This window comes from Rothia nasimurium (genome assembly GCF_928391935.1).
GTDB lineage: Bacteria > Actinomycetota > Actinomycetes > Actinomycetales > Micrococcaceae > Rothia > Rothia nasimurium_D.
Genome location: NZ_CAKMTD010000007.1, coordinates 1 through 56,145, shown reverse-complemented (window position 1 = coordinate 56,145; position 56,145 = coordinate 1). Strand labels below are relative to the sequence as shown.

At 61.0% G+C, this 56,145-nt stretch carries 57 protein-coding genes (1 of these 57 only partly in view); 38 read left to right on the top strand and 19 right to left on the bottom strand.

Features of this window, described 5'->3' with window-relative positions; translation table 11 throughout:
* Window positions 1-1,975, bottom strand: partial view of a transglycosylase domain-containing protein gene (locus L7A15_RS08195; protein ID WP_237208728.1) — the 5' portion only. 167 nt of this gene lie to the left of the window's left edge; 1,975 of the gene's 2,142 nt are visible here — the first part of the coding sequence; it begins with the start codon at window positions 1,973-1,975; the stop codon falls past the left edge of the window.
* 224 nt (window positions 1,976-2,199) lie between these two features.
* Between L7A15_RS08195 and L7A15_RS08190 the strand changes: the two genes are divergently transcribed.
* From L7A15_RS08190 to L7A15_RS08175, 4 genes are all read left to right on the top strand, one after another.
* Window positions 2,200-2,403: a DUF4177 domain-containing protein gene (locus L7A15_RS08190; protein ID WP_237188327.1), complete on the top strand. Its 204-nt coding sequence runs from the start codon at window positions 2,200-2,202 to the stop codon at window positions 2,401-2,403.
* Window positions 2,404-2,530: 127 nt separating this feature from the next.
* A complete protein-coding gene (locus L7A15_RS08185) occupies window positions 2,531-3,007 on the top strand; it encodes a RidA family protein (protein WP_237188329.1) in 477 nt (158 codons plus the stop codon).
* Entirely contained in the window at window positions 3,000-3,965 is a 966-nt protein-coding gene (locus L7A15_RS08180) for an NUDIX hydrolase (protein ID WP_237188330.1), read from the top strand. Before L7A15_RS08185 ends, L7A15_RS08180 begins: the two co-directional genes overlap by 8 nt.
* Before the next feature lie 68 nt (window positions 3,966-4,033).
* Window positions 4,034-5,032 (top strand): hypothetical protein, encoded by a 999-nt coding sequence (locus L7A15_RS08175; protein WP_237208729.1) that lies wholly within the window; start codon window positions 4,034-4,036, stop codon window positions 5,030-5,032.
* Window positions 5,033-5,145: 113 nt separating this feature from the next.
* Here L7A15_RS08175 and L7A15_RS08170 read toward each other — a convergent pair whose 3' ends face one another.
* Complete coding sequence (locus tag L7A15_RS08170; RefSeq protein ID WP_083091991.1) at window positions 5,146-5,823, bottom strand: Crp/Fnr family transcriptional regulator; 678 nt, start codon at window positions 5,821-5,823, stop codon at window positions 5,146-5,148.
* Between the two features lie 331 nt (window positions 5,824-6,154).
* Here L7A15_RS08170 and L7A15_RS08165 point away from each other — a divergent pair, with 331 nt between their 5' ends.
* The gene (locus tag L7A15_RS08165) at window positions 6,155-7,324 is read left to right on the top strand and encodes a MarP family serine protease (protein ID WP_237208730.1); all 1,170 of its coding nucleotides are present in this window, start codon (window positions 6,155-6,157) and stop codon (window positions 7,322-7,324) included.
* A gap of 152 nt (window positions 7,325-7,476) precedes the next feature.
* On the opposite strand, the gene aroQ is transcribed toward L7A15_RS08165, so the two are convergent.
* The 6 genes from aroQ to L7A15_RS08135 form a co-directional block, all read right to left on the bottom strand.
* Window positions 7,477-7,932: a type II 3-dehydroquinate dehydratase gene (gene aroQ / locus L7A15_RS08160; protein WP_237208731.1), complete on the bottom strand. Its 456-nt coding sequence runs from the start codon at window positions 7,930-7,932 to the stop codon at window positions 7,477-7,479.
* 160 nt (window positions 7,933-8,092) lie between these two features.
* Window positions 8,093-10,030: an acetate--CoA ligase gene (acs, locus tag L7A15_RS08155; RefSeq protein ID WP_237208732.1), complete on the bottom strand. Its 1,938-nt coding sequence runs from the start codon at window positions 10,028-10,030 to the stop codon at window positions 8,093-8,095.
* A gap of 136 nt (window positions 10,031-10,166) precedes the next feature.
* On the bottom strand, window positions 10,167-12,158 hold the full coding sequence (locus tag L7A15_RS08150) for an ATP-binding cassette domain-containing protein (protein WP_237208733.1): 1,992 nt from the start codon (window positions 12,156-12,158) through the stop codon (window positions 10,167-10,169).
* Window positions 12,155-13,228, bottom strand: coding sequence for a hypothetical protein (locus tag L7A15_RS08145; protein ID WP_237208734.1), 1,074 nt, complete (start codon window positions 13,226-13,228; stop codon window positions 12,155-12,157). The genes L7A15_RS08150 and L7A15_RS08145 overlap by 4 nt, the downstream gene beginning before the upstream one ends.
* Before the next feature lie 39 nt (window positions 13,229-13,267).
* Window positions 13,268-14,086: a hypothetical protein gene (locus L7A15_RS08140; protein ID WP_237189894.1), complete on the bottom strand. Its 819-nt coding sequence runs from the start codon at window positions 14,084-14,086 to the stop codon at window positions 13,268-13,270.
* 66 nt (window positions 14,087-14,152) lie between these two features.
* Window positions 14,153-14,491, bottom strand: coding sequence for a peptidase inhibitor family I36 protein (locus L7A15_RS08135; RefSeq protein ID WP_237189893.1), 339 nt, complete (start codon window positions 14,489-14,491; stop codon window positions 14,153-14,155).
* A gap of 203 nt (window positions 14,492-14,694) precedes the next feature.
* Here L7A15_RS08135 and nth point away from each other — a divergent pair, with 203 nt between their 5' ends.
* A complete protein-coding gene (nth, locus tag L7A15_RS08130; RefSeq protein ID WP_237208735.1) occupies window positions 14,695-15,609 on the top strand; it encodes an endonuclease III in 915 nt (304 codons plus the stop codon).
* On the top strand, window positions 15,602-16,360 hold the full coding sequence (locus tag L7A15_RS08125) for an NUDIX hydrolase (RefSeq protein ID WP_237208736.1): 759 nt from the start codon (window positions 15,602-15,604) through the stop codon (window positions 16,358-16,360). Before nth ends, L7A15_RS08125 begins: the two co-directional genes overlap by 8 nt.
* Before the next feature lie 170 nt (window positions 16,361-16,530).
* Here the strand turns inward: L7A15_RS08125 and L7A15_RS08120 are convergent, their stop codons facing one another.
* On the bottom strand, window positions 16,531-18,297 hold the full coding sequence (locus L7A15_RS08120; protein ID WP_237208737.1) for a bifunctional 3'-5' exonuclease/DNA polymerase: 1,767 nt from the start codon (window positions 18,295-18,297) through the stop codon (window positions 16,531-16,533).
* A 107-nt stretch (window positions 18,298-18,404) separates the two neighbouring features.
* Here L7A15_RS08120 and L7A15_RS08115 point away from each other — a divergent pair, with 107 nt between their 5' ends.
* The 6 genes from L7A15_RS08115 to L7A15_RS08090 all read left to right on the top strand — a co-directional run bounded on the left by L7A15_RS08115 (window position 18,405) and on the right by L7A15_RS08090 (window position 22,462).
* Window positions 18,405-19,814 (top strand): TadA family conjugal transfer-associated ATPase, encoded by a 1,410-nt coding sequence (locus L7A15_RS08115; protein ID WP_237208738.1) that lies wholly within the window; start codon window positions 18,405-18,407, stop codon window positions 19,812-19,814.
* On the top strand, window positions 19,807-20,511 hold the full coding sequence (locus L7A15_RS08110; protein WP_237208739.1) for a type II secretion system F family protein: 705 nt from the start codon (window positions 19,807-19,809) through the stop codon (window positions 20,509-20,511). Before L7A15_RS08115 ends, L7A15_RS08110 begins: the two co-directional genes overlap by 8 nt.
* Window positions 20,508-21,077 (top strand): type II secretion system F family protein, encoded by a 570-nt coding sequence (locus L7A15_RS08105; protein ID WP_237208740.1) that lies wholly within the window; start codon window positions 20,508-20,510, stop codon window positions 21,075-21,077. The genes L7A15_RS08110 and L7A15_RS08105 overlap by 4 nt, the downstream gene beginning before the upstream one ends.
* Window positions 21,078-21,375: 298 nt before the next feature.
* On the top strand, window positions 21,376-21,639 hold the full coding sequence (locus L7A15_RS08100; protein ID WP_237189456.1) for a DUF4244 domain-containing protein: 264 nt from the start codon (window positions 21,376-21,378) through the stop codon (window positions 21,637-21,639).
* A gap of 95 nt (window positions 21,640-21,734) precedes the next feature.
* Window positions 21,735-22,046: a TadE family type IV pilus minor pilin gene (locus tag L7A15_RS08095; protein WP_237212397.1), complete on the top strand. Its 312-nt coding sequence runs from the start codon at window positions 21,735-21,737 to the stop codon at window positions 22,044-22,046.
* Window positions 22,043-22,462: an Rv3654c family TadE-like protein gene (locus L7A15_RS08090; protein WP_237189458.1), complete on the top strand. Its 420-nt coding sequence runs from the start codon at window positions 22,043-22,045 to the stop codon at window positions 22,460-22,462. The genes L7A15_RS08095 and L7A15_RS08090 overlap by 4 nt, the downstream gene beginning before the upstream one ends.
* A 22-nt stretch (window positions 22,463-22,484) precedes the next feature.
* Here L7A15_RS08090 and L7A15_RS08085 read toward each other — a convergent pair whose 3' ends face one another.
* Entirely contained in the window at window positions 22,485-25,079 is a 2,595-nt protein-coding gene (locus L7A15_RS08085) for a DEAD/DEAH box helicase (RefSeq protein ID WP_423816861.1), read from the bottom strand.
* Between the two features lie 72 nt (window positions 25,080-25,151).
* Between L7A15_RS08085 and L7A15_RS08080 the strand changes: the two genes are divergently transcribed.
* Genes L7A15_RS08080 through L7A15_RS08070 form a run of 3 tightly spaced genes read left to right on the top strand, consistent with a single transcriptional unit; the run spans window position 25,152 to window position 27,039 of the window.
* Window positions 25,152-25,592: a pyridoxamine 5'-phosphate oxidase family protein gene (locus L7A15_RS08080; RefSeq protein ID WP_237200148.1), complete on the top strand. Its 441-nt coding sequence runs from the start codon at window positions 25,152-25,154 to the stop codon at window positions 25,590-25,592.
* A 51-nt stretch (window positions 25,593-25,643) separates the two neighbouring features.
* Complete coding sequence (locus tag L7A15_RS08075) at window positions 25,644-26,522, top strand: rhodanese-related sulfurtransferase (protein WP_237200149.1); 879 nt, start codon at window positions 25,644-25,646, stop codon at window positions 26,520-26,522.
* Window position 26,523: 1 nt separating this feature from the next.
* Entirely contained in the window at window positions 26,524-27,039 is a 516-nt protein-coding gene (locus L7A15_RS08070; RefSeq protein WP_237208742.1) for a GyrI-like domain-containing protein, read from the top strand.
* Between the two features lie 124 nt (window positions 27,040-27,163).
* Here the strand turns inward: L7A15_RS08070 and L7A15_RS08065 are convergent, their stop codons facing one another.
* Genes L7A15_RS08065 through L7A15_RS08055 form a run of 3 tightly spaced genes read right to left on the bottom strand, consistent with a single transcriptional unit; the run spans window position 27,164 to window position 28,109 of the window.
* Window positions 27,164-27,304, bottom strand: coding sequence for a hypothetical protein (locus tag L7A15_RS08065; protein ID WP_237189460.1), 141 nt, complete (start codon window positions 27,302-27,304; stop codon window positions 27,164-27,166).
* Window positions 27,305-27,345: 41 nt separating this feature from the next.
* Window positions 27,346-27,789: a pyrimidine dimer DNA glycosylase/endonuclease V gene (locus L7A15_RS08060; protein WP_237200151.1), complete on the bottom strand. Its 444-nt coding sequence runs from the start codon at window positions 27,787-27,789 to the stop codon at window positions 27,346-27,348.
* Window positions 27,790-27,791: 2 nt separating this feature from the next.
* Window positions 27,792-28,109 (bottom strand): thiamine-binding protein, encoded by a 318-nt coding sequence (locus L7A15_RS08055; RefSeq protein ID WP_237189462.1) that lies wholly within the window; start codon window positions 28,107-28,109, stop codon window positions 27,792-27,794.
* A gap of 48 nt (window positions 28,110-28,157) precedes the next feature.
* Between L7A15_RS08055 and L7A15_RS08050 the strand changes: the two genes are divergently transcribed.
* The 6 genes from L7A15_RS08050 (at window position 28,158) to proC (ending at window position 35,961) form a co-directional block, all read left to right on the top strand.
* Window positions 28,158-29,795 carry a DUF7059 domain-containing protein gene (locus tag L7A15_RS08050; RefSeq protein ID WP_237208743.1) on the top strand — a complete coding sequence of 546 codons (1,638 nt, stop codon included), beginning with the start codon at window positions 28,158-28,160 and terminating at the stop codon, window positions 29,793-29,795.
* 15 nt (window positions 29,796-29,810) lie between these two features.
* Window positions 29,811-30,230, top strand: a complete 420-nt coding sequence (locus L7A15_RS08045) for a pyridoxamine 5'-phosphate oxidase family protein (RefSeq protein WP_237208744.1) — start codon at window positions 29,811-29,813, stop codon at window positions 30,228-30,230.
* Window positions 30,231-30,344: 114 nt separating this feature from the next.
* Window positions 30,345-33,143: a type I DNA topoisomerase gene (gene topA / locus L7A15_RS08040; RefSeq protein ID WP_237208745.1), complete on the top strand. Its 2,799-nt coding sequence runs from the start codon at window positions 30,345-30,347 to the stop codon at window positions 33,141-33,143.
* Between the two features lie 108 nt (window positions 33,144-33,251).
* Entirely contained in the window at window positions 33,252-34,229 is a 978-nt protein-coding gene (locus L7A15_RS08035; RefSeq protein WP_237208746.1) for a Ppx/GppA phosphatase family protein, read from the top strand.
* A 22-nt stretch (window positions 34,230-34,251) separates the two neighbouring features.
* Window positions 34,252-35,079 (top strand): sugar phosphate isomerase/epimerase family protein, encoded by an 828-nt coding sequence (locus L7A15_RS08030; RefSeq protein WP_237200155.1) that lies wholly within the window; start codon window positions 34,252-34,254, stop codon window positions 35,077-35,079.
* 30 nt (window positions 35,080-35,109) lie between these two features.
* On the top strand, window positions 35,110-35,961 hold the full coding sequence (gene proC, locus L7A15_RS08025) for a pyrroline-5-carboxylate reductase (protein WP_237189468.1): 852 nt from the start codon (window positions 35,110-35,112) through the stop codon (window positions 35,959-35,961).
* 429 nt (window positions 35,962-36,390) lie between these two features.
* Here the strand turns inward: proC and L7A15_RS08020 are convergent, their stop codons facing one another.
* Both L7A15_RS08020 and L7A15_RS08015 read right to left on the bottom strand, forming a co-directional pair.
* The gene (locus L7A15_RS08020) at window positions 36,391-37,059 is read right to left on the bottom strand and encodes a potassium channel family protein (RefSeq protein WP_237189469.1); all 669 of its coding nucleotides are present in this window, start codon (window positions 37,057-37,059) and stop codon (window positions 36,391-36,393) included.
* Entirely contained in the window at window positions 37,052-38,503 is a 1,452-nt protein-coding gene (locus L7A15_RS08015; RefSeq protein ID WP_237204390.1) for a TrkH family potassium uptake protein, read from the bottom strand. The genes L7A15_RS08020 and L7A15_RS08015 overlap by 8 nt, the downstream gene beginning before the upstream one ends.
* 125 nt (window positions 38,504-38,628) lie before the next feature.
* Between L7A15_RS08015 and L7A15_RS08010 the strand changes: the two genes are divergently transcribed.
* From L7A15_RS08010 to L7A15_RS07955, 12 genes are all read left to right on the top strand, one after another.
* Window positions 38,629-39,843, top strand: coding sequence for an acetoin utilization protein AcuC (locus L7A15_RS08010; RefSeq protein ID WP_423816862.1), 1,215 nt, complete (start codon window positions 38,629-38,631; stop codon window positions 39,841-39,843).
* An 84-nt stretch (window positions 39,844-39,927) separates the two neighbouring features.
* A complete protein-coding gene (locus L7A15_RS08005; RefSeq protein ID WP_237208747.1) occupies window positions 39,928-40,689 on the top strand; it encodes an ArsR/SmtB family transcription factor in 762 nt (253 codons plus the stop codon).
* Window positions 40,690-40,740: 51 nt separating this feature from the next.
* A complete protein-coding gene (locus tag L7A15_RS08000) occupies window positions 40,741-42,645 on the top strand; it encodes an FCD domain-containing protein (protein ID WP_237208748.1) in 1,905 nt (634 codons plus the stop codon).
* A gap of 270 nt (window positions 42,646-42,915) precedes the next feature.
* The gene (locus tag L7A15_RS07995; protein WP_005504750.1) at window positions 42,916-43,014 is read left to right on the top strand and encodes a 30S ribosomal protein bS22; all 99 of its coding nucleotides are present in this window, start codon (window positions 42,916-42,918) and stop codon (window positions 43,012-43,014) included.
* Window positions 43,015-43,180: 166 nt separating this feature from the next.
* Window positions 43,181-43,438, top strand: coding sequence for a glutaredoxin family protein (locus tag L7A15_RS07990; RefSeq protein ID WP_237189766.1), 258 nt, complete (start codon window positions 43,181-43,183; stop codon window positions 43,436-43,438).
* 45 nt (window positions 43,439-43,483) lie between these two features.
* Window positions 43,484-44,173: a histidine phosphatase family protein gene (locus L7A15_RS07985; RefSeq protein WP_237208749.1), complete on the top strand. Its 690-nt coding sequence runs from the start codon at window positions 43,484-43,486 to the stop codon at window positions 44,171-44,173.
* A 49-nt stretch (window positions 44,174-44,222) separates the two neighbouring features.
* Window positions 44,223-44,831, top strand: coding sequence for a TlpA family protein disulfide reductase (locus L7A15_RS07980; RefSeq protein WP_237200163.1), 609 nt, complete (start codon window positions 44,223-44,225; stop codon window positions 44,829-44,831).
* Window positions 44,824-45,576 (top strand): cytochrome c biogenesis CcdA family protein, encoded by a 753-nt coding sequence (locus tag L7A15_RS07975; RefSeq protein WP_237189763.1) that lies wholly within the window; start codon window positions 44,824-44,826, stop codon window positions 45,574-45,576. The genes L7A15_RS07980 and L7A15_RS07975 overlap by 8 nt, the downstream gene beginning before the upstream one ends.
* 54 nt (window positions 45,577-45,630) lie before the next feature.
* Complete coding sequence (resB, locus tag L7A15_RS07970) at window positions 45,631-47,235, top strand: cytochrome c biogenesis protein ResB (protein ID WP_237189762.1); 1,605 nt, start codon at window positions 45,631-45,633, stop codon at window positions 47,233-47,235.
* A 62-nt stretch (window positions 47,236-47,297) separates the two neighbouring features.
* Window positions 47,298-48,389, top strand: coding sequence for a c-type cytochrome biogenesis protein CcsB (ccsB, locus tag L7A15_RS07965; protein WP_237189761.1), 1,092 nt, complete (start codon window positions 47,298-47,300; stop codon window positions 48,387-48,389).
* 309 nt (window positions 48,390-48,698) lie between these two features.
* On the top strand, window positions 48,699-49,016 hold the full coding sequence (locus L7A15_RS07960; RefSeq protein WP_237189760.1) for a PadR family transcriptional regulator: 318 nt from the start codon (window positions 48,699-48,701) through the stop codon (window positions 49,014-49,016).
* A gap of 39 nt (window positions 49,017-49,055) precedes the next feature.
* Window positions 49,056-50,114, top strand: a complete 1,059-nt coding sequence (locus tag L7A15_RS07955) for a hypothetical protein (protein ID WP_237189759.1) — start codon at window positions 49,056-49,058, stop codon at window positions 50,112-50,114.
* A gap of 78 nt (window positions 50,115-50,192) precedes the next feature.
* Here the strand turns inward: L7A15_RS07955 and L7A15_RS07950 are convergent, their stop codons facing one another.
* Window positions 50,193-50,603, bottom strand: a complete 411-nt coding sequence (locus L7A15_RS07950; RefSeq protein WP_237189758.1) for a PLD nuclease N-terminal domain-containing protein — start codon at window positions 50,601-50,603, stop codon at window positions 50,193-50,195.
* Between the two features lie 121 nt (window positions 50,604-50,724).
* Between L7A15_RS07950 and L7A15_RS07945 the strand changes: the two genes are divergently transcribed.
* Complete coding sequence (locus L7A15_RS07945) at window positions 50,725-50,994, top strand: DUF4229 domain-containing protein (RefSeq protein ID WP_237189757.1); 270 nt, start codon at window positions 50,725-50,727, stop codon at window positions 50,992-50,994.
* 79 nt (window positions 50,995-51,073) lie between these two features.
* Here L7A15_RS07945 and L7A15_RS07940 read toward each other — a convergent pair whose 3' ends face one another.
* Both L7A15_RS07940 and L7A15_RS07935 read right to left on the bottom strand, forming a co-directional pair.
* Window positions 51,074-51,991 (bottom strand): 1,4-dihydroxy-2-naphthoate polyprenyltransferase, encoded by a 918-nt coding sequence (locus tag L7A15_RS07940; RefSeq protein WP_237189756.1) that lies wholly within the window; start codon window positions 51,989-51,991, stop codon window positions 51,074-51,076.
* A gap of 92 nt (window positions 51,992-52,083) precedes the next feature.
* The gene (locus L7A15_RS07935) at window positions 52,084-53,370 is read right to left on the bottom strand and encodes an AMP-binding protein (protein ID WP_237208750.1); all 1,287 of its coding nucleotides are present in this window, start codon (window positions 53,368-53,370) and stop codon (window positions 52,084-52,086) included.
* Between the two features lie 106 nt (window positions 53,371-53,476).
* Between L7A15_RS07935 and L7A15_RS07930 the strand changes: the two genes are divergently transcribed.
* Together L7A15_RS07930 and L7A15_RS07925 are read left to right on the top strand one after the other, a co-directional pair.
* Complete coding sequence (locus tag L7A15_RS07930; RefSeq protein ID WP_237208751.1) at window positions 53,477-53,653, top strand: hypothetical protein; 177 nt, start codon at window positions 53,477-53,479, stop codon at window positions 53,651-53,653.
* A 3-nt stretch (window positions 53,654-53,656) separates the two neighbouring features.
* On the top strand, window positions 53,657-53,887 hold the full coding sequence (locus L7A15_RS07925; protein WP_237208752.1) for a hypothetical protein: 231 nt from the start codon (window positions 53,657-53,659) through the stop codon (window positions 53,885-53,887).
* A 105-nt stretch (window positions 53,888-53,992) separates the two neighbouring features.
* On the opposite strand, the gene L7A15_RS07920 is transcribed toward L7A15_RS07925, so the two are convergent.
* The gene (locus L7A15_RS07920) at window positions 53,993-55,630 is read right to left on the bottom strand and encodes an acyltransferase family protein (protein ID WP_237212395.1); all 1,638 of its coding nucleotides are present in this window, start codon (window positions 55,628-55,630) and stop codon (window positions 53,993-53,995) included.
* Window positions 55,631-55,793: 163 nt separating this feature from the next.
* On the opposite strand from L7A15_RS07920, the gene L7A15_RS10795 reads away from it, so the two are divergent.
* Window positions 55,794-56,042, top strand: a complete 249-nt coding sequence (locus L7A15_RS10795) for a helix-turn-helix domain-containing protein (RefSeq protein WP_423817388.1) — start codon at window positions 55,794-55,796, stop codon at window positions 56,040-56,042.
* Window positions 56,043-56,145 lie beyond the last annotated feature (103 nt).

Sequence of the window (56,145 nt, the reverse complement as noted above, 5' to 3'; positions counted from 1 at the left end):
AACCGTTGTTCAAGGAACCAACCCAGGAAGCAACCGAGAGGCCCCGGGTGTATCCGATAGTCCAGGTCTGGGTCGAGTAGTCGGTAGTACCGGTCTTAGCCGCAGTAGCTTCTGGCATACCAATTCCTATGTTATGACCGGAGCCATCCACCAGAACCTGCTTAAGGACGAAGCTCACACCGTTGGCAACATCTTCTTCCAGGACCCGCTCACACTGGGACTCGTAGGCCTTAACCTCGGTCTCATCATCGCCCGTAGTCTTCAAGACCTTATCGATAGACAGCGGCTCGCAGTACATACCGCCGCTGGCAAACGTAGCGTAGGCATTTGCCAGAATCAGGGGGGTAGTGCCGATCTCCCAACCACCAATGTAGGCGGACGGACGGTTGAGTTTGTAGGGGACCTTGCCAGCGCCGTCAGTAATGCGGAGCTTGTCGCGCAAATCAGCAATGTCACAGCCGTCGGTTACCGAGGCCATTTTCATGGCGTAGGAGTTATAGGAGTTCTTGATACCGTAGGCCACGGTGCCCCAGGTCTGGCCACCGCCGTCAGTGTTACTAAACTCGTAGCCCTTGCCAGAATCGCTGAGGACGTAGCCGTCCTTCTCACACTTAGCAGGCCACTTGAATTCCTGCGGATAGTAGAGGGAGGTGCCGTCAATGGTGGCATTGACGCCCTTGCCGTCCTTAATCCACTGGGCCAGCACAATCGGCTTGAAGGTTGAACCGGGCTGGAAGCCACCGGTACCACCGTGGGCAACATCGGCGTTGTAGTTGAAGAAGTTATCGCGGAAGTTGGTTTCCTTAGGATTGCCGTAGCCGGAGTTCTGGGCCATGGCAATAATCTTGCCGGTGCCGGGGGCAACAGCGACCATAGCGGCGTTTACGTCGTCAGGGTTATTGGTGGAGGGCTGGGTGGCCTCTACCTGCTTCTTGGCCTCGCGCTGGGCGCTGGCATCAATGGTGGTGATGATCTTGTAGCCACCACGGTAGAGGTTGTTAGCGCGGTCTTCTTCAGTAGCGCCGTAGGTCTCATCACCCAGGAAATCTGAAATCACGTAGTAGCAGAAGTGGGCGAAGTCGCCAGCTACAGAACAGCCCATGGGGGTGGTGTGAATGTCGAGCTCAATGTCTTCATTCAGGGCGTCGGAGTACTCATCCTCGGTGATCTTGCCGTCACGGTACATGGTGCCCAGCACAACGTCACGACGGGCCTTAGACAGTTCCGGGTTAACATCGGGGCGGTAGACGTTAGGGGAAACCACCATGCCAGCCAAAATAGCTGACTGGGAGATACTCAACTCAGAAGCCTTAATACCCCAGTAGTAGTAGGCGGCAGCCTCAACACCGAAGGTTGAACCACCCAGGTTGATGATATTGAGGTAGCCCTCAAGCACCTCGTCCTTGGTGAGGTTCTGCTCCATTGAGATAGCCAGCTTAATTTCCTTGATCTTGTCAAGGTAGTCCTTTTTAGCACCCAGGGTCTCAGCTTCAATGCCTTCCTGCTCAGCAGCATCAACCAAAAGGTTGTTGACGTACTGCTGGGTCAGGGTGGAGGCACCCTGACGGTTTTCGGGGTTAAGGAGGTTGTTGACAAGAGCGCGGGCAATACCCATGGGGGAGACCGCACCATGTTCATAGAAATTACGGTCTTCAGACGAGAGAATCGCATCAATCATGTGGGGCGATATCTCAGACAGAGGAACCTCAGTGCTGTTACGGGCGTAGTAGGACGCAATTTCGGTCTTCCCATCGCTCGCATAAATAACCGACCCCTGGGAGAGCGGGCCGTCGCTCAAGGTAGCGGGCAAGCTCTTAAACCAGTTCATGGACGCGGTCGCGGTTGCGCTGAGCGCCGTGGTCGGCGGTACGAGAATGAGGGCAGCCACGAAACCAGCGATAATGCTCAGCGCTAAAAACTGCAGCACATCACCCGGGTTGCGACGCCTTGTACGAACGTTCTTTGAAGAAGCCATTCCCCTAGTTTATCCGCAACCCGGCAAAAGCGCACCGGAAAGCAGGTGAAGCCAGCCTGTGAATAATCACCATAAATTTCATGCTCCTGCTCCACCCTGAAACTGTCGGGAGGTCTCTACTGCACCCCTGCCGTCCGCCACCTGCCGACGGACCCTGTTCATGCTTCTTATCAAGACTGCCAGCCTCTTCGTATTTTGTCGCAGGGTGGACTAGGCTTGGTGCTATGGAAAAATGGGAATACGCAACCGTGCCTCTGATGATTCACGCGACCAAGCAAATCCTCGACAACTGGGGTGAAGACGGCTGGGAGCTCGTAGCCGTCCTCCCCGGCGCCCCGGCTCCGACCGGCGCCACCCCCGCCGGGAACATGGTCGCCCCCACTCAGGGCAACCCTATTGCTTACTTCAAGCGTAAGAAAGCTCAATAACAGTTCGTGACGAAACCGGGTTCCAGACTCAGCAGTCAGGGCCCGGTTTTGCACACCCCGGGCCTGGGCCCAGGGCCAGAAACAAGGACGCCCCTGCCATAGGAAGGGGCGCCAGGAAAGGTGAACCGTGTCAAAGATTGAAGAACGCATCAAGGAACTCGGCCTAGAACTTCCGGAACTTGCTGCCCCCGTCGCCGCCTACGTTCCGGCTGTGACCAGTGGAAACTACGTTTACACCTCGGGCCAGCTGCCCTTCGTTCAGGGGGAACTACCAGCTACCGGTAAAGTCTCAGACTCCGGCGCTGAAGGCTTCGTTGACCCCGAAACCGCCCAGAAACTTGCCGGCCTGTCAGTGATGAATGCCCTGGCCGCCGTCAAATCCGTTATTGGGAATCTTGACCGGGTGACCCGCGTCGTCAAGGTTGTTGGCTTCGTCGCCTCTGACCCTGCTTTTACCGGCCAGCCCGGCGTCATTAACGGGGCCTCCCTGCTTTTGGGCGATATCTTCGGCGACGCTGGCGTTCACGCCCGCTCTGCCGTTGGTGTGCCCGTCCTTCCCCTCGACTCCCCGGTCGAGGTTGAGATTATCGTGGAATATGTCTAACCAACCCCTTTATACCGGTGCGCTCAAGCGCATTCCTCTGCCGGGGGCACCGGATCCTGCCCGCCCGGCAACAGCCCGCCTGCCGGTGGTCAGAACCCACCCTATTCCCTCCCGCCAGCAGGACTCAGCCCGGACCTGGCTTGAGGAAGGTGGAAGCCTCGAACGCCGCCCCAGCCCCGCCGCCGCCGTCGTCTTCGTGCGGGACGGGGCCAGGGGCGTAGAAACCTTTATGACCTACCGGGTTAAATCCCCCATGGGGAAGGTTGCCTTCCCCGGGGGGCTGGGGGTAGCTGAGGACGCGGCCCCCATCGGCTGGGTGGGCCCCGGCGGCGACCACTGGGCCCGGGTATTCGACGAGGACGACCTCGGGGCGGCTGCTGCTGTTGTGGTGACAGCCGTGCGTGAGGTTTTTGAGGAAACTGGGGTGCTCCTGGCAGGTGAGAATGAGGGGGCAACCATTGAGCTCACCAGTGGCCACGAGTGCATGGTGACCCGCCAGAAGATATCCCAGCAGGAGAAGACCCTGGCCGACTATCTGAGCCGTCGGGGCCTTAAGGTGAGGGCTGACCTGCTTAAACCTTTGGCCCGCTGGCAGTCGCCCGGCTTCTACCACAAGCGGTATGACGTGCACTTCTTCACCTGCGCGGTGCCGGTGGGGCAGACCCCCTCCCTGTTGGAGGGTAAGGGGGTGTGGGGGCGCTGGGTGAGTGCCCGTGACCTGCTGAGCGACCCGACCAGTACCGCCCTGGGCGATGAAATCGGGTGTGAGGATACGGTTGGTGTTCCGTTTGAGCAGCTGGTGACCCCCGGGGTCATGTATGTTCTCCAGCAGGTTGCAGCCGCCTCGGGGGCAGTGGCTTTCTTGGCCAAGCGCCGCCAGGTTTCCCTCTACCGGGCCGAGGTTAAGCAGAAGGAATGCGGAACCTGCTACCTGGCGGTGCAAGAGGAAAGAATCTAGCCGTGCCGCTTCAAAGCCAGAGCTCCAGGGTCAAGCCCTCCTCGTTCTCGCAGAGACTTTTGGGGCGGGTGACTCTGGGCTCTTGCTTTCTCCTGGCAGTGATTGCCGGTGGCCGGTATGGGCTGGACGCCTTGGGTTTCTTGCTTATCCCCGAGGCTGGGGTTTTCTGTCTGGGGCTTTTTTCCCTGGCGGCCCTTACCCTGCTGGTTTGTTGTACTGTTTATGTTCTCAAGGGTCTAGAAAAAATCGCCCAACCCTACCTCAATGGAGGGGGTGCCCTGGCCGAGGCGGCGCACTGGTTGGTCCAGACTATTCTGGTCTTGCTGGCAAGCGCTCTTGCCCTGGTAATGACTTTTAGCTTCTTCATCGTTCTGGTCTTCAGTACCGGCTGGATCCGCTATGAAGATGAGGGGAAAACCTACTACCAGTTCCCCGTAGGGCTATTCCACGACTATTGCAGGGAAGCGCAACAGGTCAACCTCATATTTGCCCGGGATCTTGGGGAAACCTATGACTGTTGGCCCCAAAGCCACGACCCCGGGGGTACCTCAACCCCACCTGGCAACCTGGGCGACGTCCAGGTGCCCGGGGAGGCCCCCACGTCCGCCCCCGAGTCCCCCGGCCAACCCTATACTCCTGCTCCGCTTACCCCGGTTGAGGCTGAGAACGTCACCGATATCGACGAGAGTGGAACCTTTGGCCTGGTTCTGGCTAACAGCAACGACATCTACGCCGCAACCTACAGCCCAGACCAGGGCCACTGGCTCATAGGCGGAAAAATCTCTACGGTTGGAGCCAAACCCCTAGAGCTCTGCGGCCACCAGCGTCTTAGTGAGACAGTTCTGGTTTACTGCCAAGCCCGTGCCGAAGGGGCAACTCTGCTGACCAGCGCCGATAATGGGTTCACCTGGACTACCCATGAGCTAGACCCAGCCGCCTCCTACCTGTTAGAGGCCGACTACGCCAACGGCACCTACACCCTCGAAGTTGGCTACCCTGCCTGGGTGCCCTCAAACAGCACCACCCTCATCACCTCATCCGACGGCCTCACCTGGCAGACCCGCTAACCACCGGCGTCCGCCCGCTGCCCCCGCGTAGGTACAAAAAACCGGGTGGTCAGCTCAAGCTGACCACCCGGTTTTTGATCTTGTGAAAGCAGGTACGGACGTCCGCGCCCGGCTTAGCGGGAGCGCTGACGCAGACGCTGCAGGTCAAGAATGACCACAGCGCGAGCCTCCAGACGGATCCAGCCACGGGAAACGAACTCGGCCAGAGCCTTGTTCACAGTCTCACGGGAAGCACCAACCAGCTGAGCCAGTTCTTCCTGGGTCAGTTCGTGGGCAACCAGCACACCGTCGGTTGCGGGGCGGCCGAAACGGTCAGCCAGGTCAAGCAGGGCCTTAGCAACACGACCGGGAACATCAGAGAAGACCAGGTCAGCCAGGTTCTCGTTGGTGCGACGCAGGCGGCGGGCCAGGGCCTGCAGAACCTGAGCGGAGATGTTGGGGGACTTCTCCATAGCCTTACGCAGGGACTCGTGCTTCACACCAGCCAGACGGGTCTCAGACACAGCGGTTGCGCTGGTGGAGCGGGGTGAGGGGTCGAACAGGGCCATCTCACCGAAGATTTCACCGGGGCCCATGATGGCAACCAGGTTCTCACGGCCGTCAGAGGCGGTGCGGCCCAGCTTCATCTTGCCTGAAATGACGAAGTAGAGCTGGTCACCCTGGTCGCCCTCATAGAAGAGGGTAGCGCCGCGGGACAGGTCTACTTCGGTGATGTCTTCGGTCAATGCTGCAAATGCTTCATCGTCGAGTGAAGCAAACAGCGGGGCGCGACGTAGTACTTCAATATCCATGGTTCTCTATGCTCCTACTTAGGGGTTTAGAAAAAATTAGCCCGTATGAAACCCTGTATAAGCGGGCTAGGCAGACTATTAAGCATAGCCCTTGCCTAGTTCATCACACGACACTATTTTCTGTGACTTATTCAACTAGTATGAGCCTACATGAAAAACACGTTCAGGAACACCTAAACTAGCCACTTACTCTCCGTTTCTCCCTTATTTTTCGTGGTTTTCCGCCGGTTTTTTCAGGTTCACCCTGTAATCTTTGATAATTCTGTGGGTGTTGTCTAGACCTCTTAGTGCGGTCAGACCATACACGTTCTTATAACCGTAAGGGAGACGCATGACCCCTCTTGATTGGCTGATTATTGTTGTTATCGGTCTATATTTTTTGGCTGGGTTAAGGCAGGGGCTCTTTATCACCCTGGGAACGATCACCGGATTTATTCTGGGTGCAGTCGTAGCCCTCTATGCCACCCCCTGGGTGATTAGCCAGGTGGGGGCTCATTGGCACCTTCTGGCCGGTCTGGGAACAGTCCTGGCCTGCCTGGTCATCGGGCAGTCCCTCGGCATGACCCTGGGCGGTATCCTACGTCGGGCCAGCGACCGCACCCCCCTGCGCGGCATGGAGCGCCTCCTTGGGGGCGTCCTCAACCTGGCCCTCAGCGCCCTGGTGATTATTACCGTGGTGTTGCTTGTCCGCCCCCTCGGTATTCCAACGGTCACGGCGCTCACCGCTGAATCGAAGGTTATTACCTGGATGCTCAAGGTCACCCCGCCCGGGGCTCAGGAGCTCGTCACCCAGGTCCGTAGCGATATTGTTCAGGCTACCGGCCTCCCTGAGATTTCCCAGCTGCTCTACCCCGAGCAGGAGGCCCCCACCGAGCCCCTGAGCACCCCGGAACTTGAGGCCGCCAGCCAGTCGGTTGTGCAGATCATTGGCTCAGCTCCCGCCTGTAACTTCGTGTCTGAAGGCTCCGGTTTCGTGGTGGGCGGGGGCCTGGTGGTCACCAACGCCCATGTCGTCTCTGGGGTGAGCACCCCCTCCGTCCTAGGACGCGGCGGCGAGGCAGCCACCGCCCAGGTCGTCTACTACGACCAGGAACAAGACATCGCCATTCTGAGTGCCCCCACCCTGGGCCTTGACGGCCTCGTGGTGGATTCAGCCCCTGTGCCTGCCGGAAGCGAGGTGGCCTTTATGGGCTACCCGGGCGGTGGCCCCTTCGATAACCGGGCCGCCATTGTGCAGGGCCTGGGTTACACCCAGACCATAAATGCTGAAACCGGGCAGCCTAACCCCTCCCGCGAGGTCTACCAGCTAGCGGCCCTCGTGGAACAGGGGAACTCGGGCGGGCCCGTCCTCACCACTGACGGTCAGGTGATGGCCATGATTTTTGCTAAGTCCACTGAAACCCAGACTGGCTATGCGATTCCGGCCTCAGCCATTATTGAGGCTCTCAATACGGTGAATGCGGCCTCCCCGGCTGTTGCAACCGGCCAGTGTTCCTCCTAGGCAGACCCTGCCCGGGTGAGAACCCCCTGTATACAGCAGGCCCAGCTTTCCGAAGCTGGGCCTGCTTTTTCTTACCCTATGAACCGGGTGCCGATATAGACGGCGTCGGTGAGGGTGAGTTGTGCCCGAGGCTGGGTGCTCATTGTTCTGGGCTAGTCCAGGTGGCGGGCGAGGAAGGCGAGGGCTAGCTCGTAGCCCTGGGCACCCGCACCGGCAATGACGGCGGTTGCCTGGGGGGAGACGTAGGAGTGGTGGCGGAAGGGCTCCCGCTTGTGCACGTTGGAGAGGTGTACTTCGACGACCGGCAGTTCGGCTGCTTCCAGGGCGTCGTGCAGGGCGACGGAGGTGTGGGTGTAGGCGGCCGGGTTGATGATGATACCGGCGGACGCGGTGCGGGCGGCCTGGATGGCGTCGATGAGGTCGCCCTCGTGGTTGGACTGCATGAAGCTGATCTCGTAGCCCAGTTCGGCGGCTTGGGCCCGCAGGGTGGCTTCGATGTCGGCGAGGGTAGTGTGCCCGTAGATTTCGGGTTTGCGGACGCCGAGCAGGTTGAGGTTGGGGCCGTTAATCACGGAGATGTGCCGGGGTGCAGTCTGTGGTGTTGCCATAGCTTCTAGTTTTTCATACCCGCACGCCAGCTCCCGGCTTTTGCTGGGGGCGGGTAGGCAGTCTTTACCCAAAGTTAAAGAAAGGACGCCCCGCCCCCCTCTTTCCTGCCAGACGGCAGGGGAGGGGGCCGGGGGCGTCCTGAGAGGGGGCTAGAGGGGCCTAGCCCTTCTTGAAGTTGGCCTCGATGGCCTGCATGACGGTGGGGTCTGCCAGGGTGGTGGTGTCGCCGACCGGGCGGTCTTCGGCGACGTCCTTGAGCAGGCGGCGCATGATCTTGCCGGAGCGGGTCTTGGGCAGGTCATCAACAATGAGCACACGCTTGGGCTTGGCAATCGGGGAGATTTCGACGCCCACATGGGCGCGGATCTGCTCGGCCAGCTCGGCCTCATCGTGCCCTGCTGCCTTGGCTTCGTCATTGAGGATGACGAAGGCCATGACGGCCTGGCCGGTGGTTTCGTCTGCTGCACCGACCACCGCTGCTTCGGCGACGGCGGGGTGGGAGACGAGGGCGGATTCAATTTCGGGGGTGGAGAGGCGGTGGCCGGAGACGTTCATGACGTCGTCCACGCGGCCCAGGACCCAGAGGTCACCGTCGGCGTCGCGCTTGGCCCCGTCACCGGCGAAGTACATCTTGTCGAAGCGGGACCAATAGGTTTCGACGAAGCGGTCGTCGTCGCCCCAGATGGTGCGGAGCATGGAGGGCCAGGGCTCGCGGATGGTCAGGAAGCCGGACTGCTCGTTGGGTAGGGACTCGCCGAGGTCGTCCACCACATCGATGGTGATGCCGGGGATGGGCTGCTGGGCGGAACCGGGCTTAGCTGCGGTGATGCCGGGCAGCTGGGAGACCATAATGGCGCCGGTTTCGGTCTGCCACCAGGTATCGACGATGGGGCACTTGCCGCCGCCGATGACGCGGTGGAACCAGCGCCAGGCTTCGGGGTTGATGGCCTCACCCACGGTGCCGAGCACGCGCAGGGTGGAGAGGTCGTACTGGGCGGGGATGTCTTCGCCCCACTTCATCATGGTGCGAATAGCGGTGGGGGAGGTGTACATGATGGTCACCCCGTACTTCTGGACGATTTCCCAGAAGCGGCCACGGTGCGGGGCGTCGGGGGTGCCTTCGTAGATGACCTGGGTGGAGCCGTTAACCAGGGGGCCGTAGGCGACGTAGGAGTGGCCGGTGACCCAGCCGACGTCGGCGGTGCACCAGTAGATGTCGGTTTCGGGCTTGAGGTCGAAGATGTTCTTATGGGTGAAAGCGCCCTGGGTGAGGTAGCCGCCGGTGGTATGCAGAATACCCTTGGGCTTGCCGGTGGTGCCGGAGGTGTAGAGGATGAAGAGGGGGTCTTCGGCGTTCTGGCGGGAGGGCTCGTGCTCGGTGGACTGCTCGGCAACCAGCTCGTGCCACCAGACGTCGCGGCCCTCAACCCAGTTGATGTCTTCGCCGTTGCGCTTGACGACTAGCACCTTTTCAACAGTGGATCCACCCTTGCCCAGGGCGGTGTCAACGGCAGGCTTGAGCATGGAGGGCTTGCCTCGGCGGAAGGAGCCGTCGGCGGTGATGACCAGCTTGGCTTCGCCGTCCTCGATGCGGGAGAGTAGGGCGTCGGCGGAGAAGCCGCCGAAGACAACCGAGTGGACAGCGCCGATGCGGGCGCAGGCCAGCATAGCGATGACGGCTTCGGCGATCATGGGCAGGTAGATGGCGACGCGGTCGCCCTTGGTGACGCCGAGGGATTCGAGGCCGTTGGCGACGCGGGAGACTTCGTCCTTGAGTTCTGCGTAGGTGTAGGACTTGGTGTCGCCGGGCTCGCCCTCAAAGAGGATCGCGGTGCGGTCGCCATTGCCAGCTTCGACGTGGCGGTCTACAGCGTTGTAGCAGGCGTTGAGCTCGCCGTCGGCAAACCACTTGGCGAAGGGCGGGTTGGACCAGTCGAGGGTTTCGGTGAAGGGCTTGTACCAGGTAAGGAGGGTGCGGGCCTGTTCTGCCCAAAATTCGGTGCCTTTTTCTTTAGCTTCTTCATAGATGCCGGGCTGGGCATTGGCCTGGGCTGAGAACTCGGCGCTGGGTGCGTAGGTGGCCGGGGTGTCGGTCATGGTGTGCCTTCCTGTGGGAGGGAGAAGCGGGGCCTGTAGAGACGCAGGCCACACTGCCTTGTCATTCCCTAGACTAGCTCAAATTCGTAGTACAAGTCACTGTGTGACGGTGAGTGTTACGAGGGCGCTAGGTTGTTTAACTGCGCATTGCCTCTGCTGGGTCCTTGCGGCTCGCGACGAGAGCTGGGTAGAGGGAGCTGACCAGGCCAGTGATACCGCCGAGGACCACCCCAATAGGGGCGTAGGTCGGGGACAAAATGGCCTGCCACCCCTGGACCTGGGCGAGGGTCAGGGTGGTGAGTACACCCGCTGCTGCTCCCAGGGACCCACCGATGACTCCTAGCACCAGGCCCTCAAAGATGAAGAGTCTGGCGATCAGGCTTTTACCAGCTCCAATTGCCCTGCGGAGGGCAATTTCGGTGGTACGGGCCTGCACTGAGAGGTACATGGCCGTGCCCGCAGACAGACTAGCGAGAGCCAGCAAAATACCCGAGAGGATACCGACGAAGAGCCCCAGATCTGAGGACACCTCGGCGCGGAGATCTGCCAGGTTCGAGGGCGTTTCTGTACTGACATCTGCCGGTGACGTGGGCGCTAGAACGAATGGAACTGCTTGATTGACGGCCCTGGTGTAGCCGGGTTCTGTATTGATGGTGTAGAGCATGGTGTACCGCCCGTTTGCGGCCAGGAAGGCCGGGGGAACGAGAACGGCGTTAGAGAGCTCTGGTGCTTGGTCGCCAAAGTCTACGATTCCAGCAATAGGGAGGTAGACCCCGTCCACCCATATACCGCTCCCCTCTGTGACGGTTCCTGTGCTTTCCTGGTAGAAGCCTAGGGCCCTGGCTGCCCCGGGGGTGGCAATGCCCGCCCCAAGAGAGGTGGCGAGTTCACGTTCTTCGGGGCTGGCTACTTCAAGCGACCTGTTCATGCTGGTGAGAACGTGCTGGGCTGGGCGTGGCCGAATGGAGGCATTGAGCTGTTCGAGCCTGGTGGTGCTGGCCGATACGAGGGAGATGGCGGTAGAGGGTTCGGCGTCGAGGGGGCTGAGGCGGGTGATCCGGACGTCTGCCGGTGCGATCATAGCTTGGAAACCTACGCTGGTGACGTAGTCGAGTTGGGAGAGGGCTTGGGCGTAGTCCTGGGCTGATTCGCCGACCCGATAGTTGGAGAGGACGTTGGCGTCATTGTGGACGGTGGCGTGGACGCTCTGCTGCTCAGACCCCAGGATTCTTTGGTTGACCTGGTAGGCGGCTGAGGCGCTGAGCCCTAGGGCGGCTATGAGGCCCCCGACGCCCAGGGCGAAGGAGAGCGCCAGTAGGGCGGAGCGGATGGGGCGGGCGAGGATGGCGGAGATAGATTCTATGAGGTCGTCGCTTAGGAGGGGTCTGGACGGGGTGGCGGTAGGAGGGGAGCTGACCCCTGGGGTGGCGGCGACCGGCTGGGACGGTGGGGCCTCTTCGGTGAGGTAGCCGTCGATGATGTGGGCCCGCCGGGGTGCGGCTGCTGCGATAGCTGGGTCGTGGGTGATGATGATAATGGTGTGCCCGGCCTGGTGGAGCTCTGCGAGGGTGCGGAGGACTTTGGCTGTGTTGTCGGAGTCAAGGTTGCCGGTGGGTTCGTCGGCGAGGATGAGGGTGGGGGACCCTGCGACGGCGCGGGCAATGGCGCAGCGTTGTTTTTCACCGCCGGAGAGGTACTTTGTGGGGGTGTTGGCGCGGTGGGCCAGGCCGACTGTGGCTAGGGTGGCTTGGGCTGTTGAGTGGCGCTCGCCTCGGGGGCTGCCTTGGACCCGTAAACCCATGGAGGCGTTGGTGAGGGCGGTTTCGTCCAAGAGCATATTGGAGGATTGAAAGATGAAACCGATGGTTTCTCTGCGGAGGGCGTCTCGCTCTTTTTCACTGGCCTGGGTGGTGGATGTGCCGTTGAGGAGGTAAGTGCCGCTGGTGGGCTTGCTCAGGAGTCCTAGGATGTTGAGCAGGGTTGATTTACCTGATCCGGAGGGGCCGATGATGGCTAGGTAGTCTCCGGGGTAGACCGTGAGGTTGACTGCGTTGAGGACGGGTCGGTCTGCTGTGGGAAAGGTTTGGGTGATGTCTTTGAGCTCGATGAGTGGGGTAGGTGTTCTCATGAGAGGAGCACTTTCTGACCTTCTGTGATGTCTCCTTGGATTGCGGCGTAGCCTTCTCCGGTGCGGAGCACCTCAATCGGTACCCGTTCTTGGGTTCCGTCTGTTGTGGCTGTGAGGAGGTAGGTGGTGGTGCCGTCCTGGCGTACTGCGCTGATGGGGACGGCTAGTACCGGTGTGGTGTCTCCTGCTGTTGCGATGGCCAGGGTTTGGTCTGGCACGATGATTTCGGTGTTCTCTGGTGTGAGGCGGATGGTTTGGTAGGCTCCGTCGTGGCCTGTGGTGAGTTGGCCTATGTGGTCTATGTGGGCTGGGGTGCTTCCTAGGGAGCTGGTGACGGTGAGGTGGTCGAGGGCGGTGAGGGTTTCGAGGTCCCTGAGTGGGGCGTTGAATTCTGCGTAGGGGGCGCTGGTGTGCAGGGTGATGATGGGGGTTTCTTCGCTGATGATGGTGCCTGTGGTGGCTGCTTGTGCGACGGTGCGGGGGCCTGGGGGCAGGATGGCGAAGTGAGCTGGGTTGATGGTGTCTATTCCCTCTGGTGGGATTCCGGTGAGTTCGCTCCGGAGGAGGTTGCTGACGGCTGTGAGGGTTGTGTTTGTTACGGTGCCGTCGGTGTTGGTGGGGTAGCCGATGTCGGTGAGGGCGCGTTGGAGTTCGAGGACGTCGTGGCCGGTGTCTCCGAGGGTGAGGGGCCGGTAGAGGGGGAGGGGGCCGTTGAGGGCGTAGATTCCTTCTCCGCCGACGATTCCGATGAGGTCGCCGGGGGCTACGGTGTCGCCGGGGTGTTTTACTTGGTGGACGAGGACGGGGTCTGTGGGGGCGGTGATTCTGATGGGGGTGGTTGCCCCGGCGTGGGCTGTTCCGGAGTAGGTGAGGGCGCTGTTGACGGGGCGGATTTCTACGGTGCCCCAGACGTCGACGTGCGCTTGGGCTTGTTCTTGGGGTGTGGGCCCGGTGGGGGCGTAGCGGGTTCCTGCTATAAAAGCGAAGGCGAGGGCGAGGAGGACCAGGGCCCCAAGGACGGCGAATGCCAGGGGTCGTCTGGTGGTGCCTGTGTCTTTGGGGCTGGTCATGGTAGCCTCTCTCATTAAATTATTGGGGTAGGGGTGGTTTTACTGGGTGGCCTGGTATCGCTGTTCGATGTCTTGGGTGAATTGTTGAATGGCGATTTTGGCTTCGTTGAGGGCTGCCTGGTTCTCTTTGATGAGGGGTGCCTGGTAGGAGGCTTCGAGGTCAGCGAGGGTCTGGGCGAGGCCAGTTTCTTGGGAGCAGTTAGCCTCTGTGAGGGCGATACGGACAGCTTCTTGCTTGCCAGCGTCTGATGAGGTGTCTACTTCCATCTCCTGTTTAGTGCCCCATTCTTCGTCACCGGTGCGTGGGGTCAATCCGTTGTTTTCTAGGCATTGCCACCACTGCTCTCGGGCCTTTTGCCAGGCGGGGTTTCGAATGGCATGACTTCGCGCTTCTGTGCGTAGTTTCTCTGGTAAGGAAGTGTTTGCGGAAACCGTTTGGAGATATTGGTGAAGTTCCTTTATTTCAGTTTTTTCTTCGTAGCAGGCTTCTAATTCTTTGTGCTCTTGATCGGTAAGAGTTGTTTCTCCTGAATAGGGTTCAAAAATGGAATATCCGTATTGTTTGATATAGGTTGTGTTCCAGAACCCATATTCTCTTGAGCCGATGGGGGTGGTAAGTTCTCCGGGGTTATATGTTATTCCCTTTTGAGCCAAGCATTGGGTGTACATTGTGTCGATTAAGCGGTTGTAGATTCGGCCCGAGTAGCTTGTTTCACTGTATTCATCAAGGGGTTTGATAATTACATTATTTTCGTAGTCCAGGGTCGCTGTAGCACTGGTATCTTGTTGAGCTGTTGAACCGCAGGAGGTGAGAAGAGCTATGGGGGCAATCAGAAAAATGCTGAATATCTGCTTCATTGTCTATCTCCTGAGTAGGGGGGGATCTGCCCCTGTGGCTAGGGGCAGATCGTTGGTATTATTTTCTTATTCTTTACTAAATGAAGAAATTCTGTCGCTCCAGTTTTGCCACCAAGCTAGACCTTCAGCTAATGAGGTCAAGTCATTGTGATCTGCCTGTAGAAGATAGCTAGGACCCTTATGATTGAGGTCTGCGTAAATCCTGGTTTTTCGACCATTCACCGTAATTGAGGAAGCCCGGTCATTGGCGTTATCCCCAACATAGGTGGTTCCGCCATTCCAAGTTCCTAGATTTTGATTAAAATTGATATGGTCATAGAGGGTAGCAGCATGTGTGGGGGAAGTTGCCCCTAAAATGAGTGCTCCGGTTGCCAGAGCGGTGGACAAAAGCTTCGTTACTTTCATGGCTTTGCTCCTTGTTAGAGTCTTAAGTTATGTCCCTTGGAGTCAAGGGTGGGTTCAACCTTGCGGCTGATGTGTCTATTGTCACCCACAATCCCAAAGTGTGTCAAGTCACTTTTTGCAGATTTTTTACTAAATCTTCCAGGCGAGGCAGAAGGCTCAACACCAGCAGAAACTCAAGCAAGGTAACCCGATAACATTGATGTATGCCCACCCACACCACGTCCTATCAGCATGAGCCCCTCACCCCCGGCGAGCTAGCCCAGCTCGAAACCCGCTCTGTACCCGAACCCAAGGCACGAGCGTCCGCCCGAAAACACGCTCGCGCGGCAGCACGCGGCGAGACAGAAAGCCCCCTAGCCCTCACCCGTCGCGCCCGCAAAATCAACCGGATCCTCGCCGACACCTACCCCTACGCGGTTGCCGAACTCGACTTCGACAACCCCTTTGAGCTCCTGGTAGCCACCGTCCTCTCAGCCCAAACCACCGACGTCCGCGTCAACGCCACCACCCCCGAACTCTTCACCCGCTACCCCGACGCAGCGGCACTGGCGTCCGCCCGGATCGAAGACGTAGAAGACATCGTGCGGCCCCTGGGCTTCTACCGCTCCAAGGCCAAAGCGATCGTGAATCTGGCAGCCCAGCTGGTAGCAGACCACCGCGGGCAGGTGCCCGGCACCCTAGAGGACCTCGTCAAACTCCCCGGCGTGGGGCGAAAAACCGCCTTCGTAGTGCTCGGTAACGCCTTCGGCCAGCCGGGCCTTACCGTCGACACCCACTTCGGCCGCCTAGCCCGCCGCTTTGGCTTCACCACCGAAGAAGACCCCGTTAAGGTAGAGCGCGACGTCGCCGAACTCTTTGAACCCAAGGACTGGACCCAGCTTTCCCACCGCCTGGTCTACCACGGTCGCCGAATCTGTCACGCCCAAAAACCGGCCTGCGGGGCCTGCCCCGTCGCCGACCTCTGCCCGGCCTACGGCAGCGGGGAAACCGACCCGGTAGCGGCAGAGAAACTACTCAAATACGAGATGGCCCCGGGGCGCGAGCGCCTGCACCTGCGCTTTGTGCAGGGGGCAAGTCGTCGCCAGCTGCGGGCAGAGGGGTGGACGCTCAGTGCCTAGGAAAGAGATAGTAGGGGAAGAAACAGCCGGGCAACACCCTGCCCTGGCGGCCCTGCAGGAGTTGGCGGAGCGGGCCCCGAGCATCGTGCGCCCGGAGGACTCGTGGCCGATAGGGCAGATGGACCCGGACACCGTTAAAGAGGCTGCTGTGCTGGTGCTGATGGGGGTGCTTGATGATGCTCCGGCGCAGAATACCGGGTGCGGCCCGGTAGCTTCAGATATTGATCTACTGGTTCTGGTACGGTCGGATGCCCTGCGCCACCACGCCGGCCAGCCTGCCCTGCCCGGTGGGCGGATTGACCCCGAGGACTACGACGAGGCGGCCCGCACCGGCCGAACCGCCCAGCAGGTAGCTGCTCTGCGGGAGGCTGTGGAAGAAACCGGCCTGCAGGCAGACGGCGTGCGCCTGCTGGGCCAGCTCCCGGCGATTGACTTACCGGTCAGTAACTACCGGGTGACTCCCGTGCTGGGCTGGTGGGATCTGCCGACCCCTGTGGAGGCGGTAGACCGGAACGAATCAACCCTGGTGGTGCGCGTGCCGGTGGCAGACCTGCTCAACCCGGATCATCGGCTGACCATGACGGTAACCCGGGGAAGAACCAAGCACAAGTCCCCGGCTTTTGACGTGACCGGCGACTTTGCCCCCTTTACCATCTGGGGTTTTACCGGCAACCTGCTCTCCCGCGTCTTTGAAGAGCTGGGCTGGGAAGAGCCCTGGGATAAGAAGCGCACCCGGGAAGCTGGCCGCTAACACCTGCCAGCTAGCTGGGGCTTAGTTAGCTGGGCGGGAAGGTCGGAGCGGTTGCTGTGCCTAGAAGCCCGCGTGGATCGGGGCTGGCGGTGAATTGCGACGAGCCCCTAGGCGAGGAGCAAGAGCGGTTGCGGGCGTAGGCATACCATCCTGCCCATATCCGCGTCGTCCTATTTAGCTTGCGAGTAGTCGTCGGTGGTGACCACGGTGACGGGGAATTCGACGTCGGTGGGGCCGAAGATGAGTTCGGCGGCAGCTTGCGCTGACTCGCGCACAATTTCGGCGGCGCGGGCTGATTCGCCAACGGGCCCGTAGAGCATGATTTCATCGTGGAGGAAGTAGACCAGGCGGGTTTGCATACGCTTGCCGAAACGACGTTCGGTGCGCAGGCGCTTGCGAATCTGGGCCATCCAGATGACAGCCCATTCGGCGGCGGTTCCCTGGATGACGAAGTTACGGGTGAAGCGGCTGTGAGCGCGGGCTGCTGAGCGGGCGGCGCGTTCGTCGGCTGCGGTGAGTTGGTTGCGTTGGGCTTGGAACCAGGCGTGGGAGGGGGCTGGGGAGGTGCGCCCCAGGTAGGTGGTGACCTGCCCGCCGCGGAGGCCTACGTCAGCGGCGCGTTCGGTGAGGCCGATGGCGGCGGGGAAGAGTTTTTTGAGGTGGGGCATGAGTTGCCCGCCTTCGCCGGTGGTGGCTCCGTACATGGCGGCGAGTAGGGCGATTTTGGCGTGGGAGCGGTCCTTGAGGACGCTGCCGGTGCGTTCGCCGAGTTCGGCTATACCGAGGTAGAGGTCGGTGCCGCGTCCGGCGACGGCGAGGGCGCGGTCGCCGCTCATGACGGCGAGGATGCGGGGTTCGATTTGGGCGGCGTCGGCGACGGTGAGCATCATGCCGTCTTCGGCGCGGACGGCGGGGCGGACGTCCTTAGGGATTTGCATGGCACCACCGCCGTGCCCGCCCCAGCGGCCGGTGGCGGCAGAACCCACCTCGTAGGTGGGGTGGAAGCGGTTGTTGTGTACCCATGCGTCGAGCCAGTTCCAGCCGTTGGCGGTGTAGAGGCGGGCGAGGCGTTTGTAGTCGAGCAGGGGGCGGACGATCTGCCAGCGTTCTTCGCGCAGGTGGGGGACGGCGTTGGCCCATTCGGTGAGTTCCCATTTGCGGGTGGAGGTGACGGACATGCCGGCTGCTTGCATGGCTTTGAGAACTTCTTGGGGGGAGTCGGGGTTGAGGTTGGGTGCGCCGAGTTCTTCTCTGATTCGGGCGGCGAGGCGCTCCATCTTGTAGGGGCGGTTGTAGCCTGTGGGGCGGGGGCCGAGGGCGTGTTCGAGGATTTTTTCGTGGATGGTGCGGTTCCAGGGCATGCCGGTGTGTTTGATTTCGGCGGCGATGAGGGCGCCTTGGGATTCTGCGGCAAGCAGGAGGGAGAGCCTGGCAGGGGCGGGGGAGACGGCGACGGCCTCTAGCTGGGCGCGGAGTTCGGTGAGCAGGACGGACGCGGTGGGTTCGGCCTGGGTGCGTGAGGGGGTGGGGTCTGTGAGTTCGTCGAAGAGGGAGGTTTGCCCGTCGATTTGGCGGCGGGCGGGCAGGTGACCGGGTGGGGGTTCGGGGTCGCGGGTGAGGTTGACGGTGGGGGTATAGGGCAGGTGGTTGGCGGCGCGGGTGGCTGCGGTGGTGAGGATTCGTTGGGCTAGGCGCAGGTCGTGGCAGGAAGCGGGGGCGATTCCGGCGGCGAGGAGCTGGGGGAGGATTTGGCGGGTGTCTGCCCAGGCCCAGCGGATGGTGCGATGGGGGTTTTGGGCTTCGACGGCGCGGACGAAGTCGGGCAGCTTGTGGAGGGGGAAGGTGCGGTGGGTGCCGTCCCCGGTCTCGGTCAGGGTAATGGCCTCCCACTGGGGTGTTTCGCTGGGGGAGGTAGCGGGGCCGAGCACGATATACATGCTTCTATTATGGCCCCAGGGGTAGACAGGGGTGCTCTTCTGTGGCATAAATGGTTGCAGAGAAAATGGAGTGTTCCGGTGGGGTGAGTAACCTCAAGGAACCCCGCATGACAACTGTTTATTCTGCCTCTAGGAACACTGCCGTACCGGGGGCCTATCCCTCTGAGAGCTGGCTTAGCCCTGCGGACGCTGTGCCCGTTGAGCCTGAAGACAAGGGCTTTCCCGTATCTGAGGGGGCCGCCCGGCTGATTGTTAAAAAGGCCAGGCAGCAATTCTTCGATCTTCCTGCCCAGGCGGTTACCCCTGCTACCTTGCCGGGGCAAGACCCAGCTGACCTGGGGCTACTGGTGGCTGAAGCTGCACAGGGCCTGGCTGATCCTGCGAGCGATCCAGGGCATCACGCGAAACTCTTGGACTCGTGTGCAGAGGCTGAAAGCATCTTGCGGGCCGAGCTGACCGGGCTGGGCAGGCTTGAATCTTTGCTGGCAACCCCGGGGCTCACCGATATTTTTGTCAACGGCCCCCAGGACGTGTGGTTTGAAGCCCAAGGACGGTTGCGGGCGGCCCCGGTGCAGTTCGAGTCAGAGGCTGAGGTCAGGGCCTTGGCGACCCGGCTGATTGTAGCGGCCGGTGGGCGGCTGGACGACTCCCATCCTGCCTGTGACGTGCAGATTCAGGGCCTGTCGGGAGGGGGTTCTGCCCGTGTCCACGCGATGCTGCCTCCCTTGAGCCAGGCCGGGACCCTCCTGTCCATTCGGGTGCAGCCGCAACGACGTCCTTCCCTCTCAGACCTTGCCCAGGGCGGCATGATGGGGCGGGACCTGGAACAGTTTTTGAGGTACCTGGTGCGGTGGCGGGCTAATTTTGCCGTCAGCGGTGGCACGGGCACGGGTAAGACTACCCTTCTGGGGGCTATGCTGTCTGAAGCTCAGGTTGAAGACCGTCTGGTCGTGGTGGAAGATACCCCTGAACTTCACCTCAATCATTCGCATGTGGTGGGGGTGCAGTCTCGGCAGGCTAACGCTGAAGGGCAGGGGGCAGTTGGGCTTGATGAGTTGATCCGGCAGGCCCTGCGGATGCGGCCCACCCGGCTGGTAGTTGGGGAGTGCCGTGGTGCTGAGGTGATGGATATGTTCACAGCCATGAATACCGGCCACTCAGGGAGCGGAACTACCGTACACGCCAATTCAGCTGAGGCCGTTCCAGCCCGTCTAGCTGCCCTGGGGGCCCTGGCCGGGGTAGCTCCTTCAGCTGTTGCCCTTCAGGCGGCAACGGCACTTGACTACATCATTCACCTGGAGCGATCTGCTTCTGATGGGCGCCGGCAGGTTGCTGGGGTCTACCGGCTGGTGGGCCAGGAACAGGGGCTTGATACCAGGCCGGTGTGTACCGTTGAGCAGCGCCGTCAGGGAACCTACCTGATGTGGCATCCGGGGAGCGAGGACGTGCGATCTGCAGCCTGCTTGGGCGGCCCGGCAGCCGGGACTGGCCAGGGGGAGGAGGGGCGTGATGCGTGAAGACCGGCTCCTCAGATTTTTTGCACCTGTACCGGCTTCCCTGGAAGAGCAGGAGCTGTGGCCGGACGCTATCTGGAGGCTTTCTGCCCTGTTAAGAGCCGGGGCGACCCCCGCCTTTGCCTGCAGGACGGTGGCTGATGATGTGACGAAGAAAAAGCGGCTTGTGGAGGACGAGCAGGCCAGGCTACCTGCATTGGAGCGGGCCGTGCGGAGACGGCAGAATGCTGCCTACCTGCTGGCCCTCACTGAGGCAGCTGACCTTCTCCAGGCGGCAGCTGCGGCTGCTGAACTGGGCCGTCCTATCAGCCCTGTTATTGAGGCCCAGGGGGCGTCCTGCACCCGAGAATCTGTGAGGGCTGTAGCAGCCCAGGTCGCTGCCTGCTGGTTGGTGGCGGAGCAGGCGGGGGCCGCCGTCGCCGACGTCTTTGAGCGGCTGGCCCGGTTCCTTGAAACCGAAATTGACCTGCGCCAACAGAGGGAGACAGCCCTGAGCGGGCCCAGGGCAACCGGCCGGATTTTGTCCTGGTTACCCCTGCTGGGCCTTGCCCTGGGAATCGTGATGGGAACAGACCCCATCGGCGTCCTCTTCGGTTCGGTTGCCGGTGCTCTTGTGGGGGTGATGGGCCTAGGCTTGGCCGTGGTAGGTAGCCGCTGGACGGCCTCCCTGATCGCCCGAGCAGAAAGGGGAACCCTGTGACCTGGCTCCTGCTACTCAGCATCGGGTGTCTTGCTGGGGCGCTAGTTCTGGCTGTGATACACCGCAGGCATCAGAAGAACCCCCAGGCCACCGAGGGAATCCAGCCTGGGCCACCAGAAGGTTGTTTGCCGGAGGGAGAGGCTTTACCCGGCGCCCTCTACCTGGATGTGACCGCAACCCTTCTGGCTGCCGGGCAGTCTGTGCCCGCCACCCTTCGTCTGCTTGGAGAACTAGACGGGGGCCGCCACCGCCCCTATCTGGGTGCAGTGGTTACCAAACTACTAGCTGGGGCACGGTGGGAGCAGGCCTGGGGGCAGGACGTCCCCGCTGAACTTGCCGGGGTCCAGGACGCCCTCGGCCTCACCCTGGCTACCGGGGCACCAGGAGCCCAACTGGTGCGGGTCCTGGCAGAGCGGCACCGTCGGCACCGGCAAAGGGCCTACGAAAAGTCTGCGGCCGCCCTGGCCGTCAAGCTGGTGGTGCCGCTAGGTATTTGCTCCCTCCCAGCCTTTATCTGTCTTGGCGTGATACCGGTACTCATAGCCCTCCTACCAACCCTCTTCTAGGTGCAAGGCCGCCCGTCATAGAAGGTGCAGGTTCACCCTTTTTGCCTACCCGAAGCTAAATAATTCGGTGTTGCTACTAGCCAAAGTAGGGTGTGGGGCAGTGAAGGCTTATCCACAGCCCGCCCTTTCTCTTGTACCCCACTAGCACCCACAGGCAGGCTAGAAGTACCCCCGCTAGGGGCGAGCATTCCTTTTCTCTACCTATTCCATAACACCCCCTTCCCTTACCCACCACCTAGCGGGGAACCACCCCTGCTGGTTACAACCAGCACCCACTACCACTTGAGAAAGGTCTACCATGACACATCTACACCAGAAAGCATCCGCTCCCCTTGACGAGCACTACAAGCAGGGTGAAAAAGCTGGTCTGCCCGCCCACCTAGACGACCATCTTCCTGCTGATCTGGCTGACCCCGAAGCCGGGGCAACGACCGCCGAGTACGGCATCGTCATGCTGGCTGCCGTTGGCTTCGCCGGTCTGCTGGTGATGATTCTCAAATCTGAAGAGGTCCGGCAGATGCTACTGGGCATTGTTCAGACGGCCCTGAGTACAGGTTCCTAAGAAAGGTGAAACTCATGGTAAGGCGGCAGCTACCCCCGTCTGGGGTCTCTCACCCACAGCAGGGTGACAGGGGCTCGGCTACCGCAGAATTTGCAGTGACCCTGCCCGGAGTAGTTTTCATACTGGCCCTGGTATTGGGAGCTGCCGCCACCGGAGTGACGCAACTACGACTAGAAGAAGGAGCCAGACTCGGAGCCAGGGCCGCAGCCCGTGGGGACGACCCCGCTATCGTGACAAGAATCGTAGCGGAGATCGAACCACAAGCAACCGTGCAGATCCACGAGGACGGGCCCTACACCTGGGTCAGCGTCAGCAGGGAAGCCCCCGGCCTGATCGGCGATATCAGCGGCTGGACACTCACAGCCGATGCCCAGGCCCTCACCGAACACGGGGGAGGAAGACCGTGACACTGACACCACCGCACACAACAGGGCACAACAGCCCCACCCCACCAGCCGACGACTGCGACCGGGGCAGCACCACCGTGACATCTGTGGGAACTGTGTGTTCCCTGCTTGTCCTAGGGCTCACCTGCATAGGTCTCGTCGGCGTTGTTGACGCTAACCACCGGGCTGCCACAGCAGCTGACCTTGCCGCCCTCGCCGCAGCCGATGCAGCCCGCGGGCTCACTCCGGGACAACCCTGCGACCTGGCCGCCGAGGTAAGCCAGGCCAACGGGGCAGAACTAGCTGGGTGCGGACGTCCTGCCCAGAGCACTGGCACAGTAGATGTGAGGGTCACCGTGCCTATCCCCGGCCCCTTCAGCTTCCTCGGACCAGCCCAGGGAAAATCCAGGGCAGGCCCACCAGCCACCACCCCGTAAGGGCCAAACCTTGCCCACCTCCCTAGAAAGGATCCCCCGAGTCCGCTAAACCAGTAAGGGCTTCAACCGCAGAAACCTGCTGACCGGCAGCGTGGGGCAGGGCAAGACCAGCCTCACCCTGCACCTGCCCCAAGGGCTCCAGGAGCGACCTGCGCTCGCTCTCGGTCAGGTCCCCAGCCTCAACAAGCAGGGTCGCAAGAAGCCGGGCCGCCCCAGCCTTATGCAGGGGCTCATTGCGGTTACCACACTTGGGCGACTGCACACAGGAGGGGCAGCCCAGCTCACACTCACAGGCCAAAATAGTGTCGAGAGTAGCGCGTAGCCAGGAGCTCACCCGCTCGAAACCACGCTCTGCAAAACCAGCCCCACCGGGGTGCCCGTCATAGACAAAAATAGTGGGCTGCTCAGTATCCACGTGAAAGGCCGTAGAGAGGCCACCAATATCCCACCGGTCGCAGGTAGCCACCAGGGGCAGTAGGCCAATTGCGGCATGTTCAGCTGCGTGCAGGGCCCCGGGAATATCCCGTTCATGAATCCCCGCTGCGTGCAGAAGAGGGGACGGCATCGCCCACCACACCGCCCGAGTCTGCAGTTCCTGGGGAGGCAGGTCCAAGGGCTCATCCCCCAGCACCTGCTGGCCAATCAGAGACTTCCGCTGGTAGCCCACCACCTGGGAACGCACCCGCACCCGCCCAAAGTTCAGGCTCACCTGCCCCTGCTGAAGAGTCTCATCAGCCCCCAGCACCGTCACCTCGGTAATATCCCGGGACTGGGTATAGTAGTCAGGCTCAACCCGGCTGACAGCAATCACCCGGTTGTCTTCGTCCAAATCCTCAACCACATAGGTGAGACCCTGATGGGTATAGATAGCGCCAGGGTGCCCCTGGGAGTGGGCATGGCCGTCGTCCATCGTGCCAATAACCGAGCCCGTCTCAGCCTCAATAATCTGCAGGGGAGAGCCACCCCCGCGCAGATTGACAAGGTCAGCAGCAGACTCCGGGTGGGTCCAGAACCAGCCGGTTGCCCGCTGCCGCAGGTAGCCCTGGGCCACAAGTTTCTCCAACAAGAATTCCGTGGTCCTCCCAAAAACCATCAGCTCCTCCCGGCGCAGGGGAACCTCAGCTGCAGCCGCACACAGGTGCGGGCTCAACACGTAGGGGTTTTCAGGATCAAAAACAGTCTTCTCAATCCCGGCATCAAAAATATCTTCCGGATGGTGAACAAGGTAGGTATCCAACGGATCCTCACTCGCTATCATCACAGCCAAAGCATCCTGACCCGCGCGGCCAGCCCGCCCAATCTGCTGGTAGAAGGACGCCCGCGTCCCCGGCCACCCAGCTACCAACACCGCGTCCAAACCCGCAATATCAATACCCAGCTCTAGAGCATTGGTTGACGCCACACCCAAGATCTCCCCTCGTCGCAGGGCCTGTTCCAGGGCCCGCCGCTCCTCAGGCAGATAGCCAGCACGGTAGGCCGCAATCCGGCTAGACAAGCCAGCCTCAACCTCATCCAGGTAGCGCCCAGCGGTCTGGGCCAGGGCCTCAGCACCCCGGCGGGATTTAATAAAAGCAATCGTGCGGGTCCGCCCTACCACCAGGTCAGCCATCATCTCAGCGGCCTGGGTAATAACAGACTTTCGCACGGGTGCCCCATTCTCACCAGCACCCGACCCCTGGGCCCCCTTCCGGGCAACTCCGTTGGCATACACCGAGAGCCTGTCCTTCACCTCCGCAAGATCAGTAAACTCCGGCTCCCACAACATCACATGCGTCGAGCCCCGAGGCGCCGTCGACTCCGTCACCGCAGTAACCGCCTCCACCCGCGACCCAATCAACCGAGCAAAGGAAGCGGCAGGCTCAGCACTCGTCGCAGAAGCCCCCACAAACACCGGGGTCGCCCCGTAGTAGCGGCACACCCGCCGCAAACGCCGAATCAAGAGGGACACATGGGCACCAAACACCCCCCGATACCCGTGAGCCTCATCAATAATCACGTACTTGAGCTTCCGCAAAAAGGCCGCCCACCGGGCATGATTCGGAAGAACCGCATGATGCAGCATATCGGGGTTCGCCAACACAAAATTAGCCCGTTCCCGAATGAACCGGCGATCAGCCACCGGCGTATCCCCGTCATAGGTTTCAGCTACCACACCCGGCAGATTCAAGGACCGCAGGGAGGCCAGCTGGTCAGCAGCCAAAGCCTTGGTGGGGGAAAGATACAGGGCCGTTGCCCGGCCCGAATCAAAACCAGCCCCCTGGGCCTCAAACTCTCCCCGGTATATAGCGTCCAGGGCAGGTAGCTGGTAGGCCAGAGACTTGCCCGAGGCGGTACCCGTCGCCAAAATAACATGCCGATTCCCCGGGGATTCCTGGGCAGCGGTAGCGGCCTGCACCTGATGGAGGTAGGGTTCGTCGACCCCCAGGTTTTGGTAGGCCTCAACGACTCGCGGGTGTACCCAGCCGGGCCACGGAACGGTGACGGCCTCCCTGGCCGGTAGGGTTCGCACGTGGGTTACCTGCTCCGGTAAGGACGGCAGGCCCAGCTGTTCCAGCACCAGGTCAAGTTCACCGGGATGCGGCTGGCGGGAGTGAGGAATCGACGATTGGGTAGGCACCCGTTCATTATCCCACCTCGAAATAATTGAAAAATACTGTGACCTATCTAATAGGAGTGGGATAATGGTCTCATGAGTATTCCAATGAACATCCAGGGCCAGAAACCGCAGGAAGAGGAGCAGGCAATCACCGTCCTCACCGATGAGCAGGTGTGGGAGCTCATTGAGGGCACCCGCTTTGCCCGGCTGGGCACCGTCGATGAGGACGGCTATGTGCACATCACCCCGCTCAACATCGTCACCGATGGTGTGCGGATTTTCTTCCGCACCGCCGCCGGCAGCAAGCTTACCCAGCTGATCCTCAACGATAAGGTGACCCTGCAGTTCGACCGCGCCGAAGGGCACCAGGCCTACTCCGTCAATGTTTTCGCAACAGCCCGCGTCCTGACCGACACCCGCGATATCGACTACGTCAACACCTTGAACCTCGCCCCCTGGCTCAACACCGAAAAACTTGAGTTCGTTGAACTGACCCCCACCCGGCTGACGGGCCGCCGCTTCAAGCTGGGCTAGGGCCCGGACGTCCCCTCCGCCAGAAAAGGGGGAGGGGAGTAGAATGGGGGCGTGGCTCAAGAACGAATTATCCTGTATTACTGCTTCGCCCCCGTTACCGACCCCAAGGCCGTCATGCTCTGGCAGCGGGCCCTATGCGAGAAACTCGGTCTAACCGGGCGCATCCTGATTTCCAAGCACGGTATTAACGGCACCCTGGGCGGCGACATCAACGCCCTCAAACAGTACGGCAAGACCACCCGCCAGTACCCCGGCTTCGAGAAGCTGGAACTTAAGTGGTCTGACGGTGGCGCCGCTGACTTCCCCCGCCTGTCCGTCAAGGCCCGCGACGAAATCGTCGCCTTCGGCACCCCCGACGAGCTGGTGGTTGACGAAAACGGCGTCGTCGGTGGCGGTATCCACCTCAAGCCCGAAGAAGTGAACAAGCTGGTAGAAGAACGGGGCGACGAGGTGGTCTTCTTCGACGGCCGCAACGCCTTTGAAGCCAAAATCGGTAAGTTCAAGAACGCCATTGTGCCCGATGTTCGCACCACCCACGACTTCATTAAAGAAATCGAATCCGGCAAGTACGACGACCTCAAAGACAAGCCCGTTGTCACCTACTGCACCGGTGGTATTCGTTGCGAAATCCTGTCAGCCCTCATGAAGAACCGCGGCTTCAAGGAGATTTACCAGATCGACGGCGGTATCGTACGCTACGGCGAAAAGTTCGGGGACTCCGGCCTCTGGGAGGGCTCCCTCTACGTCTTCGACAAGCGTCAGCACATGAACTTCTCCCCCGATACCGTCACTATTGGCGAGTGTGAGCACTGCGGGGCCAAAGCCAACCACTTTGTGAACCTGGACGTCGACGGCGTCCGCGACCTCGTCCTGCTCTGCCCCGACTGCGAGGCGAAGGCCCTAGCCGAGCTGGAAGCAGCCACCGCCTAGTATGTCCAGCCAGAAAACCTTCGAGACAGCCCTGATTGAATACGGCAGCTTCATGGTCGCTGGCCTCACCGCCCCCGCCACAGAAACCAGCGACTTCGGCTCCTGGTGGGAGGACCTCTACGCCCAGCTTAATGAAGGGCAGCTAGCTGCAACCGAAAAACTGCAGAAGGTCGGGGTTCTCATGCCGGACGCCGACGATACCGGCTTTACCTACACGGCGGGTTTTATTGTCCCCGGCGGTATTCAGGCTGTTGCGGCTCTGGGGCTGACCGGGGTGATTGTGCCTGGGTCCATGTATGCCACCGTCCTGGTTGAGGGCCCGATCTTGCCGGGGCAGCCGCCCCTGCACCTGAAGGAGGGCTTTGACCACCTGGCCTCCTCCTTTATCCCCGCCAAGGGGCTAGAGCCCACCGGGGTCTGCCTGGAGGTGTACGGGCCGGGGGATATCACCGCCCCCAACTACAGAATGTACGCCTGGCAGGGGGTTACCGGTAACCCGGCCCACCCGCTGGCTTAGAAAAAGGCAGAAAATAAAAGAAAATACCTCCCGCCGTGCGAAGGGCGGGAGGTATTTTATTTTTTCAAGACTTTGCGGTGTGCGAACCTTGAATGATTACTGTGTGCCGGTAATGAAAAAGTTCTTATTCGCCCTTGGCCTCAGCCAGTTCGGCTTCGAGCTTTGCGACGATTTCAGCGATGAAGTCGGGGCCACCGTTAGCGGCCTTTTCCTTCCAATCGGCGATGGACTTTTCCAGTTCAGCAATTTTTTCTGAGTTAGCCATAGAAGCAACTTTACCCAGTCCCCAGCAAAAAATCACCTTGATTAGTATTTAACTTTTTCCCAGGGTTCTACATTTCCCGGGACCACAGTAAATATTGGGTGAGCTGGAGGGGCGATTGACGTGGTGAGATGGTTTTCAAACCAGGCCGGATCGCGGGTTTGAACTTTGTGGCGCAGGAAGGAAAACTCGTAGTCGATTTGGCCGGACGTAACGGGTATCCGCCCCGTCGTATTCTGACGTGGGAGTACAAGTAGGCTTCGGTTGAAGGAATAGCCGCGCCGGTCGGCTTCATCTGCAAGGCCGTGGAGGTAATCACAGATAGCGTGGAGGGGGTCGTCGCAGGCCTTGAAGCGATCAAGTTGGGGGTGCCGGGTATAGCCCGTGGTGAGTCCCTGCAGGACTTTTTGTGCCAGTAGGGTTTCGCGCCAGCAGGCCACCAGCCCCTTGGAGTCGAGCAGGGAGGGGTGCAGGGACCAGATCCGCATGTCTAGCCTTCGGTGCGGCGGGCGATAGCGTCCTCCAGGCGCTCCAGCTTGCCAGTGAGTTCACCAGAATCATAGCCGGGCCGGATATCAGCTTTCAGGACGAGGGACACCCGGCTCCCGTACTTGCCCACAGCTTCGGTGGCTGCCTTGATGACGGCCATGCATTCGTCCCAATCACCTTCGATGGTGGTGAACATGGCGTCGGTCCTGTGGGGAAGGCCGGAGTTACGGACAATCTGGACGGCTTCAGCGACGGCGTCGTGTACTGACCCGCTGGGGTCGCCGCCGCCAGTGGGGGCTACAGAGAAAGCAAACAACATACCTCTACCGTAACCCGTTCCCCTGGCTAACGATAGACTAGGGGCGTGATGACTACTGATTTTTCTTCTGTTCCCGGAGCCCCTGCCAGTTCTGATCTCACTGCCCTCGCGCACCTACATTCTGCCCTGATCGGGGTTAATTACACCTATGACGGTATTGAGGACCTCCTGGGTGCCCGTGCCTTTGAGGCTATGACCCGCGACCAGATTGTGCCCGGTCTTTACAGGATCCGTCAGGTCCTGGGGGAAGAAAAAACCCATGAGTCGTTTACCGCCCAGCAGCGGCAACTGGCCCAGGTGGTGCGTTTCTTCTTGTTTGGTCAAGAGGTGGGGCAGGACGAGCTGGGTGCAGCTCTGGGCACTGAGGTAGCTGGCTTGCTGGTTGAGTTGGGTGTGGCTGAGCCTGCTGGGACTGGGGGGTTCCTCCAGGCGGCTGTGGACCTGCGTCCGCACGCAGCTGATGATGGGACCGAGCTCCTGGTGGCGAGTGACCTGGGGGCCCACCAGCGTCCCGGTGTCCTGAGAAAAGACCACGTGCTGGGTATTGGTCATGCCTCCTTGACCCTGGCCCAGCTGACCGAACGTACCCCCGTCGACCGGGCCCTTGATCTCGGCACCGGCTGCGGGATCCAGGTCTTCCACCTGCTGGCCCACGCCCGCCACGTCACCGCCACAGACATTTCTGAGCGGGCCCTGGCCTTCACCCGCTTCAACCTGGTCCTCAACGCCCCTGCCCTGGGGCTAGACCCGGCTAACCTAGAAGAGCGCGTCAGCCTGCGCCTGGGCTCCCTGCTGGAGCCTGTGGCCGGGGAAACCTTCGACCTGGTGGTCTCCAACCCACCCTTCGTCATCACCCCGCGTAGCGACCACGAAACCCCCGAAGACCAGTACACCTACCGGGACGGCGGTATGGCCGGGGACGGCATTGTTTCAACCCTGGTGGCCCAGCTCCCCTCTGTGCTGGCCCCCGGCGGCCGGGCCCAGATGCTGGGCAACTGGGAAATCCCCGTGGACGGGCAGGACGGCCCCGCCGACTGGGCAGACCGCCCCCGCGCCTGGGTGGGGGAGCAGACCGAAGCCTGGTTCATCCAGCGGGAGGTCCTTGAACCGGAACAGTACGCCGAAACCTGGCTGCGCGACGCCAGCGAAAACCGCGACCCAGCCCACTACGAGGCAGCCTACACCGCCTACCTGCGCGACTTCGCCGCCCGAGGGGTGGGCTCCATCGGCTTCGGCATGATCTGGCTCCGGGCTCCTGAGGGCAGCCAGGCAGGTGAGCGTCTGCACCGCTTTGAAGAAATCACCTACCCGATCCAGCAACCCATCGCCCCCTTTATTACCGAGGCGGTTGCCCGGTGGGACACCACCACAGCCCTGACCGACGATGAGCTTTTAGAAGCCCACCTCATCGTCGCCGGGGACGTGACCGAAGAACGTCACTCAACTCCCGGGTCTGAGCACCCCTCCGTCATCCTGCTGCGGGCAGGGGCCGGCCTGCGCCGCACTATCTTAGAAACCACCGAAACCTCCGGCTTCGTGTCAGCTTGCGACGGGGACCTATCCGCCGGGCAAATTGTTGGGGCACTTGCTGCCCTCTTGGGCTGGGAGGACGACCAGCCCCGCCGGGTATTAATAAGTAATATCAGGGAGCTCCTTGAGAAGGGTTTCCTCGTCATTGACCAATAAGGCTAGACTGACAGCATGAAATCAACCCCCGTCACTGTGCTCAGCGAAGAACGCTGCTGGGAACTTCTCGAAGCCCATAAGGTCGGCCGCCTGGCCCTTTCGGCCGGTGGTGAAGTAGATATTTACCCCGTTAACTTCTGTGTTCACGAGAAGAACATCTATTTCCGCACCGGATCTGGCCAAAAACTGACCGAAGTGGTGATTAGCCGCAAGGCCGCCTTCGAAATTGATGAGGTGCGGGACGGGGTGGCCCGGTCTGTGGTGATTCATGGCCAGGCTAACTGGCTGACCAGTGAAGCTGACATTGAAGCTGTTGAAGCCCTGGGCTTCAAGACCTGGGTACCCACCTACAAAACGAGCTGGGTGCAGGTCGTTCCCGAACGTATCAGCGGCCGAGAATTTGAGTTGGGTGAAGACCCGGTTGATGAGCTCTAGGGTTATCCACACCGCCTGATTCAAGAAGGTCACACTTGGGTAAGTAGGCATGAAGAGCGGTATGTCCGCTATTGTTGTGCATACACGCGTTCAAACAACCCCAAGGAGCCCTCTGTGCCCACCAAGGCAGCCACCGAGCACGGCAAGTCACTGCTGATTGTGGAATCCCCCTCAAAGGTGAAAACCATTAGTGGTTACCTGGGGGACGCCTTTATCGTGGAGTCCTCCATGGGGCATATCCGGGACCTTCCCCAGCCCTCCGAACTACCAGACGAACTGAAAAAGAGCCCCGTCGGTAAGTTCGCGGTCAACGTCGATGAGGGCTTTGAGCCCTACTATGTGGTCAACCCCGACAAGAAAAAGAAGGTCACCGAGCTCAAGCGCCTGCTCAAAGAGTCCGACGCCCTCTACCTGGCAACCGATGGGGACCGCGAAGGTGAAGCCATCGCCTGGCACCTGCTGCAGGTGCTCAAACCCAAGGTACCCGTCTACCGCCTAACCTTCCCCGAAATCACCAAGGAAGCAATCCAGCGTGGCTTCCAAGAACTGCGTGACATCGACACCAACCTGGTCGACGCCCAGGAAACCCGCCGCGTCCTAGACCGCATCTACGGCTACGAACTCTCACCCGTCCTCTGGCGTAAGGTCTCCCGGGGCCTCTCCGCCGGGCGTGTGCAGTCCGTCGCCACCCGCCTAGTTGTCGAACGCGAACGCGAACGCATGGCCTTCCGCTCAGCCACCTACTGGGACTTGACCGGCACCTTCACCACTTCTGCCTCCGAATCCTTCACCGCCAAACTCTCAGCCGTTGACGGGGCCCGCGTCGCCACCGGCAAGGACTTCGCCGACGACGGCACCCTCAAACCCGCCTCAGCCGGCAAGGTCGCCCACCTGGACGAAACCGCCGCCAGCTCCCTGGCCACCGCGCTCGCGTCCGCAGCCTTCGCCGTCCGCTCGGTTGAAACCAAGCCCTACACCCGCCGTCCGGCTGCCCCCTTCACCACCTCCACCCTGCAGCAGGAGGCCGCCCGCAAGCTCCGCTTCTCATCCCGCTCCACCATGCAGGTAGCCCAGCGCCTCTACGAGAACGGTTACATCACCTACATGCGAACCGACTCGGTTGCCCTGTCTGACCAGGCAACCCAGGCTGCCCGCAAGCAGGCAGCCGAGCTCTACGGGGCCGACTATGTACCGGCCTCCCCGCGCGTCTACTCTTCGAAGTCCAAGAACGCCCAGGAAGCCCACGAGGCAATCCGCCCCGCCGGGGATTCCTTCCGTACCCCCGCCGAGGTCAAGGGTGCTCTCAGCATCGACGAGTTCCGTCTCTACGAGCTGATTTGGAAGCGCACCGTGGCCTCCCAGATGGCCGACGCCAAGGGCTCCACCGCCTCCGTCCGCCTGGGTGCAACCGCCGCTGATGGCCGCGACGCCGAGTTCGCAGCGTCCGGCACCGTCATTACCTTCCGTGGCTTCCTGGCCGCCTACGAAGAGGGCCAGGACGTCAAGCGCGGCGAAGAGAATGCCGAGGCCAAGGACGGTAAGGACGACAAGCGCCTGCCCAACCTGGCAGAAGGCGACGCCCTGCGCGGCAGCGACATCGAAGCTGCCCGCCACGAGACTTCACCCCCGCCCCGCTACACCGAAGCCTCCCTGGTCAAGGCCATGGACGAGCTCGGCATTGGCCGCCCCTCAACCTATGCAGCCGTTATCTCGACCATCATGGACCGCGGCTACGTCAACAACCGCTCCGGCTCCCTGGTGCCCTCCTGGACGGCTTTCTCCGTCGTCCGCCTGCTGGAAGAGCACTTCGCCAAGTACGTGGACTACGAGTTCACCGCAGAAATGGAAGAAGACCTCGACCGCATTGCCCGAGGTGAAGAAGCCCGCCCCGAGTGGCTGTCCCACTTCTACTTCGGTGGGGGAGACAAGCGCGGTCTCAAGCCCATCGTCGATAACCTGGGTGAGATTGACGCCCGCGCCATTAACTCCGTTGAGGTTGCCCCCGGGGTCAACTTGCGCGTGGGTAAGTTCGGCCCCTACCTGGAAACCGGCGGCGAGATTGACACCGAAACCGGCGAAATCAAGGACCCCATCCGCGCCAACGTCCCGGCTGACCTGGCCCCTGACGAACTGACCGAGGAAAAGGTCACCGAGCTGCTGGAAGCCGGTAAGAACGACGGCCGTGAACTCGGTATCGACCCGGCAACCGGCCGCACCATCGTCGCCCGCGACGGCCGTTTTGGCCCCTACGTCACCGAGGTCATCCCCGAGATGACCGAGGAAGAAATTGCCGCCTGGATGGACGCCCAGCCCACCGAGTACTACAAGAACGGCAAACCCAAGCCCAAGAAGAAGCCCAAGGCCGAAAAGCCCCGCACCGGCTCCCTCTTTGCCTCCATGAGCCTGGCCACCGTCACCCTGGAAGACGCCCTCAAGATCATGAGCCTGCCCCGCGTCATCGGGACCGACGCTGAGGGCAACGAAATCACCGCCCAAAACGGCCGCTTTGGCCCCTACCTGAAGAAGGGCACCGACTCCCGTTCCCTGGAAACCGAGGATCAGATCTTCTCGATTACCCTGGAGCAGGCCCTGGAGATTTACTCCCAGCCCAAGCAGCGGGGCCGGGCTGCGGCCAAGCCCCCGCTGGCTGAACTGGGCGTCGACCCGGTCTCTGAGAAGAAGATTGTGGTCAAGGACGGCCGCTTCGGCCCCTACATCACCGACGGCATCACCAACATTACGGTGCCCCGCAGCGAAACCATCGAGTCCCTGACCCACACCCGGGCGGTAGAACTCCTGGCTGAAAAGCGGGCCAAGGGGCCGGTCAAGCGCAAGACCGCCGCCAAGAAACCGGCAGCCAAAAAGACCACCGCAAAGAAGACGGCCACCAAGAAAGCCGCCTCAAAATCCTAGAAAATCTAAGGCACCCGCCCAACTAACTCAAACTGAGAAAGCTGGGCGGGTGCCGTCCTTTAGACTAGAGAGCAGGAAAATACTTCACCATCACACCCTGGGGGACCCATGCGACTTGGCGTACTCGACATCGGCTCAAACACCGGCCACCTGCTCCTGATTGAGGGGCAGCTTGGCTCCCGCCCCGAAGCCTACACCGCAGCCCACAAGGAGCCCCTGCAACTGGTGCGCTACATTGACGCAGACGGCAACATCACCGACGAGGGCCGTGACCGCCTCACCGCTTTTGTGAAGTCAGCGGTACTCTACGCGGTACAGCACGGGGCAGAAGACCTCCTCGCCTTTGCTACCAGCGCCATCCGCGAGTCCAAGAACGGCCCCGAGGTGCTACAGCATGTGCAGAACGAAACCGGGGTCAACCTCACCGAAATTACCGGCGACCAAGAAGCCGCCATCACCTACCACGCCGTGCGCCACTGGCAGGGCTGGGGGGCCGGGCGAATCCTCAACTTCGACATCGGCGGCGGCTCCTTTGAATTCTCCACCGGTATCGACGCCTACCCCGACGACGCCATCTCCGTCCCCCTGGGCGCCACCCGCCTGACCGGCGACTGGTTCACTTCCGAGGTGCCCAGCCCTAAGGAAATCAAAAAACTCCGCAAGTACGTGCGCGAAACCCTCGAACCTGTTGCCGAGACCCTGCTGGCTTACGGGCAGCCCAACATGGTTGTGGGCACCTCTAAAACCTTCCGCTCCCTGGCCCGAATCTGCGGGGCCGCCCCCTACTCAGCTGGCCCCTTCGTCAAACGCGAAATGATGATCCGCGACCTGCGCCTCTGGACCCGCCGCATGGAGGCTATGCCCCCCATTGAGCGGCAGGACCTCCCGGGGGTATCGGAGGTCCGCGCCGAACAAATGCTGGCAGGAGCCATTGCTGCCGAAACCGCTATGGACGTCTTCGGCATCGACATTATGCGTGTCTCCCCCTGGGCCCTGCGTGAGGGCCTGATCCTGCGTCGTATGAACTACCTGGCCCAGCAGGGCGAAGAAGCCATGATCAACCCGGCAACCCTCCTCAAGCCCTAACCGAACCACCGAGGGGATACCCATGACCACCACCCAACCCCAGGCCCCAGAACCGGCCAAGCGCCCGCGTCCGCCCATCCCCGTGGCTCTCTCCACCTCCTGCGTCTTCCCCCTCGGCGTGCCCGAAACCTTCTCCACCGCCGTGGACCTCGGCTACGACAGCGTCGAAGTCATGATCACCCACTCGGCCCTCTCCCAGGAACCCCACGACCTGCTCAACCTGATCCAGAAATACCAGATTCCTATCTCTGCCATTCACGCCCCCACCCTCCTGCTCACCCAGCAGGTCTGGGGCAGGGCCTGGAACAAAATGCAGATGGCAGCTAAAATGACCAAGGCCGTGGGGGCCGACGTCGTCGTGGCCCACCCGCCCTTCCGCTGGCAGAAGCTCTACGCCAAGAACTTCGTGGCAGGGGTACGCGAAATTTCTGAACTGGAAAACGTCAAAATCGCGGTGGAAAACATGTATCCCTGGTCGGTCAAGGGGCGGGCCGTTGAAATGTACGCCCCCCACTGGGACCCCTCCCGCTTTGACTACGACTGGATGACCTGGGACTTCTCCCACGCAGCCGCCGCTGGGGACGATTCCCTTGAAGCGGTTAAACGGATCGGCCCCCGCCTGGGCCATGTGCACCTGACCGACGGCTCGGGCGACAAGGTCATGGACGAGCACCTAATCCCGGGCCACGGCACCCAGCCTGTGGCCGAGACCCTGCAGTACATTGCCGCCAGCGACTTTAGCGGAGTCGTCTGCGCCGAAGTCTCCACCCGCAAGGCCAAGGGCGCTGCCGAACGCGACGACATGCTTTACGAAACCCTCCAGTTCGCCCGCACCCACCTTGCCCGCTAAGACCTGACGCCAACCTCGAAGGAGAAGACCATGACCACCGTAGCTTTCATTGGAACCGGCTCCATGAACGGGGCGATTGCCGCTGGCCTGCTGGCAGGGGGCGCCGCACCTGCGTCCGTCCGCGCCACTGTTGGCTCAACCGCCAGCATTGAGAAGCTCCGCGCCAAACTGGGGGAGGGGGGCCAGGAGGTTACCATCCTGGCCGGGGAACAGGATCCCGAAGCCAACCGCAAGGCAGCTACCGGGGCCGATGTGGTGCTGCTGGGCGTCAAACCGTACGCCATTCTTGACCTGGCCCGCGAAATCGCCCCGGCCCTCTCACCCCAGGCCGTGGTTGTCTCCGTCGCCGCCGGTATTACCCTTGAGGCCCTCCAGGCTGCCCTGCCTGACGGCCAGCCCGCTATCCGCTGTATGCCCAACACCCCCTCCCGCGTCGGCAAGGGCGTTCTGGCAATCTCGGTCGGGGAGTCAGTCAGCGAGGCCCAGAAGGACGCCGCCGCCGCCGTCCTGAGCGCGGCAGGCCGGGTCATTGAGGTAGAGGAAGAACAGATGGGGGCTGTCACCGCAGTCTCCGGCTCCGGCCCGGCCTACGCCTTCCTCCTGGCTGAAACCATGGCAGCTGCCGGGGTCAAGCTGGGCCTGGATGAGCAGACCGCCACCGAGCTTGCAGCAGCCACTGTAGCCGGGGCAGGCTACCTGCTGGACGCCGACCCCAACCCGGCTGAACTGCGCCAGGCCGTCACCAGCCCCAACGGCACCACCGAACGGGCCCTGAACGCCTACCGGGAAGGTGGGCTCTTTGAGCTCACCCAGGCCGCCATGCAGGCCTGCTACGACCGCAACGAGGAGATGACCGCCGAGTTCAGCGCCCAGGACGCCTAGGTTCGTCCGCGCACGAAAGACGGCCGGTTCCTGACTAACCCAGGAACCGGCCGTCTTAGTGTGGGTAGATACAGCAAAGGCCAGTCCGTAGGGAATCGGACTGGCCTTTGAGTTCTCTGGGAGCCCAGTGGAACTGACCACCAGAGAGGGCTTGGGGCGTGGAATGATGGTATTAGGGGGAACCACCTAGAAATTCCACGTCACAAGCTACTTGAACGGGTTCGCGGACCGTTCAGTAATCACTCGCACCTTTAGAGGTAGTTACTACTATATACGAGATTTTCAAAATGTGCATCTTGTCTAGAAAAATGACACATTATTTCTAGACTGATAGGTTCGATTAGCGGGTGGCAGGGCTTATCCGCTATGGTCAGCCCACACTTGGGTGGGGTATTCAGTCAGGGGGAGGTGGTGTTGGGTGTGGCCAGATTATGGGCGGGCAGCAAACCGTTCGATCAAATCAACCTGCCCTGAGACAATCAAAAGATCGCGGGAAGATACCCGGGTGTCGGGGGTGGCGTAGGTAATTTCTTCCCCGGGTGACTTTACGCCGACGATGGTGACCCCGTATTTTGAGCGCACATCAGATTCGGCCAGGGTAAAACCGTGGGTTTCCTTGGGTGGGTACATTTTGACGATGGCGAAGTCGTCGTCGAACTCAATGAAGTCGAGGAGGCGCCCGGAGACGAGGTGGGCGGCGCGGACCCCGGCGTCGGATTCGGGGTAGACCACCCGGTGGGCCCCAATGCGGGAGAGGATTTTGCCGTGGGCGGGGGTGATGGCCTTGGCCCAGATACGTTCTATACCCAGGTCAACGAGGTTGGCGGTGATCAGGACGGAGGCCTCAACTGAAGTGCCGACGCCAACGACCGCTGCGTTGAAGTCCTGAGCCCCGAGCTGGCGCAGGGCGTTCATGTCGGTGGCGTCTGCTTCGACAATATAGGTCAGCTCGCCGGACCATTTCTGCACCAAGGATGGGTCTTTTTCGACGGCCAGGACTTCTTTATTCTGGCGGACAAGCTGGGCGGCGGTGGCGGAGCCGAAGCGGCCCAGACCGATCACGAGAACGGGGGCGTTGTGGGTGGAGTTCTTAGCCAATGATGGGCCTTTCTTCGGGGAGCTTATAGAGGCGGCGGCGGGACCGCATGGCCAGGCCGGTAGCTACGGTAATGGTGCCGATGCGGCCAACGAGCATGAGGAAGGAGAGCACATAGGTGCCGGAGGGGGGAAGTTCGGCAGAAAGCCCGGTGGAGAGCCCGCAGGTGGCGTAGGCGGAGATGACTTCAAAGAGGGATCGGTCTAGGCTCGCCCCGCTGATGAGCATGATGGTGATGGTGCCGATGAAGACGAAGGCAGCGCTCATCATGATGACCGAGATGGCAATGCGGAGGGCGGCATCAGGGATGGTCCGGTTGAAGGCTACAACGAACTGGTCGCCCCGGGCTTCGGCCAGGATGGCGAGGAAGACGACGGCGATGGTGGTGATTTTGATGCCGCCTGCGGTGGAGGCGGAGCCGCCGCCGATGAACATGAGGACGTCGGTTAGGAGCATGGTGACCGGGGTGAGGTCGTTCATCTCTACCAGGTTGAAGCCGCCGGAGCGGGTCATGACGGAGGCGAAGGCGGCGTTGAGGAGTTTGTCGCCTAGGCTCATGAGGCCGATGGTTTTGGTGTTGTGCCATTCGAGGGCGCCCCAGGCTAGGGCGCCGAGGAGGAAGAGGACGAGGGTGCCAATGACGGTGAGTTTGGCGTTGAGGTTCCAGCGGCTGAAGCGGAGGTTATTTTTGATGACCAGGATGACGGGGAAGCCGAGGGATCCCACCATGACGCCTAGGGCGATGGGGGCCAGGATCCAGAGGTCGTGGCCGTAGGGGACGATGCCGTCTGAGTGGGGGGTGAAGCCGGCGTTGTTGAAGGAGGAGACGGCGTAGAAAATGCCGTGCCAGACGGCCAGCCAGAGGGGTTCGCCTAGGGTGAGAAAGCGGGGGATGAGGACGGCGGCGATGAAGGCTTCGATGGTAATTGAGGTGAAGGCTACGGTTTGTAGGACGGAGCCGACCTCCCCGAGTCGGCTGATGTTGAGGGATTCCTGGGCAATGATTTTGGAGCGTAGACCCAGTTTGCGGCCGACGGCCAGGGCCAGGATGGAGGTGAGGGTGAGGGTTCCCAGGCCGCCGATTTGGGAGCCGAGCAGGATCATGAGCTGGCCGAAAAAGCTCCACTGGTCAGCGGTGGAGACGGTGGTGAGGCCTGTGACGGTGACGGCGCTGGTTGCGGTAAAGGCGGCGTGGTGGAAGGGCGCTGGGTTGCCGTCCCGGGAGGCCCAGGGGGTTGCCAACATGAGGGTGAAAAAGAGGATGACAAAAAGGAAGGCAAAAATTGCTATGCGGGATGAGGACGATGCAAACAGTTGGGTGAGGATGGCGCGTAGGGCGGTGAGCTGGTCCTTGGCCCGGTACCCGACGTGGGGGCGGGGGGCGGGGGCGTCCTTCCCGGCTGGGGTGGGGGGAGCGGGGGGCTGGGTTTCTTCAGGGGTGCCCATGGTCTTCACCTCTCTTTCATGACATCTTTTCTAGCGTAGTCTGCGCGTCATAAAAGCGGAGTGTGGTGTCTGCCGAGTTTTATTGTGTTTAATGGAGAATGTGACTTAACTTACCAAAGGGGGTAATGCAGGTGGGAGTGACCGACCGACTGACACCAACCGATGTTCGGGTTTTGTGGACGCCCAAGATGGCAAACTACTTCTTCGGCGATTATCACCCTATGCACCCGTCCCGGCTTGAGGCAACCGCCTCGCTGGCCCGGGACCTGGGGCTTTTTGACCTGCCTGAAATTCAGCTTGAAGAGCCAGAAATTGCAAGCGTCCACCAGCTGATGCTGGCCCATGATTACCCCTATATTGATGCGGTTCAGAAGATTAGTGCTGACCCTACCCTCACGATTGCCTCCTGTGGTTTGGGTACAGAGGACACCCCGGGGTTTGAGGGGGTGCATGAAGCCTCGGCCCGCCTGGCCGGTGGCACCTACCAGGCTGCTGACGCCATCCTTAGCGGGAAGGTCAAGCATGCCGTGAATTTTGGGGGCGGGATGCACCACGCCTCCCGGGACCACGCCAGTGGCTTCTGTATTTATAACGACTGCGCCGTGGGCATAGGCCGCCTGCTAGAGCAGGGTGTGCAGAAGGTGGTTTATATCGACGTGGACGCCCACCACGGTGACGGCACCCAGAGTATCTTCTGGGATAACCCCAACGTCATGACCATCTCCATTCATGAAAGCGGCATGACCCTCTTCCCCGGCACCGGCTTTGCCAACGAGGTGGGGCCCGAGGGTCTAGCTGCTGGAACCAGCGTCAATATTGCCCTGCCTGAAAGCACGACGGACTCGGGGTGGCTCCGTGCTTTTGACGCCGTCGTTCCCTCCCTCCTACGGCAGTTCCAACCTGAGGTGATTGTCAGCCAACACGGCTGTGATTCCCACATGGATGACGACATGTCCCACCTGGCCCTGAGTATTGACGGCCAGCGTGAAATTGCGGCCCATATTTCCCTGCTTGCCGACGAACTGTGCGAGGGGCGCTGGATTGCAACCGGCGGGGGAGGCTACTCGATTTACAATGCGGTTCCGCGGTCGTGGAGCCACCTGATCGCTGTGGCTGCTGGCCAGCCCCTCGACGTAAATATTCCCACTCCGGAATCTTGGCAGAAGCATATGCTTGCCACCTACGGCACTAAGGTGCCCACGATGATGGGGGATCCCGTTGACCTCTGGTGGCACTCCTGGGAAGTCGGCTTCGACCCGGCCAGCAGTATTGACCGCACCATCATGGCCACCCGCAAGGAAGTATTCCCCCTCTGGGGCCTAGACCCCTGGTATGACTAGTCTGATCCAGAAAAACAGCTCAGAGTTAACCCCTGGGGCATGTAGAGCATGCACCAGGGGTTATATATATGTCATGATGGGCGTATGAAAGATGACGTTTTTGCTGTAATCGCTGACCCCACTAGGCGACACATCCTGCAAGCACTCGCAGTAGAACGGCTTGCCGTGGGCGAGCTGGTTGAGGAGCTGGGCGTTTCCCAGCCAACCGTCTCCAAGCACCTTAAGGTTTTGCGTACCGCCGGTCTGGTCGAAACCGAAGCTGTAGGTCAGAAACGTTTTTATTCCCTGACACCCGCCCCTCTTACAGCAGTATCTGACTGGGTTTCTCGCTTGCTCCAGGCTGGGCCCGAGGACGCTGAGGCCGTTGGCCAGCCTGTAGCGCCCAAGCCTGCAGAAACTAAGCCTGTAGCGCCCAAGCCTGCAGAAACTAAGCCTGTAGCGCCCAAGCCTGTAGAAACCTTGTCTGCAGCACCCGAGCCTGCAGAAACCTTGTCTGCAACACCCGAGCCTGTAGCTGACCGTCCGGCCAAAGAAGAGGGAACAGCCAAACCGTCGGGTATTACCTTCACCCCCCTTACGACCTTCACCCCCGTCGCCTTTACCCCGGAGGCCCAGGAGGAGCAGGAGCCCACCTATGAGCTCCCTGACCTGACAGCTCCAGCAGATGTCAGGGGAGAAGAAGGGGACGAGGCTGATTCGGCTGCTGCTCCTGAGTCCTCAGACCTAGCAGCTGAGGAAGAATCCTATGAACTGGTTCATCCCGACGACCTCGAAATTGAACGCGAGGACAGTGAAGACCGGGGCCTGCTGGCAAAATTTGCCCGCTGGCGTCGCACCAACCGCTAAATCGAGTATCACTCCGCCCGCCTACGACACCCTAAAGAGACATAAGACCCTATGGCACACCATCAGCAGCTTCTCGATTGGATCGAGAACCAACTGATTAATAACACCCTGACCCTGGGCGATGAGCTCCCCCCAGACCGGGAACTCGCCCACCTTGTTGGCATGAGCCAGAACCACATGCGGGAAAGTCTCAAGCACTGTGAAGAAATTGGGATTCTTCGCCTGTTTGAGGGCCGACGCAAAAGCATCATTGCGGTGCTGAACCGTGAACCTGCTGCTTCTGCCGGAACCGCCCTGGGGCTATATCTGGCGGGTGCAAAGTCCCCCCGTCAGGACCTGCTCAATACCTGCATGTTGCTTGAGGGCTACGCCCTGGCGGGCCCCACCTATGATGAGTCTGCCCTGCCTGAATTGGAGCGGATTCTGGAGGCCATGCAGGATGCGACCACGAGTTTGACTGCCTTCCACGATCTTGAAGCTGACTTCCATATTCAGCTGGGTCGGCTTTCGAATAATGCCCTCATCTCTGCCCTGCTGGCGACCCTGCGTGATGCCATGATTGAGTCCCGGTTTGAACTGGTGACCCAAGTACCCCTGTGGAGCGCTACCGCTAACCGCCTGCGTATGGAGTACAGGGCCATAATCGACGCCGTGAGGTCAGGGGATTCTGCCCTGGCGCGTACCCTGCTCCAGGCAAACCTGCACGAGCGTTTTGCTGAAGCTGGTCACCAGCTTGAGAAGCCCCAGGCGGCTCCTCCTGAAGAGCCTGTAGCGAGCAACCAGATTCAACCCGTTGAGGTTCCTGAGATTGAGCCTATGCCCAACCGGTGGGGCCAGACCCTGGACCCCGACCTCCTCAACGCCCTGGCCACAATTCAGCCTAAGGGATCGGAGGGGGCTGCGGCTGACGAGCTGGCCCCGGCCCTTGATACCACCTCCCTGCCCGTCGTGCGGGTGAGCGGCACGGACGAGTGGGGGCAGGACGTCCCCGCCCCGACCCAGCCTGCAGAGGTAAAGGGGGAGAAGGACGAGGCTGCTGCGCCTGCTGGTACCGGCGGTTCTGCTGACCAGGATCTTTCCGAGGCCCCAGAAGCCCGGGACGTTCCCACTGGCAGCGGCGTCCGCAAGCGTCGAGGAACCGTCAGTGCCGCTGTTCACGCAACCGTTCCTACCCCGGCAGCAACGGTTGTAGCGCCTGAGACCCCTACCGCTGGGAAAACGGACGACGAGCCCCAAGAAACTCCCGCCGAGCCTGATACTCCCCTTCAGCCCGAAAGCGCCGAATCATCCCCTGAAGCACCGGCTGTCGTCCCAGCAGAAACCAGCTCTGATGCAGAACCTCATGCAGAACCTGACGAAGAGGCGGAAGCTGTGCCCGAGCGTCCGCGTCATTACCCCCGCCTGCCTGCTGCTGACCTGCGGGAAAAGCTAAAGCAGGAGGAAGCCCGCCTCGCTGCCCTGGCCGCAAACGCAGTTGAGACCGACCACAAGGCAGAGACAGAAGGCAGCTCACCTGACAGCCCACAAGGGCAGCCTGTAGCCCCCATCCGGGGCCAAGGTACTACCGCAACCCCGGCTGAACCTGCCCAGGCGGACACCTCACAGTCCCTCACCGACACTGCCAAAGCCCTAGCCGGCCGCGCCAAATCCTTTGACCTGCTCGGCTACTTTGGCTTCCGTCAGGGCCCGGCGGCGACGCATCGTCCTGCCCCCGAGGCGCCAGAGGAAAACGCTGACCCCCTAGACGCCCCCGAGCAGGGCTGGGAAGAATCCGACCAGCCTCGCGAAAAACTGCGTGAGGGCTACGAATACGCCGATGAGGACTACGACGACTACGTCGACGAAGCCCCCGAGGAAGACAGCGGGCAGGCGGAAGACCGCCCGTCCCCTGAGCCTCAGGCCGTACCCCGTCCCCGCCCCCAAGGTAAGAAAAAGAAGAAGAAAAAGCGCCGCTAAACCCGAACGCAGGGGTAAAAAGCCCCCACCGGGACGGTATTAAAAGAGAAAATGCTCTCACTTGCCAGTGAACAGGGGGCGAAATGTTCGCTAAACCTGTACTCTTGATTCCAGAGCGTTTTTTCACGTCGAGGGCACTACTGTGCCCTCAGCGTGTTCTATGGAGCGTTTATACCGGTATAACGCCCGGATAGCTACCGCACCTGCTGGCCATACGGCCGGTGGCGTCGGCCGGGTATCAACCACTATTTAATAAGTGAGGTGAATCCAATGGGTTCAGTTATCAAGAAGCGCCGCAAGCGTATGTCTAAGAAGAAGCACCGCAAGCTGCTTCGCAAGACTCGCCACCAGCGCCGCAACAAGAAGTAAATTCTTCACCGCGAGCCCCGCACCAGTTTCGGTGCGGGGCTCGCGCTGTTTTCCTGACCCCAGGCCCAGGCCCAGGCCCAGGGAGTGGGCCCAGAACCAGGCCCAGGTGCTTGCCAGGTCAGGACGCACCTGGCTGTGGTCAAGCGGGGCAGGGTAGGGTAGGGGTATGGCTACACCCCTGATTGAACTTCTGACCAAACCCGGCTGCCACCTCTGCGACGACGCCCGCGCCACCACAGCGGAGGTCACTGCCCGGTACGGCCTGAGCTACACCGAAATCAACGTTGAAGAGCACCCCGACCTCCTCGACCGCCACCGGACCGAAATACCCGTGCTCCGCGTAGACGGGGAAGTGAAAGACTTCTGGCAGGTCAATGCCAAACGCCTGGCCAAAATCATCGAGAAGAAGCTCGCTGACATCTAACCAGGTGGGTTAGCACTTGGCTGCAGGGTTTGAGACACTAGAACTATGACTCATTCTGCTCCGGCATCAGTAACCGTCCACCTCATGCGCCACGGCGAGGTGCACAACCCTGACCGTATCGTGTATGGTCGCCTGCCCAACTACCACCTGTCTGAGACGGGGCAGAAGATGGTGCGCCTCTCCGCTGAAGAGTTCAAACGCCGGGCAGACGCCGGGGCTAAGATCGTCCACCTGGTCTGCTCCCCCCTGACCCGCACCCGGGAATCAGCTGCCCCCATCGAGGAACTGCTGGGGCTTACCGCCGTCCCCGACGAGCGCGTCATTGAGGCCGACAACTACTTTGAGGGCCTGCATGTCACCAAGGACGAGCTGCTGAAGAACCCCCGTCACTGGCGGCACCTGACCAACCCCCTGCGTCCGTCCTGGGGGGAACCCTACGCGGCGCAGGTCGCCCGCATGGCCGAGGCCATTAAGGACGCCGCCCGCACCGCTTACGAGCTAGGGGGAGACGGGGCAGAAGCTATCATCGTCTCCCACCAGCTGCCTATCTGGATGGCCCGAAAGTCCGTTGAGGGCGGCCCCCTGCCCCACGATCCGCGCAGCCGCCAGTGCAATTTAGCTTCTATTACAAGTTTTACCTTCCCCAACATTTTTGCTTCTGGCAAGCCAAAACTCTCCTATCTTGAGCCTGCTGCCGAGCTCTACTCAGGTGTTATTCAGTTACCTGGTTCATAATGACCTCTGGTATCACCGCACACGTTCCTGGCCTGAAAGAAACCCATTCATGTCTGACTCCCCCCTGCCCCCCATCACCCGAAAGGCAGCCCTGAGCCTCGCCGCCCTCAGCGCCGTGGGCCTGCTCTCAGCCTGCTCCACCCCCCAGGACTCCCTCGCCGCCCAGGCCGACGCAGGCGACTCCAAGGGCTACATCGCCGGTGACGGCAGCGTCACCGAATACGCCGCTGGCGAGCGCGGAGAACCCGTAGACTTCTCCAACGAACTCTTCGACGGCACCACCGTCACCGCCGCAGAACTCAGGGGCAAGCCCGTCCTGCTCAACTTCTGGTACGCAGGCTGCGCCCCCTGCCGGGCAGAAGCCCCCTGGCTCAACGAACTCCACCAAACCTACGGCGAGAAGGTCGCTTTCTACGGGGCCAACGTGCGTGACGAAAAGGGAACCGCCGAAGCCTTTGAAAAGAACTTTGAGGTACCCTACCCCTCCTTCCGCGACCTCAACGGCAAAATCCTGCTCGCCATGAGTAAGTATGTTCCCGCCCAGGCCGTACCCACCACCGTCATTTTGGACGCCGAGGGCCGGGTTGCTGCCCGAATCTTGGGCCAGATTGACAAGTCCGTCGTCAAGACCCTGCTCGAAGACCAGGTCAGTGCCTAGCGTCGGCGATATCGTACTGGACGGCTCCCTCTGGCTTGCCCTTCCCCTGGCAGCCCTTGCCGGGCTCATCTCCTTTGCCTCCCCCTGCGTCCTGCCTCTGGTGCCCGGTTATATCGGCTACGTGACCGGACTGTCTGGGGGAGATCTCACCCCCCGCCGTCGGACCTTCCGTATGCTGGCCGGGATTAGCCTCTTCGTCCTGGGCTTCTCCCTGATTTTTGTGCTCATGTCGGTGGTTCTCGCCCAACTCGGGGCAGCTCCCTGGCTCAAGGGGCAAGGGTGGGTAGATATCGTCCTGGGGCTTCTTGTGATTCTGATGGGCCTGGTCTTTATGGGGCGTTTCAGCCTCTTCCAACGGGACCGAAAAATTGAGGCCAAGCCCCCTGCCGGGCTCTGGGGCGCCCCCATCCTCGGTATTACCTTTGGCCTCGGCTGGGCGCCCTGCATTGGGCCCACCTTCGCCGCCGTCCAAACCCTGGTCTATACCGGCGGGGCAGATACCAGCAAGGCTATCTTCCTTACCCTGGCCTACTGCCTGGGGCTGGGGGTCCCCTTCCTCCTGGTGGCTCTCGGAATCTCCCGCGGGGTAGCGACCATGGGCTGGGCCAAGAAGCACCGCCTCCTGCTCCAGAGGCTGGGCGGGGCCATGCTGATTCTTATCGGCCTCCTGCTGGTCACCGGGCTCTGGACCCGCATGATGTCCTGGTTCCAAGCCACCATGCCCGTCTACACCCTGCCCCTCTAACATCACACTAACCATCACACTAACCACACAGACTGCAACCGCACCAAGGAAACCATGGCTGAACGACACGACGCTCCCGCCCTCGGGGCCGTAGAAATGCTCCGCTGGGCCTGGACCCAGCTCACGAAAATGAACACGGCCCTCTTCCTGCTGCTGATGCTCGCCATTGCCGCGGTGCCCGGTTCCGTCTTCCCCCAGCGTATTCAAGACCCGGCCAAGGTCAACGACTATATTGAAGCCCACCCCACCTGGGGGCCCATTGCAGACAAACTTCAGCTCTTCGACGTTTTCTCCTCGGCCTGGTTTGCTGCCATCTACCTGCTGCTCTTCATCTCCCTCATCGGCTGCGTCATCCCCCGCGCCATCAAGCACTACAAGGCCATGCGGTCGGCCCCCGCCCGCACCCCCAAAAACCTGAGCCGCCTGCCCCAACACCGCGTCCTGACCATCCCCCTGGACGCCACCACCGCAGACCTCACCGCCCAGCAGGCCATCAAGGACGCCGCAGAAGTTTTGAAAAAGCGCCGCTACCGGGTTGAGGTGAGGGAAGAAGAGGACGGTGCCGTCAACGTCGCCGCCGAACGGGGCTACCTGCGTGAACTCGGCAACATCCTCTTCCACCTGGCCATGATCGGCGTCCTCATTGCAGTGGCCGTCGGTTCCCTCTTCGGCTACTCCGGCCAGCGCGTCCTCACCGAAGACGAAACCTTCGTCAACTCCCTAGCCGCCTACGACTCCTTTAGCCCCGGCACCAACTACAACCCCAACTGGCTAGCCCCCTACTCAGCCACCCTCGACACCATGACCGTCGAGTACGACCGGCAAAAAGGATCCCCCACCTACGGCAACGACATCAACTACGAAGCCCAGCTGACCCTCACCACCGCCAACGGGGACACCCGCCAGGAAACCCTCAAGGTCAACGAACCCGTTTACGTTGAAGGCACCTCCATCTACCTCCTGGGTAACGGCTACGCCCCCATCATCCGCGTCACCAACACCGACGGCACTATCGCCCACGAGGGCCCCGTCGTCGGCCTGCCCAGCGGCATGAGCTACCTGTCCTCCGTGGTGCTGAAAGTTCCGGACGCCACCCCCAGCCAGTTAGGTTTCGTCGGCATGTTCCTGCCCACCGGCGAAAAACGCATAGGCGCAGCCCCCACCTCCATCGACTCCGACCTGCTCAACCCCATGGTGGTGTTCCAAAGCTACACCGGCGACCTCGGCCTCGACGACGGCACCCCCCAGAACGTCTACGTCCTCGACATCGACTCCCTAGACCCCCTCAACACCATGGCTATGGGGAACGGAATCATTCTTGATTCTGCCAACCCCACCGCCACCCTCCCCAACGGGCACGGCACCATCGAACTGCTCGGCGTCAAGCGTTATGCCGGCCTTGAAATCCGCTCCGACCCAGGCCGTCCCATCGCCCTGGCCTCCGCCCTCCTCCTCTTCGCAGGCCTGCTGACCTCCGTCTTTGTGGCCCGCCGCCGCGTCTGGGTTCGCGCCACAGAAACCGGAACCGGCAGCGACCGAACCCTCACCATCGAATACGGCCTACTGGCCCGAGGCGAAGACCCCCGCCTGGCCACCGAAGCAGACCGACTCACCGACCTCTTCGCCGAGCGATGGGGACTAGAATTTGATGAGGCCTAACCCCACGGCCCTAGAGCAACCTCCAGCCCAACCCACCCCTCCAACCTGAAAAGATAAACACCATGCAAGAAGTGAACCTCGAACTCGCCCGGTGGAGCGAGCTTTTCATGTACCTGGCAGCGATTGCCTACATGGTTGCTTTCGTCGCCTTTGCCTGGGACGTTGCCGTCAACTCCCGCACCACCAAGCGCCTCGAAGCCGCCACAGCCCCCGACCAGGAGAAAGAACTCGTCGGGGCAGGAGCTAAGGCCAGTAGCGCCCGCTCAGCCCGAATCACTGGCACCGAACAGGGCACCGGCACCCGAGGAATGGGCTACAAGAAATCAGCGGCAGACAAAATCTCCCAGCACGTTGCCGACTCCGACATGCGCTACGGCACCGGCCAGCGCCGCCCCGCCGCCCGCGCAGGCGTTGCCATCCTAGCCCTCGGCGCCCTCATCCACACCGGCGGCGTCCTCTCCCGGGCCTTCGCCGCCAACCGCGTGCCCTGGGGCAACATGTACGAGTTCTGCACCACCGGCGCCCTGCTCGTAGTCGTGGTCTACCTGGGCTTCCTCATCTTCCGCGACCTCCGCTTCGTCGGCTCCCTCGTCTCAGGCCTAGCCCTGACCATGATGACCGCAGCCACCATCGCCTACCCCACCCCCGTCGGCCAACTGGTGCCCGCCCTCCAGTCCTACTGGCTGGTCATCCACGTCTCCATCGCGGTACTGGCCTCAGCCATCTTCACCATCACTTTCGCCATGGCCGTACTCCAGCTACTACAGACCGCCCGTGAACGCGCCATCCTGGAGGGGGCAGACACCAGCCTGCGCCGGATCGGCTTCATGCGCCTCATCCCCTCCTCTACAGCCCTAGAGAACTTCTCCTTCCGCCTCAACACCGTCGGCTTCGCCATGTGGACCTTCACCCTGGCCGCAGGGGCTATCTGGGCTGAAAAAGCCTGGGGACGCTACTGGGGCTGGGACACCAAGGAAGTCTGGACCTTCATCATCTGGGTCGTCTACGCAGCCTACCTGCACGCCCGCGCCACCCGCGGCTGGTCAGGCCCACCCAGCGCCTGGCTCTCCATCGCAGGCTACCTCTGCGTCATCTTCAACTTCACCATCGTGAACGTCTTCTTCTCAGGCCTGCACTCCTACTCGGGGCTGTAGGGGGGCACATACCTTATCATTGCGGCTCCCCAGGCTTGCACCTTCGCAAGCTCAGGTGATTCCGTTCGCTCTTGCGTGCTGACGCACCCGCTCACTTCATCCGAGCCAGCAGCTTCGCTGCGAGCCTGCGTCATCTGCTTGCTTTGCTTTGGTTAACCAGCTTTCTATAAAGCGCTCTTTCACAGGTTCAGCAAGCCCCTGCGCATTTTTGTGCGGGGGCTTTTGCATAGGTATTGTTTGGTAGTTATCACCAAATGTCTTGAAAACTATCTAGGTACATGATGTACTTAGATACAGAAGGAGGTGCCCATGAACCCCACCACCTACCCACCGGCCCTAGTGCGGGCAACCCTGCCCACCGCCGTCCTGGCCTGCCTGGCCCAGGAAAACCTGCACGGCTACGCCCTAGCAACCCGCCTAGAAGAGATGGGCTACGGCCGCCTGCGCGGCGGCTCCCTCTACCCGGCCCTCTCCAAACTCGAAGAAGCCGGGTACGTCACCACCACCTGGACGCAGGGGGAGAGCGGCCCAGCCCGCCGCCAATACCAGCTCACCGACGCAGGCACCCGCCACCTCGCCGACGAACGAGCTACCCTCGCCCGACTCACTAGCGCCCTCGGAGCCTAAATCCGCCCGAACCGTTTCAACATGACTCAAGGAGGAGACATGGAAACCCCATTCGACCGCATTACCCACGCAATGGCTGAAACGAGCTCACGACCCGAAGACCTCGAATGGGCCCACACAGCCTACGGCTACCTCATCAACGGGGACGTCAAACCCGCAACCGCCGAAAGCGCCGTCTTAAAGGTCGTTCGGGAGATCGAGGCGGGGGAAAAATCGGCGCAGGACATTCACGGCGACGCCATACTCTGGGCCCACAGAAAAATAAGGGCCTGGGTTAGTCAGAACACCGAAGCCTTTACCGGGCAAAAACTACTCTCCTTCCGGCAGACCCTCTCCACCGGCTTCTTTTTCGGTGCGGGTGCAAGCGTGCTCTTCTGGCTCATCGGCCTGCTACCCAGCGACAGGGGACCTTCACCGCAAGCCCTGGGGTTCTTTCTCTTACCCCTCTTCCTCGGGTTCGGCGTCCTGATCCTGCCCGCCTGCTACGCCCGGGGCCTGCGGCAATTCGGTTTTCGCGGGGCCGTCCTGGCCTCTGGCCTGGTCTTCATTGGCCTAAGTTTCGGTATCGCAGGCATACTCACAGGCTTTGAAACCTTAACCGACCAGACCTACCCCGCCTGGACCCACCTACCAGCAGCAGCCCTTTTTGCCCTCTGCGGAGCTATCTGCGTAGCTATTCTCCCCGACTCTTTACCCCGGGAGCCGAAGCCGGTAGACCTCCAGAACGATAGGGCCTGGGCAAAACTCTGCGCCCAAACCCTACGAACCCGAGGCGATATATCAGACCCCCGAATCCGAGAGGAACTCTCCCGAGTGCAGGAACATTGCGCTGCCACAGGGGCCCGCGCCATCGACGAATTTGGCCACCCGGTAGCCTACGCCTTCTCTCTATCTGGCCAGAAGCTCGTCAAACCCCACCGGCTCTACCTCTACTCGCTACTTATGGTTGCGCTTACAGCTCACCAAGGCTACTGGCTGGTGACCACAGACGATACCTCCAGCCTCCTGTGGAGGGTGCCGCTCCTGGCCTTAGTCTCAGTGGTTTGGGCCCTAGAACTTCGCAAAAACTACCGGGCCTACCGCCAGGTCAAGGCATAAGAAAGAACCCCACCTCATCTCCCCAAACCCACCTGGTTTTCAGGTAGGTTGAGGGATCACGGTGGGGTTCGAGGACAACTAGGAGTCACCCTCCTCCGAGGACAGGCGCCCGGTATCTTCCTCGCCCTCCTGGGCAGGCCCCTGCCCACCGGCGTCCTTGCGGTTCTTGCGCTGCTGCCACTCGGCGTCCTGGCGCTCCCGCCGGGCCCGGGCCTCAAGGAACTTCAAAAACTCGGGGTCATCATCAGGAGCCACCGGAGGCTTAGCAACAGGCGCTCCAAAAGACCCGTGGCGCGACCCGCGCGGCCGCCCCAACCAGAACCACAGCGCCGAACCCACCAGGGGAAAGAGTACCAGCACAGCAAGCCAGGCCCCCTTGGGCAGGGTCCGAACCCTCAACCGGTCAGTCTGGGCAGCATCCAGAATCGAATAAATCCACACGCCCAACACCAGGGCTGCGCCGCCAATGATCAAAATCGCTCGTGCCATACCCCCATCTTCCCACGAAACCTCGGCCCGCCCCCACCCTGTGCGCTCACAGCGAGCCAGCCGGGGGCCAGACGGCCACCCACCAGGCCCCGAAACCCAACAGGTTAGGTAGAATAAAGGGGTGAATTTTCTGAAGTACTCCCTGCTGCGCCTGGCACTATCTGCCGCCGCCTTCTTCGCCTCCTACTACGTCGGGGCAGGCCTGATCCTCTCCATCATCTGCGGTGCCCTCATCGGTTTCGCCATCTGCTACCTGGCCTTCCCCCGCCTGCACGACGCCGCAGCCGCTGACTTCAACCGCCTCATCCGACGCAAGAAACCCAAGGCCACCCCCGCCGACGAAGACTCCGCCTACGAAGACGCCCTCGACGAAGCAAGCCGCACCCCCTAGGGCCCAGCACCCCACATACGCACAAGGACGCAGAAAACCCAAGTTTTCTGCGTCCTTTCAGGTTAAAAAGGGGGAGGGGCTAGTAGCCGGTAAAAACAGCCGTCGTATCAGCAAAAATTGCCAGGGGGTGGAGCACCACCGCCAGGGCCACCAGCAGGGAGTAGAAGAGGGCCACGAAACCAGCCTGCTTGAGCACCGGAATCAGATCGCGCCCCAGGGCCCCGCCGAGTACCACCAGGCAGGAATGAACAATCGGGCCCACCAGAATAAAGGCCAGCACAAACCAGGGATTCTGCGGAACCAAAAGCATCGTCAGGCCCAGGCCCACCGCCATCTCCAGGGCATAGGTGATACGGGAGGCCCTATCACCCAGCCGAACCGCCAGGGTCTTCTTACCGGCCTCAATATCGGTAGGGATATCGCGCACATTATTAGCCATGAGCAGGGCACAGGAGAAGAGGCCCATCGCCACCGCAAAAACCCAGGAAGTCAGGGTCAGATGGGCGCTCTGCGTAAACATGGTGCCCAGGGTGGCCACCAGGCCAAAGTAGATAAAGACGAAGACATCGCCCAGGCCCATGTAACCATAGGGGTGCTTACCCCCGGTGTAGCCCCAGGCCGCCAGCACCGCCGAGGCCCCAATCGCCAGGAACCACCACTGCTGAGAAAGCCACACCAGGCCCAGGCCGCTCACACCAGCCAGCCCAAAACAGATAAAGGCCGCCAGCTTCACATGCCCGGGCTTAGCCACGCCTGAGCCGACCAGGCGCAGGGGGCCCACGCGCACCTCGTCCGTGCCCTTAATGCCGTCAGAATAATCATTGGCGTAATTGACGCCCACCTGCAGGAAGAAGGCAACCAGAAAAGCCAGCAGGGCCCGCACCGGCTTGAACTGGTGGATCTCGTAGGCCGCAGCAGAACCCGCAATAATAGGGGCCGCCGCCAAAGGGAGCGTCCGCAGACGCGCCCCCTCAATCCACTGTGCAACGGTTGCCACGGTTATCTCCTTACCCTCCACCAGCCGGTTCTACCGGCCCCTGAGCTACGCAAATACACACCATTCTCTCACTTTTTAGCGGTAGGTGCCCGCTAGTTGCCGCGTGACCTGCCCCGTGACCTACCCTGGTTTGCCGCCTGGGCCTGCCATGCTTCAGCCAGGAGCGTCTGGACGGCCCGCCGGTCAGGCTTGCCGGTGGGTAGGGCTGGCAGCTCAGGCAGCACTCTGACGAGTTTGGGGGCGGACGCTGCCCCCAGCTTATCTGCCACCAGGTGGGGGAGGGCGTCCTCAAGCGCGACGGCGCGGGCCCTGCTGCCTGCCACCAGGGTGACAACTGCGGTAATCGCGGTGCCCCAGCGGTCATCTGGAACCCCGGCAACCAGGGCCTCACGCACGTCCGGGTGGCTTTCAAGGGCGGTAGCTACCGCAGCTGCACTGGTTTTGATACCGCCGGAAATCAACACATCATCGGCCCGCCCGGCAACGGTGAGGGCCCCGGTGTGCAGGTCTAGGGTGCCCAGATCGTCGGTGCGGTACCAGCGGGTTCCCTGCTCGTCGACAAAGAAGTGGGCGGCGGTGCGCTCGCTATCGTTGGCGTAGCCGCTGGCAATGGTGGGCCCGCCCAGCCAGATCCGCCCGGGAGCGAGCGGGTCGGTAGCGTCGGGCTCTATCTGCACGCGGACGCCCGGCAGGGGCTTGCCCTCGTAGACGCAGCCCCCGGCGGTTTCGGCCGACCCATAGGTGCGCACTACGGGCAGGGCCAGGGTGCGGGCGGTAGTGATGAGGTCGGCGCTGGCCGGGGCCCCGCCCAGCAGGATCGCGGAGAAAGAGCGCAGGGCCGCGAGGGTTTCTTGGAGGAGGGCCTGGTCAGGGGTTTCAAGCAGGCGGTGTAGCTGGGTGGGCACCAGGGAGACTAGCCGGTGCGGGGCTGAGAGCTTTTCGGTGGAGCTGACGAAATCCTGGGCCGTGAAGTGGGTGCCCTCGCTGACTGAATCGGTTAGGACGGGGGTGGTACCTGCCAGGGCAGATCTCGCCACCACTTGCGCCCCGGCAACGTACTGCAGGGGCAGAGCCAGGAGCCACTGGGCGCTACTTGTCTCGGTGGCTGTTTCTGTTCCCTGAGCCGAAGCCCGTAGTGCTGAGGTGGAGAGAACTGTCTGCTTGGGGGTGCCCGTGGAGCCGCTCGTCGTGACCACGAGGGCGGGGGCGTCCTCGCCGTCCTTGGCTTGGCGCTCAAACTGGGCGGTAAAAAGGCTCAGGGCCTGTTCGATGCGGGGGAGCACGGGGGTGGGGGCCTGGTGGGGGCCAACCAGGACGACGCCATCCTCCGGGCCGGGCAGGACGGGGGCAGACAGGGGGGCGAGGGTATCTAGTCTCATGGCTCTACCTAGTCTACGCCGGGTGATGATTGCCAGATAGTATGCATACTTGGTAGTATTGTGGGTAACATTTTGTATGTCACACAGGTGAGAGAGGAGCCTGCCCATGCTTGAGGCCACCGCTGCTGAAATCGTGAATGTGTTACTGTACCTGGCCCTGATGGTGCTCTTGTTTATTGTGCTGCTGGGCTTTCATAAGAAGAATAAGACCGAGATTCGGGTGATTCGTAAGCGTCTGGGCCTGGGTGAGAAGGCTACGGATCGCACAGGTAAGGGGGCCTAAGCTGTGACTGTACTTGCTACCAATCCGTTGGTGCCGACTGCCGGTGAGGTTGTTTTTTCTGTGATTGGCCTGGCCTACCTGGTCTTCATGCTGGTTTTCCTGGTTTTTCTGATTAACGTGCTGCTGACCTGGCACCGTAAGAATAAGCTCCGCATTATTGAGCTGGAGTTTGAGGAACGCGCCATCGATCACCGCAAGGCTGCCCGGGCTGCTGGTGCGAGTGGCGAGGGCTAAACAAGCCACACCCATACGCGAACTGCGGGGATTTTTTCGAGATGCGGATATTCTTACCGCATCTCGAAAAAATCCCCGCAGTTCGTTATGTATGGGCTTAAAGCTTTATTCTGTGATGGCCTCTTCTAGCTTGGTACCCAGTGGACGAGTAAGCGATACGCTGTAGCTCTTTGAAACATGGTTCGTATCATAGAAGACCGGTAGGCCACCAATTACCCCATAGCACGTGCCATCTGGGCAGAAGTAGTCAGTCATATCGATTGTTGCTACCCCTAGGGACTTTGCGGCTTCAAACTGAGGGTCTGACCACAAGCTAGAACTGGCAGGCGCAGTACACTCTACACCCGAGTATGCAACACAATCAGGGCCGATTGATGTGCCAGCAGTAGGAACGTCTCGCATGACAAGAACCTGGCTACCTTGGGCCTTCCACTTTTCAATCCAGGGTTTCATCGCTCGACTGTACTGCTCTTTTTGGGGTGAACCACTACCATCTTCAAGCCCTTGGGTGCTTGAGTAGTTGCCAATAACAATAAGATCTGGTTTCTCTTGAGTGACCTGATCGAGGATAAGTCCTGGCCATTTTGGGCACGTATCAGAAAACACCTGGGGAACGTGTGCCTGACGGCCCGGGGCAAACCAATAAGTTAGAGGGGCTTCCCAGAGTGAACACCCTGAATGGCTATAAAAAGTCGTATCCCATTGTTTTTCTCGGGCAATGGGGTAAACTGCCGGCCGCCAGTGGTCAATATGGGAGTCTCCAATAAACCACACTTTTTTTGTTTCAGGATCATTGTTTGTGTAATCGCAATGAATCTTGACTCTGGCTCCGCCATTGGGGACATCTACTGATTCGAGAATCTCGCATTCTTGATCCCTGGGTATCCAGGGTGCTTCATCTTCTGTTCCTGCTGGGATGAGCGGTGCTTGAGAAAAAACATTATGGCACGATTCTTGGTTGACGAGAGCCATACCGCCGACGCAGTTTAGCTTAGGTTGCTGGCTTTCATCAGTCGTTTCAGAAGACGGATCATTTTCTATTTCTGCACCTGATGTTTGGTTTAAACTTGCCTGAATTTGTGCCTGTTGTTGGGCAATTTGTTTTTGGGCGTAGAAATGAGTTGCAAGGGAGCTAGTACCAACGAGGGCTAGGCTGGTGGTGACAGCAAATAGTACAGTTTTTGGCACAAAAAGTGATGGGATTTTGAAACGGAAGGTGTTTTCAATGAGCCTTTGGGTGATAAATGCTAATAGGTAGACGAAAGGGATCGCTATAAGGTAGTGCGACCAGTGGGCGGCTTTTCCTAGAGCAAAGGGCAGGAGGACTACAATTGGCCAGTGCCAGAGGTAGAGAGAGTAGGAAATGTCACCGGTGAACTGGACAGGGCGCCACTCAACGAGGGCCCGAAGCCAGGGGATGAAGGCGGTTGGGCCTAGAGCAATGATGAGGGCTGTTGAAAGGACGGGAATAAGGGTGGCGAGGCCGGGGACGCCACTTTCACCTGTGAATAGGAATGCTGAGAACCCGATCGCAACATAGGCTACAAGTTGGCTGAGGTTGCGAATCAGGGTGATAAAAACAGGCTCACTGTCTTGGGGAAGAAGACGAGCTAGCAAAGGGGCACTCAGTGCGATCAGCGCCCCCACCATGAATTCCCAGGTGCGGGTAAAGGTGTTGAAGTAGGCCCCCGCTTGGCCCGAATTCACTTGTTCTTGTGCGAAAGCCAGAGAAAAAACAAGCAAAATAAGGATACTTAGGCCAAGAATAAGGTTTTGTAGCCTATCGAGGCTTATTCAAAAGTAGACACGCACCCCACACCCACCAACTAGACAACGGCCCCACCCGCGGCAAAAATATGAGCGTTAAATCTCTACAAATAACCTCAAGCCATACCGGACAAGACCGTTGCTACACCAGCGTACAACCGGCCTCACAGCCACGCAATTCGCCACACTACACACAGCCCTCACCCATCACCTCACCTGGTCAAAACCAGGCGGAAGACCACCAGCACTCACCCTCACCCAAGCCCTCAAAATCACCCTGCTCTACCACCGCCATAACCTCACCGAAGAACTCCTCGCAGAACTTTTTGCTGTCTCTCAATCGACAGTCTCACGAGCTATCAACGGGACTGTCAGATTAACGGTGTAAACCCACAACAAATCTAGCGACCAGCCACCTGCGGCAACCGATCACCAAAAACAATAGCAAAAGCATTCAACGCCGGCTTCCACCGAGTCATCCACCGCCGAGC

Bases quoted from the DNA above. Each gene is read 5' to 3' on its own strand.
- L7A15_RS07980 (WP_237200163.1), top strand. From the start codon at position 44,223: ATGTCTGACTCCCCCCTGCCCCCCATCACCCGAAAGGCAGCCCTGAGC.
- L7A15_RS08005 (WP_237208747.1), top strand. From the start codon at position 39,928: ATGAAAGATGACGTTTTTGCTGTAATCGCTGACCCCACTAGGCGACAC.
- L7A15_RS08170 (WP_083091991.1), bottom strand. From the start codon at position 5,823: ATGGATATTGAAGTACTACGTCGCGCCCCGCTGTTTGCTTCACTCGAC.
- L7A15_RS07990 (WP_237189766.1), top strand. From the start codon at position 43,181: ATGGCTACACCCCTGATTGAACTTCTGACCAAACCCGGCTGCCACCTC.
- L7A15_RS07960 (WP_237189760.1), top strand. From the start codon at position 48,699: ATGAACCCCACCACCTACCCACCGGCCCTAGTGCGGGCAACCCTGCCC.
- L7A15_RS08135 (WP_237189893.1), bottom strand. From the start codon at position 14,491: ATGAAAGTAACGAAGCTTTTGTCCACCGCTCTGGCAACCGGAGCACTC.
- L7A15_RS08050 (WP_237208743.1), top strand. From the start codon at position 28,158: ATGACTACTGATTTTTCTTCTGTTCCCGGAGCCCCTGCCAGTTCTGAT.
- L7A15_RS08080 (WP_237200148.1), top strand. From the start codon at position 25,152: ATGAGTATTCCAATGAACATCCAGGGCCAGAAACCGCAGGAAGAGGAG.
- acs (WP_237208732.1), bottom strand. From the start codon at position 10,030: ATGACCGACACCCCGGCCACCTACGCACCCAGCGCCGAGTTCTCAGCC.
- L7A15_RS08065 (WP_237189460.1), bottom strand. From the start codon at position 27,304: ATGGCTAACTCAGAAAAAATTGCTGAACTGGAAAAGTCCATCGCCGAT.
- L7A15_RS08140 (WP_237189894.1), bottom strand. From the start codon at position 14,086: ATGAAGCAGATATTCAGCATTTTTCTGATTGCCCCCATAGCTCTTCTC.
- L7A15_RS07985 (WP_237208749.1), top strand. From the start codon at position 43,484: ATGACTCATTCTGCTCCGGCATCAGTAACCGTCCACCTCATGCGCCAC.
- L7A15_RS08115 (WP_237208738.1), top strand. From the start codon at position 18,405: ATGACAACTGTTTATTCTGCCTCTAGGAACACTGCCGTACCGGGGGCC.
- L7A15_RS07995 (WP_005504750.1), top strand. From the start codon at position 42,916: ATGGGTTCAGTTATCAAGAAGCGCCGCAAGCGTATGTCTAAGAAGAAG.
- L7A15_RS08055 (WP_237189462.1), bottom strand. From the start codon at position 28,109: ATGTTGTTTGCTTTCTCTGTAGCCCCCACTGGCGGCGGCGACCCCAGC.
- nth (WP_237208735.1), top strand. From the start codon at position 14,695: ATGCCCACCCACACCACGTCCTATCAGCATGAGCCCCTCACCCCCGGC.
- L7A15_RS08165 (WP_237208730.1), top strand. From the start codon at position 6,155: ATGACCCCTCTTGATTGGCTGATTATTGTTGTTATCGGTCTATATTTT.
- L7A15_RS08190 (WP_237188327.1), top strand. From the start codon at position 2,200: ATGGAAAAATGGGAATACGCAACCGTGCCTCTGATGATTCACGCGACC.
- ccsB (WP_237189761.1), top strand. From the start codon at position 47,298: ATGCAAGAAGTGAACCTCGAACTCGCCCGGTGGAGCGAGCTTTTCATG.
- L7A15_RS08100 (WP_237189456.1), top strand. From the start codon at position 21,376: ATGACACATCTACACCAGAAAGCATCCGCTCCCCTTGACGAGCACTAC.
- L7A15_RS08015 (WP_237204390.1), bottom strand. From the start codon at position 38,503: ATGGGCACCCCTGAAGAAACCCAGCCCCCCGCTCCCCCCACCCCAGCC.
- L7A15_RS08180 (WP_237188330.1), top strand. From the start codon at position 3,000: ATGTCTAACCAACCCCTTTATACCGGTGCGCTCAAGCGCATTCCTCTG.
- L7A15_RS08145 (WP_237208734.1), bottom strand. From the start codon at position 13,228: ATGACCAGCCCCAAAGACACAGGCACCACCAGACGACCCCTGGCATTC.
- L7A15_RS07950 (WP_237189758.1), bottom strand. From the start codon at position 50,603: ATGGCACGAGCGATTTTGATCATTGGCGGCGCAGCCCTGGTGTTGGGC.
- L7A15_RS08110 (WP_237208739.1), top strand. From the start codon at position 19,807: ATGCGTGAAGACCGGCTCCTCAGATTTTTTGCACCTGTACCGGCTTCC.
- L7A15_RS08060 (WP_237200151.1), bottom strand. From the start codon at position 27,789: ATGCGGATCTGGTCCCTGCACCCCTCCCTGCTCGACTCCAAGGGGCTG.
- L7A15_RS08030 (WP_237200155.1), top strand. From the start codon at position 34,252: ATGACCACCACCCAACCCCAGGCCCCAGAACCGGCCAAGCGCCCGCGT.
- L7A15_RS08035 (WP_237208746.1), top strand. From the start codon at position 33,252: ATGCGACTTGGCGTACTCGACATCGGCTCAAACACCGGCCACCTGCTC.
- L7A15_RS08120 (WP_237208737.1), bottom strand. From the start codon at position 18,297: ATGTATATCGTGCTCGGCCCCGCTACCTCCCCCAGCGAAACACCCCAG.
- L7A15_RS08000 (WP_237208748.1), top strand. From the start codon at position 40,741: ATGGCACACCATCAGCAGCTTCTCGATTGGATCGAGAACCAACTGATT.
- L7A15_RS08070 (WP_237208742.1), top strand. From the start codon at position 26,524: ATGTCCAGCCAGAAAACCTTCGAGACAGCCCTGATTGAATACGGCAGC.
- L7A15_RS07930 (WP_237208751.1), top strand. From the start codon at position 53,477: ATGCTTGAGGCCACCGCTGCTGAAATCGTGAATGTGTTACTGTACCTG.
- L7A15_RS08010 (WP_423816862.1), top strand. From the start codon at position 38,629: ATGCAGGTGGGAGTGACCGACCGACTGACACCAACCGATGTTCGGGTT.
- proC (WP_237189468.1), top strand. From the start codon at position 35,110: ATGACCACCGTAGCTTTCATTGGAACCGGCTCCATGAACGGGGCGATT.
- resB (WP_237189762.1), top strand. From the start codon at position 45,631: ATGGCTGAACGACACGACGCTCCCGCCCTCGGGGCCGTAGAAATGCTC.
- L7A15_RS08150 (WP_237208733.1), bottom strand. From the start codon at position 12,158: ATGAGAACACCTACCCCACTCATCGAGCTCAAAGACATCACCCAAACC.
- L7A15_RS07935 (WP_237208750.1), bottom strand. From the start codon at position 53,370: ATGAGACTAGATACCCTCGCCCCCCTGTCTGCCCCCGTCCTGCCCGGC.
- L7A15_RS07955 (WP_237189759.1), top strand. From the start codon at position 49,056: ATGGAAACCCCATTCGACCGCATTACCCACGCAATGGCTGAAACGAGC.
- aroQ (WP_237208731.1), bottom strand. From the start codon at position 7,932: ATGGCAACACCACAGACTGCACCCCGGCACATCTCCGTGATTAACGGC.
- L7A15_RS08045 (WP_237208744.1), top strand. From the start codon at position 29,811: ATGAAATCAACCCCCGTCACTGTGCTCAGCGAAGAACGCTGCTGGGAA.